This window comes from Nostoc sp. FACHB-190 (assembly GCF_014696905.1).
Taxonomy (GTDB): domain Bacteria; phylum Cyanobacteriota; class Cyanobacteriia; order Cyanobacteriales; family Nostocaceae; genus Nostoc_B.
Window position 1 is genome coordinate 1 of sequence record NZ_JACJQW010000036.1, and the last position, 57,671, is coordinate 57,671.

Sequence of the window (57,671 nt, forward strand, 5' to 3'; positions counted from 1 at the left end):
AATAGTAATATTCCTGACCAACCTACAAACACGAAGCGATCGCGCTTTAACCAGTCGTCTAGTACGTCAAACCACCCTCTTCTACTTGGGGCGCGTCCAACTGCGATGGTCATGAGAGTGAAACTCCAAATATTTTCTTATAAGTACAGTTCTGCTTGTAGGCTCTTTTGTAGCAGCCTCTTCAATGCAGATTTTTAACTGGTTTGTCAATCCAGTTTACAATTTTTTACTGACTCTAATAATTCTAGGTGAAAATCGTTAATTTTTCCAGGGGATTCTGAGTCAAATTTAATCTTTTGGGGAAGAGTCAGTGGTGATTAGGAAGTTGTGATTAGGGTTTGGGGAGATTTTTGACTTTCTAAACAACTCTCATTTAATACCGACGATAGGCAGTGCGCCGCCGAGTATGAATGAAAAAAACATTTTTCCCCACTCCCCACTCCCTATTCCCCACTCCCTCATTCTTGGACGCTAAAATGAGTCCACAGATATGTTTGATTAATCCTAAATGTTTACCATTGACATAAGTGTAAGAAACACCGCCTTCCCCATATCAGTTCAACGGAAGTCAACAGAAGACGCTGAGGCTGTCTACCAACTCATTTTGGCAGCGATGCGTTCTGGCAATCCTGATATTGTGGAACTCAAGTGTGAAGGTAAGACAGAGAAAAAAATCGCTGTTCGTGCTAGTGAAATTTCTGGGGTACAGATTATTCAGAAAGATGGTGTTAGCACTAGCAGTGGCAGACCACCTGGCTTTTTTGCCTTAGCAGGCGAGTAAGGTGTAGCAATGACGGAAGTGGGCATTCAAGTCAAAGACTTAAATTTCAATTGGCCTAGTGGTGAGGCGGCTATCAAGTCTTGTTCTCTAGCGGTTCCCAAAGGTGAATTTTGGATGCTTTTGGGTACTAATGGCAGTGGCAAATCAACTCTACTCCGACTCTTGGCGGGGCTGTTACAGCCCCAGTCTGGTGAAATTGGTGTTTTACCTCCTGTCGGTTTTGTGTTCCAAAATCCTGATCATCAATTAGTTATGCCAACGGTGGGTGCAGATGTGGCTTTTGGACTGGTGGAAGAAAAATTGCCGCCTGCTATGGTGAGAGCAAGAGTTGAAGAAGCTTTAGGGGCGGTAAATTTGCTGCAACTGCAATTACGCCCGATATATGCTTTGAGTGGGGGACAAAAACAACGTGTGGCGATTGCTGGTGCGATCGCTCGTCACTGTGAAATCTTATTATTAGATGAACCCACAGCTTTACTTGACCCTGATAGCCAATTAGATTTAGTGGCTGGTGTCCACCGCCTAGTCAAAAGTCGCGGTATTACAGCCTTGTGGGTAACTCACCGCCTGGATGAGTTGAATTACTGTGATGGGGCTTTTTTACTCGATAAAGGTTCTTTAGTTGATTGGGGTGAACCCCAACGCCTCAAACAACGATTGATGAAAGTGAATGATGAATCACCTTAAATGCTCAACTTAATTCATCAATAATTTTTAACATCTCTAACGCGCCTCATTAAAGGCGCGTTTACATTTGTAGGCAATTAGTATAGCAACCAATCAGCAGACAAAATGCTTGCAAATACAGGGTTTTTTACCTCTAAATTGATTTAAGTAATTCTCTTTTTTGGTAACTGACTTCTGAAATTGAGAACTTTTTTGAGATAAATTTTGCAATCTCTTCGCATTATTTAGTGCTTTGTAACATAGTGTTACAGCGAATGCTTCAATTACTATAAAAGTTATGAATGGATTGTGTTAACTCTAGAAAATTGTGATTAAAAACCATGCCCCGTTCCTCAGTCCCAGCCGTTCTGTTGGTGGACGGTTACAACATAATTGGCGCTTGGCCTTGTCTGAAAAAAACCCGTGATAGTGCTGGTTTAGAAGCAGCACGTTGGGAACTGGTCGAAGCCATGATCGGTTACAGTGCTTTTCAAGGTTACGAAACTCAAATAGTTTTCGATGCTCAATATCATAACGCTTCTAGCAATAAAGAAGTGATTACAGAGTTAGTTTCTGTTTACTACACTGATTTTGGGCAAACGGCAGATACTTACATCGAAAAAATTTGTGCTTCCTTGCGATCGCAGATAACTGCATCTCGAATTTCGCGGATGATTGTGGCTACCTCAGACAGAGCGCAACAATTAGTAGTACAAGGATACGGGGCGGAATGGTTATCAGCACAACAGCTTTGTAGTGCTGTAGAAACCACAGTTTGCCGAGTTCGTCAAAAATATCAAACTCGCAAAAAATCTAACAGTAGGTTTTTGGCTAGTGCCATTGATGATAAAGCGCGACAGAAGTTGGCTGCATTGCGTATGGGATTACAGTAACGCAACATCCATAAGTCTCTAATCTTCCTTCAGGCAGGGTTTTTAGTGACAATATTGGACAAAATGAGACTTGAGAAAAAAATTAGCAAAAGTACTTGCCATTTCTTAGTGATTACGCTACTATTAGAAATTGTGAGCGACAGCGTTCCTCAGTAGCTCAGCGGTAGAGCGATCGACTGTTAATCGATTGGTCACTGGTTCGAATCCAGTCTGGGGAGTTTTAAAAGTATGAAGGGTAAAGTATGAAGTGTGAAGAGTTAGGTTTCAAACTTCAATCTTCATCTTACCAAGGACTTTGGACACTAGACCCTAGTGTAGTTTTTCTTAATCATGGTTCTTATGGTGCTTGTCCAAAAGCGGTGTTAGCAGCGCAACAGAGTTTGCGATCGCAGTTGGAACAAGACCCAGTAAATTTTTTTGGCAGAAAGTGGGAACCTTTATTAGACAATGCTCGCAGCAAGTTGGCAGCTTTTATTCATGCTGATATCCAAGATTTAGTATTTGTCCCAAATGCGACAACTGGCGTAAATTCAGTGTTGCGTTCTTTACATTTTGCCCCCGATGACGAAATTCTGACGACTAACCATGAATACAACGCTTGTCGCAATGCTTTAAACTTTATTACGAGTCGCACGGGAGCGCGGGTAGTTGTAGCGCAGATTCCTTTCCCTGTGGAGTCGCCACAACAAATAATTGCCGCCGTATTAGAGCAAGTTTCACCTAAAACTCGTTTAGCATTACTAGACCATATAACTAGCCAGACAGGGTTAATTTTCCCCATAGCGCAGCTAGTCAAGGAATTACAGTTGCGGGGTGTTGAGACATTAATTGATGGCGCTCATGCACCAGGAATGATTGCCTTAAATATGGCAGAAATTGGGGCAACTTACTATACGGGGAACTGTCATAAATGGCTTTCTGCACCCAAGGGAGCCGCATTTTTGTATGTGCGGCGGGATAAACAAGCAGAAATTCATCCCCTGACAATTAGCCACGGTGCTAACTCACCACGCACTGATAAAAGCCGCTTTCAGTTGGAATTTGACTGGACAGGTACAGATGATCCCACAGCTTATATGTGCGTACCAGAAGCGATCGCTTTGATGGGTTCACTGTTACCCGGTGGTTGGGTAGAATTAATGCAGCGCAATCATCAGCTAGTTATCCAAGCTAGACAGTTACTTTGTACAACCCTACAAGTACAACCACTTTGTCCAGCAGAAATGATTGGTTCAATGGCTGTTGTACCAATGCCTGTGAGTTTGGCAAATCAAAATCATATTTGGCTACATGATCAATTGTTGGATCAATTTGGTATTCAAGTACAAGTGGTTCCTTGGACTGAATCACCAGGAATGCTGATCAGGATTTCCGCACAGGTTTACAATACTTTAGAGCAGTATGAGTATTTGGCAACAGCTCTAAAGTATTGTCTGAAACAAAATTAGTTTTGGATATTGACAAGCAAAACTAAATTAGTAAATTAAATTTGCAAATTAACTTGATTATCTACCGAGGTACTGACTAGCCAAGCGAATCGCGTCAGTAATATCAACATCGCCATCTCTATCTGCGTCTAAAAAAGCATTTAACACAGAATTACTACCACTCGATTGGAGAAAATTCAGCACTACTGGCACTATTGAAGGTAGTAATTGTTGAATAGTCCCAGCATCTAAACCAGTGCGTTGAGCAACCGCCTCAGCCACTTGTTGCTGCATTTCTCCAGAAAACAGCGAATCGACAGCTTGGGGATTAGGAGAAGTACCGGCATATTGGTTTACCAAAGCTTGGACTTCACCTTCGCCATTGGTAGCTTGCTTTTCTTGTAAAGAAGAGCGGACATAATTACCCACCATTCCCAAAACTGATTGGATTGTCGAGGCATCGGCACCAGTGCGATCGCTCAGTTGTTGTACAGTATTGATAATCCCCCCCAGTTGATTGGTATTACCTACCGCACTGAGGATTTGGTCAAACAGTCCCATAAGTTTTTTCTCTCTGATTAATGACACCATCACATTAACAGAAAGTCGCTAAAGTCAAGTGTTGGAATCTCTGTGAAAAACCGTACTTTAACCGAAGTTTCTTTTCTCTAATCATCCCCTAGACTAGAATAAAAATATAAGCATCACTATAAGCTGCTGAGTGTCAGTACTCAGTTAAAGATAAGCAACATGGGATTCTTTGATTCTGAGATAGTGCAGCAAGAAGCAAAAGAGCTTTTTGAAGATTACCAAGCCCTCATTAAACTTGGTAATAGTTATGGCAAGTTTGACCGCGAAGGTAAAAAACTGTTTATTGAACAAATGGAAGCCATGATGGATCGCTATCGCATCTTTATGAAGCGATTTGAGCTATCAGAGGATTTCATGGCACAAATGACAGTAGAACAATTAAAAACTCAGCTTGGTCAGTTTGGCATCACTCCGCAACAGATGTTTGATCAAATGAACTTCACTTTAGAACGGATGAAAGCCGAACTGGAAAAACAACCCTAAAGATTTTGGATTTGAGATTTTAGATTTTGGATTGATTAAGTCATCCAAAATCCAAACTCTCAAGCTATTACAACAGGGCGGAAATCAAGATACCATTTCAAGTAAAAAGCTTTTAATATAAGCTTTTTGACTTTTGATTTTTGACTTCCGCGTAGCGATTTAGTTTCCTTTTGGACGAGGGAACTGGGAAGGCGGTTTGAAATTTTCTACTGGTACGCCTTTGAGAGCTTTAGTCATAAAATCTTTCCAGATGGGAGCTACCATGACACCCCCAGTAGCACCATGAGCTAATTGTCTGTTATCGTCTCTCCCTACCCAAACAGCAGTAGTTAGCTGGGGTACAGTACCAACAAACCAAATATCTTTTTCGGAAGATGTTGTCCCTGTTTTACCAGCCGCAGGGCGATCAATGGCGGCGTTTTTCCCCGTACCTTCGGTAATTACTGAACGCATAGTATCGATAATTGCTGCTGAAGCCCAAGGGTCAAGCACTAGCTGAGGCTTAGGCGTATTATCTAGCAATACATTGCCACTACTATCAGTAATCCGCGCAATAATTGTTGGCGGAGATTGCCAACCGTAGTTAGCAAAAGTCGCATAAGCACTAGTCATTTCCAAAGGTGTCACACCAATTGCACCTAAAGGTAAGGAAGTTACAGGTTCCATTGGACTCATAATTCCCAAAGTCCGGCAAACTTCTATAACTTTTGACATCCCCACAGTCTTACCCAGCTTAATCACCGGGATATTCCGAGATACTGATAAAGCCTTGCGAATCGACATCGCCCCGCCAAAGGTTCCATCATAGTTCCTGGGATAATACCAACCATTACCATCACGGTAACTCACTGGCGCATCAATGACAGTTGAGTCTGGCCCAAACTTACCAGTGGCAAAAGCAGCATAGTAAACAAACGGTTTAAAAGAAGAACCTGGTTGACGTAGTGCTTGAGTGGCGCGGTTAAACTCACTCACCTTGGGATCTACACCACCCACCAACGCTTTAATAAAATGGGTACGCGGATCAATGGCTACTAAAGCAATTTGGTTTTTATACAACCCTTGGCTTAAAAGAGTTTGATGCCATTTTTTCACAGTGTCTTCTGCCATCATTTGGAATTTAGCATCAACTGTAGTTTGGACGCGCATCCCGCCTTTGAGTAATGCGTCACGCCCAAACTTTTTCGCTAATTCCTGGGATACAGTATTAGAAACATAAGGTAAGGCGCTACCTTGGAAAGACCTGATTCTACCAAGTTTAATTTCTTGCTTTAACGCATCATCATATTCTTGCTGGGTGATCCATTTCAAATCCAGCATCCGCCCTAGCACTTCTTTTTGCTTTTGTTTTGCCAGCTTCATACTAGCAAAGGGGCTAAATTCTTCTGGGGCTTGAATTAAACCCGCCATCATAGCCGACTCTGCCAAGGTTAAGGTTTCGGCGGACTTATCAAAGTAACTGCGGGCGGCTGTTTGGACACCGTAATTATTGTGACCCCAATACACTTGATTGAGGTACATTTCTAAAATTTGGTCTTTGGTAAGAATTTGTTCTAAACGAATTGCTAAGACAGCCTCGGCTAATTTTCGAGTAATGGCGCGTTTTTGCGACAAAAACAAGTTTTTCACCAACTGCATGGTGATGGTAGAACCACCTTCTTTAACACCACCTGCAACGGCGTTAACTACAATGGCACGCCCAATACCTGTAGGATTAATCCCGTGGTGATAGTAAAAATGTCCATCTTCACTGGCGAGTACGGCTCGTTTTAAATTAGGTGAAATTCTATCTAATGGTACAACTTCGCGGTTAGCCTCCCCGTGGACGCTGGCCAGGAGTTTACCTTTAATGTCATAAATATAAGTTGTTTCTGAAGGCAAAAAGTTACGCAGTTGTCTGACATCGGGCAAATTGCGGAAACTAATCGCTAAACCTACCAGCCCTCCAGCTACAATAGAGCTTGTCAGCATGGTGATAGATAACAAAGTACCGCCAGTTATCTGACCAACGCCTTTCAAGAACTCAAAACCCGGTGAAGGCCGACGTTGTGGCTGCTTATTTTCAAGAGTCCTAGACGACACGGTGATATCACTTCCTCACTTGTAAATTTAACTGTAATTCATCGAAATGCAGCAAGGTGGTTAATTTTTTGCAATTATATTAGTTTGGCAGATGAAAAAACGGACAAGTTGCCAGTGAATGTAACCAACCTAACTTCTCAGATAAAAAGTTTAGTTAATAGCGAATCTCCTATTATGGCGCAAGATTTTTCTTGGCTGCATCGTGGAATAGTAGAAGTATTCCCCCAACCGACTGATATTAATAGCGAAATTGAAAGTTTAGAACAGCGTCTAGCAAATAGTAACAGACCTTTGAGGGTGAAATTGGGAATCGACCCTACGGGTGCTGATATTCACTTTGGTCATAGCATACCAGTGAGAAAACTGCGAGCGTTTCAAGATGCTGGTCATACGGCAGTCCTGATTATTGGTGATTTTACGGCTCGCATTGGTGATCCGACTGGGAAATCTGAGGTGCGTCGCCAGCTAACAGAGGCTGATGTGGCGCAAAATGCCCAGACTTACTTAGACCAAGTGCGTCCTATTTTGGATTTTGACACACCAGGACGGTTAGAGGTGCGTTATAACTCCGAATGGCTTTCCCAGCTTAATTTAGGAAAGATTTTGGAGTTACTGTCTACGATGACCGTGGGACAGATGTTAGCCAAGGAAGGGTTTGCTGAACGTTATAAAAAAGAGAATCCGATTTTCTTGCATGAGTTCCTTTATCCGTTGATGCAAGGCTATGATTCTGTTGCTGTTGAGGCTGATGTAGAACTTGGGGGAACTGACCAAAAGTTTAACATTGCTGTAGGACGAGATTTACAACGTTATTTTGGACAGAAGCCACAATTTGGGGTGCTGTTACCAATTTTAATTGGTACAGATGGCGTACAGAAAATGTCGAAGTCTCTGGGCAATTATGTTGGGTTGTCGGAACACCCAGGACAAAAATATCAGAAGTTACAAGGGGTTCCTGATAATTTGCTGGCACAGTATTTTGAACTGCTGACAGATTTACCTTTAGATAAATTGCCAGAAAACCCGCGCGATCGCCAGATGCTTTTAGCTTGGGAAGTAGTTAAACAATATCACGGCGAACAAGCTGCAAATGAAGCGAAAGAAGCAGCAAAAAGTGGCGGTAAGGAAGGTGCTGTTCCAGAATTTTCCCTTGCTGGTGTACCTCAGTTTCCGGCAAAGTTGGCTTTTATACTTGGTGCTTGTGGCTTGTGTAAAAGTACAGGCGAAGGACGGCGGAAAATTCAAGAAGGTGGTGTACGCTTGGATGGCGATCGCATTACCGATGTTGATACCACTTTTACAGAACCTAGTGAATTACACGGACGAGTGCTGCAAGTGGGTAAGAACAAGTTTGTGCGTTTAGTTCCGTAAATTGAGGGAGTAGGGAATGGGGAGTTGGGAGTAGGGGGAAGTGTGGGAAGTGTGGGAAGTGTGGGGAGTGGGGGGAAATAACAAAGGACAAATGACCAATGACTAATGACAAAATCATAGTGGCTTTGGATGTGCCAGATTTGGAGGGTGCGATCGCTCTAATTGACAAGCTAGAATCAGTTAGTTTCTGGAAGGTTGGTTTAGAGTTATTTACCAGCACTGGGCCGAGCATTTTAGAAATTTTAAAATCTCGGCAAAAGCGCATCTTTCTAGATTTAAAGTTTCATGATATTCCTAATACGGTGGCTGGAGCTTGTCGCAGTGCGGCGCGGTATGGGGTAGATTTGTTGACAATTCATGCAACCGCAGGTAAGGATGCACTCAAAGCCGCTACCGAAGCAGCCCAAACAGGCGCAACCCAAGCAGGTGTGCAACCGCCCAAATTAATTGCTATTACGTTGTTGACGAGTATTTCGGCGCGACAATTAGCGTTTGATTTAAAAATTCCCCTAGAGTTGCCCGAATTTGCCCTAGAAATGGCATTAATGGCGCAAGAGTCAGGGTTAGATGGGGCGGTATGTTCACCCCAGGAAGTGGCGCAATTGCGCCAAACCTGTGGGGATGAGTTTTTATTCGTTTGTCCGGGTGTGCGTCCAAGTTGGGCTGATAAAGGAGATCAAAAGCGATCGCTCACCCCTTCCCAAGCCCTGCAAGCTGGTGCAAACTATTTAGTAATTGGTCGTCCCATCACTGCTGCGCCTGATCCTGAGTTAGCCTGGAAGCGAATTTCTGAGGAATTGAATTAGAGGCTGGAGGCTAGGGACTAGTAAGTAGGGTGTGTTACGGCTATGCAAGAATTTTGGAACTTAAGACAGTGAGAATTAGCCGTAACGCACTATCTTTTTAGGTGTGTTTGGCGTTGATATAACGCGCATCTTGAAATTTAATACCAAATTGAAGAATGATTGCGACAAATGAATTGCCCAAAAGCTTACCAGTAAAGCCTGTCTCAATCCAAAATCTGTCTTGAAAAGTTTGCTCAAGTCGGGGAACCCGCCCACGCAACTTTTCGCAAAATCTAAAATCCAAAATGGTATAAGGTTTACTCACACAAAAGTATGAAAAAGTTTTTTCCCTACACCCCTACACCCCTACACCCCTATTTCCTACTCTCCCTCATCGCTTCTACGTTATGTATAATAATTGCCCATATTTTTGATAACTCTGCATTTTCTCAAGCCGCAGAGATAAATGTAAACTCTGTTTGCAAAGAAAAAAATCTCGAAATATTAACTACTCAACTGTTGCGCGATTTACCTAGTTATAGTAATCGTGCCAGTCAACGCGCTCGTCGGCGAACAAGAAGTAATGATTTGTTCAGCTATATGCTATTAGCGGGTAGACCAGAATTTCAACCTTTACCACTAAATCCTGCTAGTGATGATCTCAATGAGCAGAAAAGTGCTAACTCAAAAGTTGAGCAGGTATTTTTTACCACCTTAGAACGACAGTATATAGAAAATAAAGCTATTGAATTACAAGAATTTCATTGGTTGTTTTTGACTAAAAATCAAAATGGCTGGTATTTGGTAACGATGTTGACACAAACTGGTGCTTCTAGGAATCAACAACCACCAACACCACCGCGTGATAGTAGTAATGGTACAGTCGCCCAAGGGATAAAAGCTTGGTTACGAGATTGCCGGGCGGGAAGTCTGCGAGAGACAGGAAGAAACTAAGGGCTGATGAGAGGGATGTTTTTTGTTTCGCGCCTTTGCGCCTTTGCGCGAAACATCGATAGTTAATATCAATTTGAAAAAAGAACGCGACAGTCTACTACTTCCCTCAATATACAAGGTTGGGTGTAGCGATCGCGTAACCCAACAAAGTATGCGTGAATGTTGGGTTCCGTTTCTCCACCCAATCTCTGTGCGTAAGTCTTGTTACTTTTTCTATCTTAGGGTAGATGCAAAAAATTTTTGTTTAAAATTGTATTTTTATGTACAGACTTGAGTATAACAATTACTTAAAGACTGTTAACTCATTTTGAGCAGAAGCTTTGAATTTACAAGGTTAGTTGCCAAAATAATTATTAGGCACGCACTTAATATCAAGCTAGTTTTGCTACTTGAAGGTAAGTTGCGTGTTCTACCGATAATGAAAATCAGGGTACAGATACAAGTAGAGTGTGAGCAGTGAAGATAAATTATCTACCTCCCCTATCAATTGCTCAGGTAACGGATATACATCTGTTTGCCTCAGAAAATCATCAACTGCTGGGAATGCCTACCATTGAGTCTTTTAAGGTAGTTTTGGGGCGATTGCAGGAGTTAAAATCAGAAATTGATTTACTACTGTTGACGGGAGATTTATCTGGGGATGGAACTTCCGAGTCTTATGAACATCTGCAAAGTTTAGTCAATCAACTACAAATACCTACTTACTGGCTACCAGGAAACCATGACTGTGCGATCGCAATGAATGAAATTCTTAACCTGAAAATGATTTCGCGGCGCAAGTCTTTTCAGCGTGGTCATTGGAATTTTATCTTACTAAACTCGGCTGTACCGGGCTATGTACATGGTCATCTTTCTGCGGATACTCTGAGTTGGTTAGAGTCGGAATTAATCAAACTAGGCGATAAACCCACATTAATAGCGTTACATCATCCGCCTTTTTTGATGAATTCTTTATGGTTAGATAGCAGTAGCCTGCAAAATCCTGAAGAATTTTTTGCAGTGATTGACCGTTACCCACAAGTTAAATTAGTTTTATTCGGTCATATTCATCAACAATTCCAACACCAACGCCGCAACGTCGGGTATTTAGGAACTCCCTCAACTTGTATTCAATTTCGTTCTCATAGTCCCACTTTTGCCATTGACGAAAAATCACCAGGATTTCGGCTGCTAAAACTATACCCCAGTGGTGTCTGGGAAACATCAATAGAAAGAGTTCCCTATTTTCACCCACTGGAGTTAGCCGCAACGGGATACTAGATAAGTTAAAAGTCAAAAGTTAAAAGTCAATATCTTGTCCCCCCTATCTACCTTGTCCCTCTAACTTCCCACTCAGCACTCAGCACTTAACTTCATCAGCAAAACTCGCCCACCGCACGAAGTAAAATGGCCCAGCGACGGAACCCCAGATATGTTCATCAGTTTCTAAGTCGCGTCCTCTGTCTAGGCTGATGAATTTTTCGTCGTCAATTTCAAATTCACTGTCTAGGTAAGTTTTTTGACCTTTGCGGAATACAATACAGCCTTTTCCTGGTTCTACATAACCTTTAAAGCTGTTACCTGTCCATTCGACTATCATGTTACAGCCTGATAATTTCTCTAAGTCATTGGCTGTGATGGTTTTGAGGCGTTCTAAGTTACGGGATGCACCGTAGAATTTTTCTTCTTGTTTAACAGTGTAGTTTTCTATTTGAATGCGATCGCCTACGTTCAACAACTTTAACACCCGCAAGCGATAAGGGTCATTCAACAGATAGTCATAAGCTTGTTCTACAAAAAAACTGACCCCTGATAACAAGTCCAATGGTAAGGGACGCATACACACGCGGATATGTGCATAAAATGGCGGATTTTCAAAAGCCTGGGCTTGGTTGCTAAAATCAGCCGCCATCCATTTCGCTAAGGTTGCAATATCTGTAGAGCTTGTCATTTATAGATTATCTTTGGTTGCTTAAAAATCTCTTTGAGTATTTTAATGAAGTATGAAGTGTGAAGTCTGAAGTCTGAAATTTTGTAAAGAGAAATTCCTATTTTATAGGGACTCCTCTTTTTGCCTCAACTTCGCCGCCGTTCGCAAAATTTGCCCCGCTAATACTGCTGCGCCAAAACCATTATCAATATTCACTACACCAACACCAGCAGCACAAGAGTTTAGCATCGTCAGCAAAGGTGCTAAACCGCCAAAACTGGCACCATAGCCAATACTAGTAGGTACAGCAATCACAGGACAATTGGCTAAACCTGCTACCACACTAGGTAAAGCCCCTTCCATCCCCGCAACAACAATTAATACTGATGCCGACTCAATCAAATGACGGTTACTCAGCAAGCGGTGAATACCTGCAACTCCCACATCCCAAAGACGCTGGACGCGAAACCCAGACAGTTCTGCTGTGATGGCTGCTTCTTCCGCTACAGGTAAGTCCGCAGTTCCAGCCGAGAGAATACCAATTTCCCCCGGAAACTGAGGTTCAATAATTTCGGGAGTAATGGCGCAAATTCTGGCTAACTCGAAATATTGCAAACCCCGGACTTTTGATTGCAGCATTGCATAAACCGATGGTTCAATGCGAGTCGCCATCACCACTGGGTTACGTTGGCGCATCACTTCAATAATGCGAATAATTTGTTCAGGAGTTTTACCAGGCCCCCAAATCACTTCCGGGAAACCCGTTCTGAGGGCGCGATGGTTATCGATTTTAGCAAACTCACCTACAGGTTCATAGGCTAAGTTTTTCAGAGAATTGAAGGCTATATCTGGGGTAACTTTACCATTTGCGACTTCTTCTAGGAGCGATCGCAAATTCTGATCATTTGTCATTTGTCATTGGTCATTTGTCCATAGTCCATAGTACATAGTCACGACGCTCATTTTCTGCTTTAACTACTTTGTAATTTTGATTTCGTAAATGTTCCAGAATGCACCACTCAAGGCAGAATAATTAATCCCTTCAAAGCGATTGCGTACTGCTGTCATCGCTAAGGGGTTGACTAAATAAATAAAAGGCAAATTTTCCTGAGTAATTTGTTGAGTTTTGGCATAAATTTGTTTAACTTTTGCCTCATCAAATTCTTGGGCTGCTTGGATATAAAGTTTGCCAATTTCGATTTCCCAAGGGGAAGCCTCCCAACCTTCAATGGGTTTTTGTCCTGGCTGGGGTTTTTGGTTAAACATGTGCAACCCACCTTCAGGAGACCAAACATTAGACCCATCATTTGGCTCTAAACCACCTGTTAAACCGAGTAAAGAAGCTTCCCAGTCGAGGGTATTAGAGAGTTTATCTGTATAAGTATTCCAGGCGATCGGGGTAAAATCAACCTGCATCCCGATTTTAGCCAAATCTCGTTTAATCTGCGCCCCAATGGCTTCCCGGATTTTATTCCCAGAATTTGTCAGCAAAGTGAAGCGAACCCGATTACCCTCAGCATCTAATAATTGACCTTGTTCATTATATTTAAATCCAGCTTTGATCAATAATTGCTTTGATTGTTCGGGATTATAATTGTAAGTTTTTAAACCTTCTTCCGGCGAAAGATAATAAGGACTCTGGACTGTCACTGGTGAGTTTTGTGGTTTTCCCAATCCACGAAAAGTATTATTAATCATTGTTTGGCGGTCAATCGCATAAGCAACCGCCTGCCGAAATTCCACTGTATTAAACCAACGTGATTTGATTGGGTCTACCAGTGGCTTGCCATTTCTTTTACCTTTATTTAAATTAAACAGAACAAAGTTAGTACCAGTTCCAGGTTCATTACCATAAACCGTGAAATTTCCTTGTTTTTCTTGCACTTTTAACAAAGAAAAGTAATCAGGTGAAATACCTATGGTATCTAAGCCGCCAGAGCGAAACTGCAACAAAGCTGTGTCTGTATTTTCGACAATTTGCCAAACTAAACGTTCAATATAAGGCTGGGATTTTCCTTGAGCATCTTTACGCCAATAATAAGGATTGCGCCGAAATACAACACGCTGGCTAGTATCATATCGCTCTAACTTGAAAGGGCCATTAACAATAATTTCTTCTGGTGGAGTATCTACACCCCACTTAGACAAAAATATCGGTTTTCCTTCACTATCTTTTTCCTGGACATACTTTTGCAAAGCGTGGGCAGGTAATATGGGAGTGCCTGTATTTAATAAAAACGGTCTAAATGGTTCTGGTAAAGCAAATTCTATCCGCCGTTCATCTATTTTACTGACAGTAGGCAACTTGCGACTAACGCCAATCCTAAAAGAATCTCTCACATCTGTGGGAATTGCCTCATTAAAATAAATATTGTTATATGTGAATACAACATCATCCACTGTAAGTGGTTGACCATCAGACCATTTTAAATCTTGACGCAGAGTAAAAATAAACTTCAATTTATCTTCAGAAATTTGCCAAGATTCTGCTAACTTCGGCTCAACTTTTCCCGTAATAGGATTTTGATCAACCAAGCCTTCATAAGTCAAGCCAAAAATATTGGGAAATTCTTGACTCAAAGGAAAATTAAATGTTTTGGGATCACTCAGAATACTACTTACTACTTGTGGTATTTGTGCCGCCGAACTTTTAAAGTTACTAGGGTTACAAGCTGCAAGTGTTATTGCTGTAAATGCCGATAAAATTATCAGTATCCAAGAACGTTTAATGCTAGACAAGTTATGATTAAAAAATTGCATAGTTTTGAGATGCAAGAAGATTTACTGTTGCACTGAATAATATCTGGTTTACTTCTAGAATCGCCATAGTCAGATAGTAAATTAAGTTAATCAGTAGCGATGAGTAAGACTACAGCATAAGCACAAATACCTTCTTCTCGTCCTACTGGGCCGAGTTTTTCATTGGTGGTAGCTTTGATGCCAATTTGATTGGGTTGCAGTTCTAAAACAGTGGCAAGTTTACTCCGCATTGTCTCGATATGCGGTTTTAATTTTGGGCGTTCAGCAACCACTACTGAGTCAATGTTACCTATCTGCCAACCTTGGTCTTTAATGAGCTGATGTACTTGAGTTAAAAGTATCAAACTATCTGCCCCTGCCCATTGGGGATCAGTGGGGGGAAAGTAATGGCCAATATCACCCAAGGATAAAGCCCCTAACATAGCATCCATAATGGCGTGTGTTAACACATCCGCGTCACTATGTCCGAGTAAACCGAGTTCGTGGGGAATTTGAATGCCACCTAAAATTAAAGCGCGATCGCTCACCAATCTGTGAATATCGTAGCCGTTACCAATTCTGATATTAGTCATTAGTCATTTGTCCTTGGTCAATCGTCAACAATTATTCTCCCCTGCTCCCTGCTCCCGGTCGCCGAGCGGAGCCGAGGTGCTGCTCCCCTGCTGCTTCTCCTCTTGCCATTTTTCCAGTAAATCGGGACGACGATCGCCAGTGCGTTTAATTTGTTGTTCATAACGCCAACGAGCGATCGCAGCATGATTCCCAGAAAGTAAGACATCTGGCACTTTCCAGCCGCGAAAATTCGCCGGACGAGTATACTGGGGATAATCTAGCAATCCTTCTTCAAAACTTTCAGATTTCAGCGACTCTACCTTACCCACAGTTCCCGGTAATAAGCGCACCACCCCATTAATTAGCGCCATTGCCGGAATTTCGCCCCCTGTGAGAATAAAATCTCCTAAAGACACTTCCCGCGTCACTAAATTCTGTACTCGCTCATCTACCCCTTCATAATGACCACAGATGACAATCAACTGGTCATAATTCGTCGCCAACTCCCGCAACAGAGGTTGGTCGATGGTTTGACCTTGGGGACTCATCAAAATTATTTCTCGGCGAGGTAAACAGGGTAGGGACTCCACCGCACCAAAAATTGGTTCTGGTTTCATCAGCATTCCCACCCCACCCCCGTAGGGTTCATCATCTACCTTGCGGTGTTTGTCATTGGTAAAGTCTCTGGGATTGACTAAATTAACTTGGGCAATTTGTTTGGCTAAAGCTTTACCCAACAGCCCAGAACTGAGAACTGAGGTAAAACAATCAGGAAAAAGTGTAACTATATCAAAGCGCACAGTAATTCGTATTCAAGAACACTAATCTTAAAGTTGAATGTCTAGTAAACACAACAAGCAAATGTAGGTTACAACTACAGATAAGCTTAATCAATAGTATCTAAAAGTACTAGAACTATTGATTTTTAGTGGCAACCAAAGTTTTTCTAATTACTTAATTTATGTTTAAATATTGTCACAACTACATTTAAATTAATAATCTGACCAAAGTTAACAACTTCCAGGATTTATCGAGCCAGACCGCAAAACAGCGTGTTCAGACCTGCTCACACCCAATCCCAGAAAGGAAACTGAGTTCCCCAATTCTCCCCGGAACCCTAGCTCCTAAACAATATTCTGCCAGTCTGGAACTGTGGACAGGGAAACAACAAGGCGCTGGCTTTGAAGAAAGGCAAGAGACACATAAAAAATTACAACTTTATGTGCCTCAAGCAAGAAGCCAAGTTGGCAGAAATTGCCCCTTGCAACTTCCAAAAAGTGTCCTCTTAAGAAAGCAAAATGGATACTGAACCTTGTTAAATTCACACGCCATTCGCTACAAGCCGGGAAACCCGTCCCAATTAATGGTTCACGCCATTTGCTATCAGCCGGGAACCCCGTCCAACGCAATGGTTCCTGAAGTTGTTGACAGGAGAGACAAAATGCAGCAATTAAAAGCTAAATCGCTGGAAATGAGGACACCCCAAGCAACTAAAACCGCTGTTATGGTCATCGGAGGCGCTGAAGATAAAGTTCATGGGCGCGAAATCCTAAGAACTTTTTTCGGCCGTGCCGGTGCTAATAAGGCTTATATTACAATTGTTCCATCAGCCTCCCGCGAACCCGCTATTATCGGTGGTCGGTATATTCGCATTTTTGAGGAGATGGGTGCTGAAAAAGTTGAAATTTTAGATATTCGTGAGCGGGAACAATGTGAATCCTCCCAGGTAAAGGCATCTCTAGAGGCGTGTAGCGGGGTATTTCTGACAGGAGGAGACCAATTGCGCCTTTGTGGCGTGTTGGCAGATACACCAGCGATGGAAATTATCCGTCAGAGGGTGAGAGGGGGACAGTTAACCTTAGCAGGTACTAGTGCTGGTGCAGCCGTTATGGGGCATCACATGATTGCTGGTGGTGGTAGTGGTGAAACACCCAATCGCTCTTTAGTCGATATGGCGACGGGTTTGGGATTTATCCCCGAAGTGATTGTTGACCAACACTTCCACAACCGTAATCGTATAGGTCGTCTGCTAAGTGCGATCGCCTCTCATCCAGACCGACTGGGAATTGGTATCGATGAAGATACCTGTGCTGTATTTGAACGCGATGGTTGGTTACAAGTTATGGGCAAAGGCAGTGTGACCATTGTTGACCCCACTGAACTTACCCACACCAATGAACCTCACGTTGGTGCAAATGAACCATTGACGTTGCATAACTTACGTCTGCATATCCTCAGCTATGGCGATCGCTTTCACCTGTACCAAAGGACTGTATTGCCGGCGGTACACCGGATCTCCAGCTGACGGGATAGAGTATCCGAGGTTACAGTGAGTTGATCATCTGTTTATTTATGGCAGTAGAAAAAATCCACAGAATACCATGTAAACAGAAAAAACTGTTTACTATGAACAGTTTAGCGATCAAATCCAGTAAGAAACTAGAATTTTGGTTCCGAATCTCCATCTACCTATTCCCATGAGAATCCTCAAGATCCAGACCTTACGCGGCCCAAACTACTGGAGCATTCGACGCCACAAACTGATCGTCATGCGCCTCGATTTAGAGAACCTTGCCGAGACGCCCTCAAATGAAATCCCTGGATTTTATGAAGGATTAGTTGAGGCGCTGCCAAGTCTGGAGGGTCATTATTGTTCGCCTGGCTGTCATGGTGGTTTTCTAATGCGGGTACGAGAAGGTACTATGATGGGCCACATTGTGGAACACGTAGCTTTAGAACTCCAAGAACTAGCCGGAATGCACGTCGGCTTTGGTCGCACCCGTGAAACTTCTACTCCTGGCGTTTATCAGGTAGTCATCGAATACCTGAACGAAGAAGCGGGACGCTATGCAGGCAGAGCCGCAGTCAGGCTGTGTCAAAGCATTGTTGATCGCGGCCGCTATCCCAAGGCGGAATTAGAACAAGATATCCAAGACCTGAAAGACTTTTGGCGTGACGCTTCTTTAGGCCCCTCTACAGAAGCAATTGTTAAAGAAGCAGAAAAAAGAGGCATTCCCTGGATGCAGCTAAGCGCACGCTTTTTGATTCAGCTAGGTTATGGCGTGAACCAAAAGCGAATGCAAGCCACAATGACAGATAAAACCGGCATCCTGGGAGTAGAACTAGCTTGTGATAAGGAAGCGACAAAGCGCATCTTAGCAGCAGCTGGTGTCCCAGTACCCAGAGGTACTGTGATTAACTTTTTGGATGATTTGGAAGAAGCGATTGAATATGTTGGTGGCTATCCCATCGTGATTAAGCCACTAGACGGCAATCATGGACGCGGCATCACCATTGATATTAGAAACTGGGAAGAAGCAGAAGCAGCCTACGAAGCAGCTAGACAAGTTTCCCGATCAATCATTGTTGAGCGGTATTACGTTGGGCGCGACCATCGGGTACTTGTGGTAGATGGCAAAGTAGTGGCCGTAGCAGAACGTGTACCTGCTCATGTCGTTGGTGATGGTAGATATACGATCGCTGAATTAATTGAAGAAACCAACAAAGACCCCAATCGTGGCGATGGACATGACAAAGTTCTCACCAAGATTGAACTTGACCGCACTAGCTACCAACTGCTAGAACGCCAAGGTTATACCCTCAACAGCATATTACCCAAAGGTACAATTTGTTACCTGCGGGCAACTGCTAACCTCAGTACAGGTGGGATTGCTGTAGACCGGACTGACGAAATCCACCCAGAAAACATTTGGATTGCTCAAAGGGTTGTGAAGACCATCGGTTTAGATATCGCTGGCTTAGATATCGTCACCACAGATATTAGCCGCCCTTTGCGCGAAGTTGATGGAGTCATTGTGGAAGTCAACGCGGCTCCCGGTTTTCGGATGCACGTTGCCCCCAGTTCGGGGATTCCCCGCAATGTTGCTGGCGCAGTGATGGATATGCTGTTCCCCAACGAACAATCCAGCCGGATTCCCCTCCTCAGTATCACAGGTACAAATGGTAAAACTACCACTACCCGACTGCTGGCACATATTTATAAACAAACGGGTAAGGTAGTAGGTTACACAACTACAGATGGAACTTATATCGGGGATTATTTAGTTGAAGCCGGAGACAACACAGGCCCCCAAAGCGCCCACTTGATTCTGCAAGACCCAACTGTAGAAGTAGCTGTATTAGAAAGCGCCCGTGGTGGCATCTTACGTTCCGGGTTAGGGTTTGAAGCCGCAAATGTTGGTATCGTGCTGAATGTTGCTGCCGATCACTTAGGTATAGGTGATATTGATACCATCGATCAATTAGCCAACCTCAAGAGTGTAGTCGCCGAAGCCATATACCCTGATGGCTATGCCGTACTGAATGCTGACGATCGCCGTGTGGCGGCAATGTCCGAAAAAACCAAGGCGAACATTGCCTACTTCACCATGAACCCCGACTCAGAATTAGTCCGCAAGCACATTCAACAGGGAGGAGTCGCCGCAGTTTACGAAAACGGCTATCTCTCAATTGTCAAGGGCGATTGGACACACCGCATCGAAAGGGCCGAACAAATTCCGTTGACAATGGGTGGACGCGCACCATTTATGATTGCCAACGCCTTAGCCGCGAGTTTGGCAGCCTTTGTACAGAACGTCACCATTGAACAAATTCGCGCTGGCTTAAGGACATTCCGCGCTTCTGTGAGTCAAACCCCTGGCAGAATGAACCTATTTAATTTAGGAACATTCCACGCCTTAGTAGATTATGCTCACAACCCAGCCAGTTACGAAGCGGTTGGTGCATTTGTGCGTAATTGGAACACAGGACAGCGAATTGGCGTAGTTGGTGGCCCTGGCGATCGCCGCGACGAAGACTTTGTGACTTTAGGTAAACTAGCCGCCGATATTTTCGACTACATCATCGTTAAAGAAGATGATGACACACGCGGTAGACCACGGGGATCAGCTTCGCAACTGATTATGAAGGGAATTACACAAGTTAAACCCGATGCCCGTTGCGAAGTTGTTATGGACGAAACCCAAGCTATTAACAAAGGTTTGGATATGGCTCCAGAAAACGGCCTGGTGGTAATTTTGCCAGAGAGCGTCAGCCGCGCCATCAAGTTAATTAAAGTGCGTGGTCTAGTTAAAGAAGAAGTGCCTCTACAAAACACTCCCACAAACGCTACAGAAAGTCAAAATGGGGTGTCACCTTCCTCGGTGATCAACACACTTTTATAGCAGGGAACAGGTATCAGGTTAAAAGTTCTTTAATATACGCTTTTTTCTGAAAATTTGTCCCTCACTCACCTGTACCCTGCTGTAAATACAATTTAGGATTTTTCATTAGTAAAGGCGCGAAATTTTCGCGCCTTTATATTTTCACCTCAACAGCGTCAGGGCTGTTTAGCAATCAAAACCAGCCTGTAATACCAATTCACGAAATTACTGATACAAATCACTTCCTCTGCAACTCTGATTCCGGTCGCCGAGCGAAGTCGAGGCGCTGCTTTCATGTCTGTATCATTTTTAAAGTGAAATGGTATAGGACTCATATTTGATTTATGAAAAAAATCAGTACACCTAGATCAGCCGTCTTTCCTACTCCCTACTCCCCATTCCCTACTCCCTACCTACATAACTAGATTCAGAAATCAAATCGGATTCCTATATAACCTGTAACCTATACCTTATTCCTCTTCTTTTTCCGAATTCTTTTCATCATTGGGATTATTCAATTCTTCTTTAAAACCCCGTAGAGTCTTGCCCAGTGCATTTCCCAGTTCGGGAATTTTTTTCGGGCCAAAAATCAGCAGCGCGACTATGGCAATGATACCCACCTCTGGCCATCCCAGTCCAAACATACAAGTTTCCTCTCTCAAGCTTCTGTAGTCAACTATAAACCGATGTTGTACGAGCTACTTCTAAAACAATCTTGCCTAGTCTTGGGTGGGTGAACGAAATTTTGTGTGGGATTTCTAGCTAAGTATCCAAAAAATTACCCTCCACACTCCCCACACCTTTTTTCTCTCACCCGTCTTGGGTAATGGGGATACCTGACCAATAGCTTAATTCATAAACTAACCATTCTATTTCTGCTGCTGATAAAGTTATATCTGTGTAACCACCAAGGCAGTATTTTTCTCTACCGACCCAAATATCCAGTTGTGCTGGAACTAGTTTGCGAATACCTTCTTGATTTTTCGTAAAATGCTCAGGAATGTAAACTAAATGGTTGATTTTATCTCTGGGCGAGGCGTGTGGGCGATTAAATGTAAAGCCAAATAAATGCCGCTTTAAGCTAAATTGGTTGTTATTTATTCGTAATCTTAGACTGCCAAATAAATCAAATAGTATGCGCCAAATCATTGCCACGCCACCACTCCAAAAAGGTAGGGAGAAGAGCGCAAAGAGAATACCAACCGGAAAAGCTGAAACAATAACGGTAATAGTCCAAAATAAAAGAAAAGAATGCCACGCGATCGCAAATCCAGCTCCATATAAGGTCGATATATCAAAACCCTTTGACGGAATTGTAATTTCTAGCGCATCCCCATTTTTTGTGAGTTGAATTTTGCTGCCAGCAGGTTTGGAAATGCCAACGTCTAGATTATTAGAAACCCAATTATTTCCATCCCAATACCAATGACCTCTAATCCAGTCTGACAAGTTAGTTTCTGCTGGTTGGAGTTTTTGTAAAAGTTGTGGATGTTCCAAAGCTGCTAAGGCTGCATTTGCATTACTCAACCGCCTGTCTAAACTCGGTTCAGTCATCCACTGTAGCCACTGCTTCAAACCCGAACTCAGATGAACAGCATGATCAAATTGAATTTGTAAATCTTTTTGGGGTAAATCAGCCGGGTGAGTACCTGTAACTAAATAAATTAAAGTTGCGCCTAAACTGTATAAATCAGATGCAAGTACTGTGCGTCCACCAAATTGTTCTGGTGGCATATAACCATAAGTACCAACTACAGTCCGCGTTCCCCCTTCAGTAGCCAAGACTGTTTGCACCGAACCAAAATCAACTAAATAGACTTGACCGACACTATTACCAGAGCGATCGCCCAATAAAATATTGCTAGGCTTAAGATCACGGTGGATCACAGGTGGATTTAAACCATGTAGATAAATCAAAATTTCTAAAACTGCCGTGGCTATCTGTTTAACTTCAACTTCTGTAAAACTCCGCCCCGATTGTAAACACTGCTCTAAAGTTTGGGACGGGATATAAGTTTGTACGAGAGCAAAGCCTTTGATAGTTGGTGAATTTACCTCAAAATAGTCTAAATACCGAGGGATAGCAGGATGTGATAAAGATTTTAATGTTTCGGCTTCACGCTCAAATAACTTGAGATCATCCCATTCAAAGTCACTATTAAATGAGAGTAACTTAATGATGACTAATTCTTGAGTTGTTAAATCACGAGCAACAAAAGTCCTTCGCCCTGCCTTTTTGCCTAATTGTTGTTGAATTTCGTAGCGACCGCCTAATATTTGCTCAGTTATCATAATTGCTGATGATGCTACGTTGTCAAACTTTCGATGGTCTGTAACTTGTCTAAATTTAACAAGCGAGTATCTTTAGTATAAATATATCTTTAATATGCCTACCCAACATTGGCCTTACGTTACACCCGGCATTCCCGACGAATTATTTGAGCATTTGCCGGGAATTCCCTTTACTCAACGAGAAGTGCGACTGTTGTTGATTGCTCAACTACGCCTCAAACCTGATTCTGTATTTTGGGATATCGGTGCAGGTACAGGGACGATCCCCGTAGAAATTGGGCTACTGTGTCCCCAGGGCAAGATTATTGCTGTAGAACGAGATGAAGAAGTGGCGAATTTAATTAAGCGTAACTGCGATCGCTTTGAGGTCAAAAATGTGGAGGTCATAGAAGGTAGCGCCCCAGAATGTTTACATGAAATTCAGACAGCACCTCACAGGGTTTGCATCGAAGGCGGAAGACACATTCAGGATATTTTAAAAACTGTCTGGGATTATTTGCCATCATCAGGCCGCGTCGTGGCGACAGCTGGTAATCTAGAAAGTCTGTATGCTATCTCTCAAAGCTTTTCTCAGTTACGCGCAGTGAATATTGAAGTTGTTCAGTCTGCCGTCAATCGTTTAGAGACAAAAGGCTTTTCTCAAATTTTTACCGCCGTTGATCCCATTTTTATCCTCAGTGGTGAGAAACTAGACTAAATCTCAAGGATGAAGTGTGAAGGCTGAAGTCTGAAATTAACACTAGCCTGCGGCAAGCCGCGCAAAGCGCGTCTACACACTTCATACTACCCTACGGGAAGCCGCGCAAAGCGCGTCTACACACTTCATACTTTTCTTTTATGCCTTGGTCTCGAATTATTAGCGGAATTATTGCGATCGCCCTTGCTTTGGTAGCTACCCTATTAGGAGGTTGGTACTTCACTGTTGCGATTGCTGTCAGCATCTTTTTAGGGCAACTGGAATATTTTAATTTAGTGCAGGCTAGAGGCATTGTCCCGGCAGCAAAAACCACTATCTTTGTCAGCCAAGTCTTGCTAATTATCTGTACAGTCGATGGCAGTTTAGCAGATGCAGTATTACCTCTGGGTGGGACTGTGATTTGTTTTTACTTGCTATTTCAGCCCAAAATGGCGACGATCGCTGATGTTTCCGCTTCGATTATGGGACTATTTTATGTAGCTTATCTGTCAAGCTATTGGGTAAGACTACGGGGAATTGGCAGTGCAGCCGTGAGTAATATTCCTCTCAACGGTTACTGGCCTAATTCTTGGGCTGAGATTTTAGACCCAAACAATTTAGCTGCTATACCACCAGGGTTTACATTTACTATATTGGCGTTTTTATGTATTTGGGCGGCAGATATTGGCGCTTATGTGTTTGGTAAATTCTTTGGTAAAACTCGTTTGTCAGATATTAGCCCGAAAAAAACTGTAGAAGGCGCAGTATTTGGCATTGCTGGTAGTGTGGCTGTGGCGATCGCAGGCTGCTATTATCTTCAGTTACCCCAATTTTTGTTTACAGGTATAGCTTTGGGTTTACTAATTGGCATTGCTAGTCTGTTAGGCGATTTAACAGAATCTATGCTGAAGCGCGATGCTGGGGTAAAAGACTCTGGACAACTGATCCCCGGTCATGGCGGCATATTAGACCGCACCGACAGCTATATTTTCACAGCCCCGTTAGTTTACTACTTCGTCACATTGTTATTGCCGTTGATTAGGTAACAGGTGACAGGTAACAGGTAACAGGGAACAGTAGCTGATATGAACTGTATTTTGATACAAGTCAGAAGTCAGGAGTCAATAATCTTTTGTGCTTTTCTCCCTTGTCCCCTTGTCCCCCTTGTCTTCACACTTCCAACTTCTCACGGATTCACACTAATTTTCCCGCGACACACTAATTGTCCGGGGATCAGTTTTAGTTCTTGAATTTCGACATCAGAACCTAAATCTAAATTGTAATTTTCGTTACTTAAAGTTAGAGGCGAACCATTTTCTATCACTTTAATCTGTGATAACCGTAATTCTTGATCACCAAATAAATCTAAATTTAAAGATATTTCCAGAGGTATATTGTCGCTGGGACGTGTTAGGATAGCACCCAGAATTATTCGATGATTCTCCAAAATAATTTTTTCCCAAGCCATTTGCTTGGATTTTAGGCAGTGTTCTGGTACAAGTTGAACCAGTACTTCATTTAAAGCAGTAGATAATAGTTCTGATGAGACAGAACTGTTGAGGTCTTTCTCATCTACGATCAGTTCGCCAACCACTGGTACTGTTGCCAACAGTCGCAAGGGCTGGCCCTTCAGTACTGCGCCTATGTTGATTTGAATGTTCTCCGCAACGAGTTGAATTCGTGTAATATGGAGGCCTTGATAGACTGCATCGCTTGCAGCAATAGAAACCCAAGGAATACGACCTGAGAGAAGTTGGCGATCGCTCGCTTGAATATCCACCTCTAACTGAGACACATGACTCACTTGCGACCTTAACCAGAGTTTGATCGCTGTAGTGAGGACATTGGTGATAATTCGTATTTTATTTGCACCCTTTGCTTGGGAATTATTTTCAGGCATGGAACTATTGTGTTGATGAATTTTAGCTCATCAACTAACTAAACTGAAACAAGCCTTAAATTTAACATCTATGGCGATTCAGGACAAAATGCAAATATGATTATTATTTAAAGGTTGAATAAAGTATAAGTAATTTCAACATGGAGGTCAGATTACAAAAAGCACTATCACAGTTAGGTATTGCCTCACGGCGAGAAGCGGAAGAAATGATTCGGCAGTCGCGTGTGCAGGTAAATGGAGTAGTCGCAAATTTAGGTCAAAAAGTTAACACCCAAGAAGATGCGATCGCCATTGATGGCAAGTTAATTTCTGCCGCAGAACGTCCCCCCTTAATTTATCTGCTGCTCAACAAACCACCAGGAGTAGTTTCAACTTGCGCCGATCCCCAAGGCAGAAAGACTGTTTTGGATTTACTACCTAAAAAGTTACGTGCAGGTTTAGGGATTCATCCTGTTGGGCGTTTAGATGCAGAATCTACAGGCGCATTAATTCTCACCAATGATGGAGAATTAACCTTTGGACTCACTCATCCACGCCATAGTATTCCAAAAACTTATCGAGTTGTAGTCAAAGGTCATCCTTCGCCAGCAATAATCGAAAAGTGGTCTCAAGGTGTGATATTAGATGGAAGAAAAACGCTGCCTGCTCAAGTAAATTTTATAGAAAGTTCTGCGGAAAACAGTTGTTTAGAAATCGTTTTAAAGGAGGGTAGAAATCGCCAAATTCGGCGCGTAGCCGAGATTTTGGGACATCCAGTCATTAAATTACATCGAACTGCTATAGGCACAATTCAATTAAAACAGCCAAAACAAACCTTTTTATGTGAAGGTCAATATCGGTATTTGAGTGATGCAGAAATTCGTTTTCTGCACAACAGCATTAAGGGCAGAACTATTAAAGACTCAGCTGAGGGAAGGAGTAAAGTTAAATCATGAAGTGGTTTAAGGTTAAAAGCAAAAACAATGAGCAACCAACCCTAACTCTAGAACAACAACGTGCCGAAAAGCTGAAAGAAATGGGCGCTCAACTTTGGGCGGCGCGTCAAGAAAAAAGTTTATCTCTAGAAGAAATGGTGGTGATTACCAAAATTTCGCGGCGGTTGTTGCAGGCGATTGAAGAAGGTAATCTCGAAGACTTACCAGAACCAGTTTACATTCAAGGATTTATTCGTCAATATGCTGACGCACTAGGTTTTAACGGGACAGAATTTGCGAAGGCTTTTCCTGTAACTGTGATCCCAGCTACTCCCACGGCGGTTGCGCCTGTGAATCGGTCACTGAAACTATTACGGCCAGTTCATCTTTACTTGCTGTACATATTTGTAATTATTTGCTCTGTCAGCAGTTTGTCTAAAGTATTAAACGGTGCAGAATTGAGTGCTGATAATAACTCACAACCAGAAACTGTTTCCCAGCCCGCGCCTAATTCTAAACCAGAAAATACAGCCGCCGAGTCTGTCAGCAACAATCAAGAAAATCAAACTGTACAGATTGGTGTCACCTTAAAAGCCGCTTCTTGGATTCGGGTAGTGGCTGATGGTAAAACCGAGTTTGAAGGAGTTTTACCAGAGGGAAGCCATCGGGTTTGGAAAGCCCAAGAGCAACTCACCGTCAAAACCGATAATGCTGGAGGTGTGATGATGAGTGTGAATCAGCAAGAAGCTAGACAAATGGGAGAACCAGGGAAAGCAGAAGAAGTGAAAATTGCCGCCGCCAAGCCCCAATCTTAATTACACAGGACTTACGCAATGAGACGAAAAATCAATGTTTGGGTCAGGTGTAGGGCTGTAGGTTTTGAAAACCCTCCCATAACCTTTCACCCCTAAACCCAATCTCCACAGACAATCTTGGTGCGTAAGTCCTGTTTCCCTTGCTTCCTGCCCCCTGTCCAAGTTCCCTTATCTTGGTTGTGGGGCGCGGCCGTATAATTGGGTGAGAGTTTTTAAGCGATCGCTTAATTCTTGAGTCAGTGCTTCTGTATGATAGCGCCAGCCCCAATTACCTTCAGCCACACTGGGGAAATTCATCCGCGCGTCGGTTCCTAAGCCTAAAACATCCTGCAAGGGAATAATTGCTTGATTGGCGACAGAACTAAAAGCCAAGCGAATAATATCCCAATGCACACCTTCAGGACTGATACAACCTAAATAAAGTAGGAAGTTACGCTTTTCGTAATCATTTGCTTTATCGAACCAGCCAACGCTGGTATCGTTGTCATGGGTTCCGGTATAAACTACGAAATTCCGCGAGTAGTTGAATGGTAAAAAGGGATTACCGGGATCAGAACCAAAAGCAAACTGCAATACCTTCATTCCCGGAAATTCATATTTATCGCGTAGTGCTTCTACTTCTGGGGTAATTACGCCCAAATCTTCAGCTAATACAGGTAACTTACCCAAAGCTTCCTTAATAGCAGCAAACAATTCATCTCCCGGTGCTTTCACCCACTCGCCATTAATTGCAGTTTCTTCCCCTTGGGGAACAGCCCAATAAGCTTCAAATCCGCGAAAGTGGTCAATGCGAATCACATCGAGATAATCCAGCATCGCTTCAAAGCGACCTATCCACCACTTAAAGTTTTGGTTTTGTAATTCTTCCCAGTCGTAAACCGGGTTTCCCCACAATTGACCAGTAGCACTAAAGTAATCTGGTGGAACTCCTGCCATTAATTTTGGTTCTCTGGTTTCCTCATCTAAACAAAAAATTTCAGGATGCGACCAGACATCAGCACTATCTTGAGCGACATAAATCGGAATATCGCCAATAATTTGAATGCCACTCATATTGGCATAGGCTTTGAGTTCTGACCATTCACGGAAAAACTCAAATTGGATGAATTTATAATAAAAAATCTCTGCACTTAACTGCTGCTTTGCTTGCTCAAGTGCTGCTGGTTCGCGCTTGACTAGTTCTGGTTCCCAAGTATGCCAACTTGTACCCTCATGGGCATCTTTTAGCGCCATGAATAAAGCATAATCATCTAACCAATAAGCTTTACTGTCACAGAAACCCGCAAATTCAGTTTGTTGTAGAGGCGTTGCTTGGCTTTGAAAATTTTTGCAGGCTATTTTGAGCAGTTGGGTTTTAAAGGCAATTACTTTGTCGTAGTCTACCTGAGAATTGTTAAATTCTGGCAGATTCGCAAAGTCTGCTTCAGCGAGTAAACCTTGTTCTTGGAGTTTTTCGGGACTGATGAGGAAAGGATTACCCGCCATTGCAGAATAAGCCGCATAAGGAGAGTTACCGTAACCAGTCGGCCCCAAAGGTAAAACTTGCCAATATTGCTGGTAACTCTCGCGGAGAAAATCAATAAACTTGTAGGCTGCTAAACCTAAATCACCAATACCAAATCGGCTGGGTAAAGAAGTAGGATGCAGCAAAATGCCACTTGATCTAGGAAAAGGCATATTTATGTAATTTCAAGTATAAGTCTGGAGGATACGCTGGGCGATCGCATTGAATTTACCACAGAAAAGGAAGCTCTGGTCTTGTATCCTTAGTCATTTGTTATGTGTTATGACTTAGTGATCTATTGACCATTGACTATTGAATCTTGACTATGAGTTACCGCAACCCCGCGCCAACGGTTGATATCATCATTGAATTAATTGACCAACCACATCGGCCAATAGTGTTAATTGAAAGGCTTAATTCCCCTTTTGGTTGGGCAATTCCCGGTGGTTTTGTTGACTATGGTGAATCGGTGGAAGTCGCAGCCAAGCGAGAAGCTGAAGAAGAAACTAGTTTAAAGGTTGAGTTGATTGAACAATTTTTGGTGTATTCTGACCCCAGCCGCGACCCCCGTCAGCATACGATTAGCATAGTATTTTTGGCTACAGCTACGGGAGAACCAAAGGCGGGAGATGATGCCAAGGGTATAGGTGTTTTTGAGTCTTGGCTTGTACCGACTAATTTATGTTTTGATCATGACCGTATTCTGCGCGATTATTGGCGTTATCGGCATTATGGTATACGTCCCAGGCTAGGGATTTAACGTAGACGCAAATTCCCGAAGGGTAGGGTACCACAGAGGTGCAGAGGGCGCGGAGAGAGGAGAATTGCTTAGTATTCAATGCTGGGACACTATTAGGAAAATCAGCCGTAGGACAAAGACAAATTCATCATGAAAATCTTCGAGATTTATGCCTCGAAGGAGTGGATTTGAGTGGAATAGAATTAAATAATGCTGATTTATCGCAGTCCTAAATCACTTTTGAACAACAATATCCCCGACTTCTCAAAGAAGTCGGGGATTTGAGCCTTTCAATTTTTACAAATCACGTAGGATTGCTATAACAGGAGCAGATTTAGATGATGTCAATTTAAGTAACGCTATTTAGACTTTAATCTAATTCTTCCAATGACCCAAGTTTAACCATACCAGGCCAAATCTTAGCGACTGCCAGCACTACTAAAATTGTGCCAACACCACCGCCCACCACCGCCGCAATCGGGCCAAATATGGCAGCCGCTAAACCAGATTCAAAACCACCCAACTCGTTAGAAGCACTGATAAACACGCTATTAATTGCCGCTACTCGACCACGTAAATGATCGGGTGTTTTAATTTGAACTAAAGTATGGCGAATTACTACACTAATGCTATCTAACGCACCGCTCAACACCAACATAAGTATAGATAGCCAAAACCAACGGGATAGACCAAAAATAATTGTAACCACGCCAAAGCCAACAACTGACCAAAGTAAGGCCGGCCCGGCTTTGCGTAATGGGGGTAGATAGGCTAAACTCACAGCCATAATTAATGCGCCGATGGAAGGGGCGGCTTGCAGGTAGCCTAATTCTACTGGCCCGACGCGCAAAATATCTTTGGCAAAAATTGGCAGTAGGGCGATCGCACCACCAAATAACACCGCAAACATATCTAAGGTAATGGCGGCTAAAATCAACTGATTCTCCCAGAGAAATTTCACGCCGGCGGAGAGTGCTTGTAAAGAAAGTGGTTCTTTGGTGCGAATATTTTTTTGCTCTTTAATTGTGGCTGTGAGACAGAAACATAAAAAAGCAGCGATCGCCGCTAATATATATACCCCTGTCGCACTTCCTAACAAAGCAATGCCAAAGCCACCCAAGGCGGGGCCAATTACTGCGGCTAACTGAAAGCTACTACTATTCCAAGTGGCAGCATTGGTAAAAGCACTCACAGGTATTAACTGCCACATCAAAGCATCACCCGCCGGCTTGAGAAATGCCCTAGCAACTCCAGATAACACTAAGCAGGCATAAATTAAAAATACTGCTCCCTTGGTATAGGAAAGCACTGCTAAAGTCAGGGAACAGAGAGCGAGTAAGATAACTGAAGATAAAACAGTGATTTTGCGATCGCGGCGATCGGCTAAATCTCCCGCAACTAAGGTGAGGGCAATAATCGGTAAGACTTGAGCGAGTCCCACACCACCTAAAGCCAAGGCTGAATCAGTCCGTTCATACAGTTCCCAGCCGATGGCGACTGTTTGCATTTGAGCGCCGATAAATAACAGTAACCGCCCAATGGTAAATAATCTATAGTCTCGAAATCTTAACGCCGCAAAGGGATCGTGTTTTTCAGCCTGATTGCTGTTAGGAGTTAATTTCCGTTTGATCGAAGACATTTTTTAAGAAGGTTAACCCTTGTTCAATCTGAGAATATTCCTCGGCTGACAAATTATTGAGAATGTCAGCAATTTGAGCGCGAGTATGATTGAGGGATTGCTGAAGATGATACTTACCCTCGTCAGTTAAGTTGAGAACTATCCGCCGTCGCTCTTGGGGATGATGTTCGCGTTGTACTAAGTTGCGCTGTACTAGCCGTTCTATGGTTGCGGAAGCTGTGGCTGAGGTGACACCAAGATGTTCTGCTAAACCAGATAATGAACCACCAGGATTGCGGTTGATAAATGCCAGCGATCGCAACTGGGGAATTGACAAAAACCCGGCGTTATGCGCTCGCATCTCCTTCCTGATAAACCGCATCACTAATGGAATGGTTTCCATGACTTTGGCTGCACATTCTTCAGAAGTGGCCGTATGTGAGGGTTTATCGAGCTTCATTGGCTAGTAGTTCTCCTAGTTACATCGCCACCCGTGGATAAAGTTTGCCACAGATGAGGGTTAATATTATTAATGTTAGTAGGAGAATTGTACAATCCAGACTAAATCCATAAAGACTTGTACCGTTGAGTAGCATTTTGCCACGTAAAGCATCAACCTCATAAGTTAAAGGATTGATGTGAGAAATAAATTTTAGCCAGTCAGGCATTAAGGAAATCGGATAAATCGCATTGCTGGCAAAAAACAACGGCATGGTTAATAACTGTCCAATTCCCGTCATTCTTTCTCTGGTTTTCACCAAACAACCAATAATCAGGGAAAAAATACAAAAACATCCCGCACCCATGAAAACAATCAGTAAGACTTGGATAATTGCCAAGGGATGTAAATTCAGCTTGACTCCTAATAAAAATGCCAACCCATAAATAATAAATACCTGTGACAAGCACCTGACTCCACAAGCTACGGCTTTGCCTAATACCATTGCAACGCGGGGTGTCGGACTGGCGAGGAATTTATGCACAATTCCTAAATCCCGTTCCCAAATTAAAGTCATTCCCCCAGTGAAAATGGCAACAAATAAAACACTCTGCGCCAAAATTCCCGCCGTCATAAAATCTAAATAAGGCAGATTTCCCTGAGTTGGGATGGCTCTAGTTTTGGCGAAGACTTGCCCAAAGATGAGTAACCATAGTGCTGGCTGGACGGCTCTCACAGCTAAATCTGTGGGATCATGGCGGAGTTTGCGAACTTCTAGTTCTGCGATCGCCAATGTTTTAATGATTAACTCACTAATTGCAGAGATAAAATTATGCTTGCGCGTCGCTTTGTTTCTAACCCAACCGTTGAGCAGTACGCCTGGTTCTTGCTGTGTCACGGTAGTTAACTCCTGATACTAATTGGTCGCCTGTGTAGTGGATAAAGACATCATCTAAAGTTGCATTCGGCTTACCGAGTGAGGCTTTGAGGTCTTTGGGTACGCCTTGGGTAATTTCTGCGCCACGCTGCATAATTACCACTCGGTCACAAAGATTGTCAGCTTCTTCTAGAAAGTGGGTAGTTAAAAATATCGTGGTGCCAAAATCAGTACAAAGTTTCTGTACTAATTGCCAAACCTGAGTGCGTGCGAGGGGATCTAGTCCGACTGTGGGTTCATCTAAAAACAAAATTTGCGGCTGATGCAAAATCGATTGAGCTATTTCCAACTTGCGAATCATCCCACCAGAGTAATTTCTGACTAAGCGATGGGTAGCATCTGCTAAACCCATAAATCCCAGAATTTCCTTAATGTATCGTTCTCGATGCTTGCTAGGAATTTCATACAACTTGGCAAATATCAACAGGTTTTCATACCCGGTGAGGCTACCATCAGCAGAAAGAGCTTGTGGTACATAGCCAATCACCCTTCTCACAGCTGTAGATTGATGGGTGATGTCATAGCCAGCTAAGGTTGCTTTCCCTGCGCTGCTAGGTAACAGAGTCGTCAACATTTTAATTACGGTACTCTTACCTGCACCATTCGGCCCCAGTAAGCCAAAAACTTCCCCTTGTTTTACAGAGATGCTAAGGTCGTCAACTGCCGTAACCTTACCAAAGCGGCGTGTGAGTCCTTGGGTTTCTAGAATAATCGGTTTCGGTATGCTGGCAGGTATTTCCGACCGATTTACTTTTCCTGTCAGTCCTGTCACAAGTTTATCTACTCTCTTATAATTAGATAAACTAAATATTAGATTTACAATATATACCTGTCAATAGTTCATGGCATAAAAGTTAATGATTGACGCACTCCCCACTTTCAATACATTTCGGTTAACATCTAAATCTTGATTCAGATCCCCCTAACCCCCTTTAACCTGGGGTAAAGTCATGGCTTACGATTTGGGGAGGAATTTTCAAAGTGAAAACGCACCGTCACTAAAAAAACAATTTTGGCAAATGATCCACATTTAGCCGTGCAGATTCCTTCGATTTGGTATGAAATGGGATTGCATTGTATTAACAAGAATGCTGAATGTCCTTATAACGTGGCGGGTTTTTCCTTTGCGGGAATGTTAGGGGTGATTATCGGTCATAGCGATCGCTGGTATGCTGTAGTAATTAATTCCAAAATCTCATTCTAAGTAGAGCGACGTAAATATTTTTAATTGTAAAAAGGTCGAGGTAGAAGGCAGAAGGAAAGAGGGTTTTAGTTTAATTAACTTTTCTTAATATAGTTATGTTTTTTCCCACCGACTTACTTATGTCAAGGCAATAAAAGCGAAAATAACTATTAATCATTGATCCTTGACCAGTAACAAATGACCAACTCTGATCTGATTGGACTAGCTGCTTCTTACACCTACGCTATAAGTTTATTAGCCCTTGGTGAAGGACTGCGAAAATTTTTTGGTATTCAGCCAGACTTAACTCGCAAAGTTATCCACATCAGCGCCGGAATGTGGATTTTTGGTGTGTTGCTGCTGTTTAAACATTGGCAAATTGGGATTATTCCCTTCGCTACCTTTATCGGTGTTAACTATCTGCTTTACCGTTATCGACTTATCGGTGCAATGGATACTGAAGATAGTTCTCCAGGGACAGTTTATTTTGCAATTTCAGTCACGCTACTTTTTGGGTTATTCTGGCGACCAGATAATTCAGTTGATCATGTCCCCATTGCTGTGGCTGGAATTATGGCTATGACTTGGGGAGACGCTTTAGCTGCATTAATTGGTAAAAGTTTTGGACAACACAAATACCAAATCGGTTCATCTGTACGTTCTTGGGAAGGTTCACTGGCGATGTTTTTAGCCAGCACAACAGCAATATTTTTGGTACTGATGTTTTTACCTGGTTCTTTCCTGAGTCCTTTAGCTGTAACTTTTAGTGTGAGCAAGGCTTTGTTAACAGCGTTAATTAGTGCGAGTTTCGCAACTTTAGTTGAAGCCATCTCACCCCAAGGTACAGATAACCTCAGTGTGCCACTAGTTACCGCAGGTGTAATTTGGGCATTGATGCAGATTTCAGTATAGAACTCTTGTACCAATCCCCCAAGAATTCCATGAGACTGTTGACGAATTAAAAAGGTGTAAAACCAAACATCTGATAAAAATGGCAAAGATGAAGCAGAAGTAAAAATAGCTGTTTTTTCTTTCTTGTTTATACTAAGTTTTGTAACGAGCTTTTAAAAAATCGATATTTATGACACTTAGACCAAATCAACGCCAAAAATTAGATGATACGGATGATCGGTTATTTTATGCCTATCCTCGCTTCGTCACTCATGTTGATGATGGGTTTATTCAGCAGCTAACAGATTTGTACCGCGATCGCCTCAAACCCAACACTCGCATCATTGATATGATGAGCAGTTGGGTATCTCATTTACCAGAAGAAATAGAGTTTGCCCATATTGAAGGACATGGACTCAACGCTGAAGAACTCGCACGCAATCCGCGCCTAAATCATTATTTTGTCCAAAATCTCAACGACAATCCGCAGCTACCCCTACAAGATCAAGATTTTGATGCTGTGCTGATTTGCGTTTCTGTGCAGTATCTACAATATCCCGAAGCCGTCTTTTCCGAAATTCATCGCATTCTCAAACCTGGTGGTATTGCGATTATTAGCTTTTCTAACCGGATGTTTTTTCAAAAAGCCATTCAAGCTTGGCGTGATGCTTCCGAAGCCGCCAGAGTCGAATTAGTTAAGCACTATTTCACCTCAGTACCGGGATTTACCACTCCAGAAGTGATTGTTCGCCAGTCAACTATGCCCTATTTTTTACAGTTGATGGGTATTGGTGCGGGAGATCCTTTTTATGCTGTGATTGCTCATCGCAATTGAATTAGGACTTACACACAAGGATGATCTATGGAAGCTGGGTGTAAGGGTGTAAGGGTTTTGAACACCTACGCCTATGCTTCGTCTTCATTACTTAGTAACTAGACGATTTCATCGCATTTCCGAGTGAATATCTACAGTTATAAGCTTTTTATCAAAAGTGTAAAACATAGTAGCGAAGCAGTGAAGTGGGTACAAAATACCTGAGTTTAATTCTTTTACTCCTCCAATTGCTATTTGAGCCGCATAATAGTTACCAAAACCAATTTGATAATTATTTTGCCTATAACTCTTTGATACTACTTCAAGTAATACATCACGAGGAACTATAATTGTTCCTCGTTCTAATTCAAGTACACACTTTAATTTATCCTCCCATAAAGTATTAATTAAGTCTGATTTTACTTCTGAATCAGGTAGAAAATTATCAATGTTCATCTGGTTTAAATACAGTTTCTAAAAATGACAATTATGAGTTCTGAATTCTGGCTCCTGACTTCTGAATTGTATATATATAAACAGAGAGACGGGATATTTCCCGTCTCTCTTAAATTTAAAAAATAATTGCGTTTTAAGAATTTAGTGATTACAGACTGGATAAAAGCCCAAAAACGCCATGTCCAGTAAATACTTCTAATGCTATCAGTGAGATAAAACCAATCATTGCTAAACGACCATTGAGAAGTTCTGAATATGGTTTAAAGCCAGTGCGATCGCCTTGCTCATCTACATAAATTTTTGGCTCAACCGCAAAGTTATTCATCTTGCCCTGATCATCAACAATAGAACCGTTGGTACGCATCAAATTTTCCCCAATTGCTTTCGCTTGTAAAGAAGTGTAACAGGATTAGTAAACTTTTGTAAAGTATCTGAGTCTACCCAAAGCTATATGATGATGTTCTGAGTTTTGAGTCATGTGTAACAAACAGGCTCTACTCCTCATGTCAACTCTGAGAAAACCCATGCAGCGATTCCGAGTAGAGGTTATTACCAAAACACCAAATCCGCAGCAAGTGATTTATGCTGCGATGCACCAGGACTATACTGACGCATTTGTGGTTGATGAACGAGACTCATGGCCTTCGGAATCACAATGCGGTGAAGTTATTGTTAAACGACTGTTAGCCGGAGAACGGGGACATTACGGGCCGCTAGAACATCCGCAAATTGTCTTCAACTGTGGTTATTTTCCTCACAGCGTCATGCAACAAGCCCGGACTCATCGCGTCGGAGTGAGCTTTGATGTTCAGTGTCTGAGTGGAGATAGTGAGGTTACTTTTGTTAAAACTTCGGGTGGTTTAACAAAAATCAAAATTTCCGAACTTTACGATTTATGGACTAACGGTGAAAAAGCCCTTCGTGAAAGAAAAATTCGAGGACGTAAGGGAGAAGCACCAGGAATATATCGCAGAGATTGTAAAACACAACTGCGAAAAATGAAATTGCGTGTTCTCAATGAAGAAACAGGTATTTTTGAAATTGGTCACATTAAAGAAGTTTTTGACCAAGGACTACAACCTGTTTATCGCTTAACTCTAGAGGATGGCAGAACGTTAGACTGTACAGAAAATCATCGCTTGCTAACTGAACGAGGTTGGCAGACTATGGGAGAAGCTTTAGAGTTAGTAACGAATAATAATAGAGAAGTTATTACATATAACCAAAATTGTTACTTAATGACCAACGGAGTTATTGTTGGTGAGCGGTTGTGTCGAGATAAAGCTTGCTTGCAAGAACAGTTATCGGCTGGTTTAACTGTGAGACAAATTCATAACCAGGGATTAGAACTAAAATTTGCCCAAAATTTTGTTCCTATTGTGGCTCTTGCTCAAAAACCAAAACCCACGGGACGAAAATTAAAAGCGCACCCAATGAAAGTTGTGCAAGTGCGCTATTTAGGCTTGCAAAAAACTTATGATTTAGAAGTAGATGGCAAATGGCATAATTTTGTTGCTAATGGTGTAGTTGTTCACAATTCGTTCAGATATACAGGCAATCAGTTTATTGAAGTCATAGAAGGCAAGAAAGACATAGAAGATGTTTTCTACCTACGTCCTGTAGGTCATTACACAGATAGACAAGGCAAAAAATATTACTACTCACCAGAGCAACGAGCCGCAGATTTAGAATGGTGTATGGAAGCAGCTAAAAGATATGCGGCAAGTTTCCAAGCTGGGATGTCGGAAGAACATGCTAGAGGAATAGTGCCGTTTGACTATCGCCAGCATTTTGTTGTGAGCTTTAATGTCAGGTCATTTTTGCATTTTTGTGACCTGAGAAATAAAAAAGATGCCCAGTTAGAAATTCAGAAGTTGTGCGAATTAATGTGGCCGCATTTTGCCGAGTGGACACCAGCGATCGCACAATGGTATGAAAAGCAGCGTCTAGGTAAAGCTCGACTGGCACCTTGATTCTTGGGGGAAGGGGGACAAAGGGGATAAGGGAGACAAGGGAGACAAGGTAGAAACTATTTTTCTTCACCCTTGTCTACCCCCTCTACCTTGTCTACCCCCTCTCCCGACTACTCAACTACCTCATTGACTGGGAACCGATCAATTAACTGCATCGCCCGGTAAGCGTTACGCTGCAAAACGTCTGGGAGATGGGGAACATGGGGAATTTGAGATAATAAATCGAGAGTCCGGCGTAAAATTCGCACGACATCGCCTTCATCCAAGCTGGTGTGGTTACAGAGTTCTGTCCATTCCATACCCAATGCCCATTGTTCAACGATCGCAATTAACTCAAATTCTAACCAGATCGGTAACGCCACATTATATCGCCGTTGCAGTTGGAACATTTGACGGCGGATACCCCGAAGTTTGGCTAAAGCCTCGGCAACTTCTTCACTTAAGTCAAAGTTGACTCGACTATCGGGGCGGGGAGTTTCTGTCACCAACGCGGCGACAGCTGCGGCTAAGTGCTGCGGGTCTAATTGGTTAAATTCACCACTCGCAAACACTAAACCTAGCCATAATTCATTTTCGCCCCGAATGGCGGCGGCCATTTGTCCTAATTCTGTGGGGACTAAGTTATCCAAACAACCGAAGTGTTGCAAAATCTCAATTAAATTGAGAAATTCTTCCCAATGGCGTTGTGATTGTTGGGCGACTTGTCCTTGCAGTTGTTCGAGTTCGGCTTCAAGTTCTACATAACGCGCTCGGCGTTTAAAAATTGTCGAAGCATTACCAGACTGGCGCAGTGGATGATTTTCGATTTGTTCTTCCACGGCGGTAACGCGACTGAGTTGTTCTGCGACTTCTGGTGGTAAATTGAGAGTTTCATCGGGGTTAGGAATGAGTTTGGCGATCGCAGCTGTTTGTTCATTCCCACGGTAAGATTGTCCTGGCTTAAAGATTAATTCTGATGGTGGCAGAATATCTCCTGGCACATCCAGGCGGGGGAGTTCAGCATGTAAATTCATCACATCTTCCGTTGTCGCCACATACCAACGGTTATCCTGTCCCAAACAAACAAAATATGGTGCTTGTACTCCAGGGCTTTTACCAACTAAAACTGCCATCACAGGTGCAGAAACCGTGATATTTTTGCCTTTGAGACTTAACAGTGTGCCAGAAACAGCAAAGCCCAACATCATGACTAACTCTTCTTGACGGTCATCTTGGGCTTGTTTTTGCAGAGTTTTTAATAATTGGCGTTCGGTTTTTAGACGTTGGCGTAATTTCTCATAAATAGCAATTTCGTTTTCATCTACAGCCGCGATTTGTTCTTGGAGTTGGGCTAATTGGGCTTGCAGTTCAGCTATCTCATCGTATTCTGGTTTGAGGTGCAAGTTAGCTATGTACTGACCAAAACTACGTTCTACTAATTCTCTAGCTTGTTCTATGGTGTGAGTTTGCAGTAAATTCAACACCATACCATAGCTCGGTGTAAATTGGCTGACTAAAGGATCTGGTTTTGATGTCGCCAGATAGGCTGCTTCCTTCGCGCCTTCAAAGGGAGTTTGGACTGTCACCACATGACCTTGTTTATCCATCCCCCGCCGACCAGCCCGACCTGCCATTTGCAGAAATTCGGAAGCATTTAACAAACGGTGTCCGGTGTCGGTACGTTTTGACAAGGTGGAAATCACTGTGGTACGGGCAGGCATATTAATCCCGGCGGCTAAGGTTTCCGTCGCAAATACCACTTTAATCAATCCCTGTTGGAATAATTCTTCCACCAGTACTTTCCACGCAGGTAAAATCCCGGCATGGTGGGCAGCAATGCCGCGATAAAGGGGGGCAATTTGTCCCGAACGTCCGGCTTCCGGGTTACGGTTTAAAAAGTCGTCGATTTGCTCCCGTAATATTTGTGACTCTTGACCATTGACTAACCATAAATCACCCACCTCAGCCACAGCTTTATCGCATCCCCGACGGCTAAAGATAAAGTAAATGGCGGGGAGCATATCTCGCTGTTGGAGTTGGCTTAAGGTATAGATGATGCCTGGGGCTTCTGGTCTGCCGTTTTTACCTTTGTCAGCTTGTCCTTTGCGATGTTTCTTAATGAGGCGGGGATTAATTTTGTTTTGCGTATCATTCAGCAAGGGAAACAGACCTTTGGGATTACAGAAATGAAATTCCAAAGGCACTGGGCGAAAATCAGAATAAATCAGGTCTGTGGGGCCGTGGACTTGGTTTAACCAATCTGTTAGTTGTTCGCTATTGGCAACTGTGGCGGAGAGGGCTGCTAGTTGCACTTCACGGGGACAGTAAATAATCGATTCTTCCCAAACTGTACCGCGTTGGCGATCGTTCATGTAGTGGCACTCATCCAATACCACTGCTTCCACATCCACCAAGGAAATGCCAACTTGCCCGATGGGTGTGCCATAGAGCATATTGCGGAAGATTTCTGTGGTCATGACCAAAATTGGTGCATCTCGGTTAATAGACGCATCACCAGTTAACAGTCCTACTAAATCGGCACCAAACTTCTCACGAAAATCGCGGAGTTTTTGGTTCGACAAGGCTTTGAGGGGTGTGGTGTAGAATACGCGCTTTTTTCGAGCTAGGGCGCGATAAATAGCGTATTCTCCGACTAAGGTTTTGCCAGAACCCGTGGGCGCACATACAACTACGGAGCGTCCAGCATTAAGGGACGCGATCGCATCTTTCTGAAACTGATCCAGATCAAAGGGAAATATCGACCCTAAGTTGATTTCTGGAGACGGTGCGGGATAGTTCACTCAATCACATTTGCAACCAGACTGTTTACTATATTAACGGGTCTTTTGTCAACTTCGTCATAGGAAGTAGGGAATAGGGAGTAGGGAATGGGGAATAGGCATATTTTCTAATTTCCCCACTCCCTACTCACCACTCACCACTCCCCTCATTTTCCCAATTCTTGCGATCGCGCTGTGGCGGCTTTGACTGCTTCAATTAAAGCCGAGCGAAATCCAGCTTTTTCTAATTGGCTAATACCAGCAATAGTTGTCCCTCCAGGACTAGTTACTCTGTCTTTCAATTCTGCTGGGTGCATTTTGCTGGTGTGCAGTAATTGTGCGGTTCCCAATACTGTTTGCAAGGCGAGTTGATTGGCAATTCCTCTGGGTAAGCCTGCGGCGACTCCACCATCTGCTAAAGCTTCTACCAATATAGAGACGTAAGCCGGGCCGCTACCAGATAAGCCTGTGACAGCATCCATCAAGCTTTCGGAGACTTCCACCACTTCTCCCACGGCGGAAAATATCTCTGATGCTTTTTGCTGGTGTTTAGCATTTGTATACGCACCTAAACAGATAGCTGTCATCCCCGCCCCGACTGTGGCTGGGGTGTTGGGCATTGCTCTAATGACTGGTAATCCTGGGAATGATGCTTCTAGGTGATGTAAAGGCACTCCTGCCAAAATCGATATCACCAAGGGGGAATGTTCTGCTAAAACAATATCTGCTAATTCTTGAGCGATCGCACTAAATACTTGCGGTTTTACAGCTAAAAATATGACTTCCTGCGCTTGTTGAAATACCAAGCTATTATCTGCTGTCACAGCCACATTGTATTGCTGCTGCAAAAAAGCCTGACGCGCTGGCTGGGGTTCGCTAATGATTACTTCTGAGGGTTGGTAGATGCCCCGCTCAAGCAGGCGGGATAACAGCGCCTCTCCCATTACCCCACCACCAATTAAGCCAAATTTTCTAGTCATTTATGATTGGTCATTAGTCACTTGTCATTAGTCATTTGTATCTTAGAACGAGGGACAAAGGACGAAGGACAAAGGACTAATGACTAATTTCAATTTATTGTGCCATGCGGTTAGGTTCATTTCCCCAGTTTGGTGTGGCAGTTGGGGCGGTACGTACAGGACGCGCTGGCGGTTGTGGTACTTCATGAATAACTCCACCTTGGGTGCTGACTTGTACGCAGCTTGGCGTAAACAAAAAGATGCTTTCTCCAATCCGCTCTTGATGTCCATCTAATGCGTAAGTTCCACCAGCAACAAAATCAACTGCTCTTTGAGCTTGATCCGGGTCCATGATTGTCAAGTTGAGTACAACTGATTTGCGCTCACGTAACGCTTGAATTGCCTGGGGCATTTCTTCAAATGTACGAGGTTCAAGCACTAATACTTCAGAAATCCCGTTTACTGCTCCTGGCATACCAATTACGTTCCCCATCGTAGACTTTGATCCTGTTGCTACATCATTACCCATTGTAGACATGGGTTCCCGCCAACGTCGATTCTGTGTAGTAGCTTCTGCTGGTGCAGGTTGAGGATTTTCCTCTTGATACAGATTTTGGTAGTGATCTGTATCTGGTTCTTCCTCATAATATTCGTATTCTACCTGCTCGTTCAGCCCTACGAAATCTCGCAGTTTGGAAAATATATTGTTCATTTGGTACGCTCCTGATGCAAATTACCTTTATCGATTTGGCTGATAGTTGATGTAGCCACTAAAGATCACTACAAAGGACGGACAATTTAGTAATCTTATCGTTGTTTGTAGCTTCTGTTACAACTATAGATAATGAACGGACGCTTTTGTAAACGCCTGTACCTTAACCTAGATACAATAATGAGTCAAGATTATATCCCAAAGATTTTAGGATATAAAGCTTAATTACAGGTTTTTTTGATGTTTCGTTACTTTTGTTAATGATTTTTTTAGTGTTTTATTGTACCAGCACTCTAGGACAATTATATGTATTTCTTACCTAGAAGCTCTGGTACAAATAGTCAAGAATTGCTGTCAGCGAAACTATTGGCGATCGCCAAATAAAATAGTTCCCAATCTTACCATCGTTGCTCCCGCTTGGACTGCCAGTTGATAATCCCCAGACATCCCCATCGACAGTTCCTGTATTTGAACATTTGGCAAGTTTTGTAACTGAATTTGTTTTGCTAAATCATGAGTGCTATTAAATACATGCAAAATTTCCGCCTCAGTCAACCCCAGAGGCGGAATTGTCATCAATCCTTGAATTTGTAAAAACTGGCACTGGTTGAGTTCCCCTAAGTCTGCCAGTAATTCTGGAACAGTCCAACCTGATTTTTGCGGGTCTGGAAGGATTTTGACTTGCAGACAGACTTTTGGGGTAACTCCTAGCTGCTGTGCTAATTGATTTAATCGCTGCGCCAGCTTCAAATTATCTACAGAGTGAATCCACTCAAATAGTTCTAGGGCTTTTTTGGCTTTATTACTTTGCAAATGTCCAATCAAATGCCAAGTAATATCAGATAAGTCCTGTAACTGAGCTTGTTTAGTGGCAGCTTCTTGGATACGGCTTTCGCCAAAATCACGAATTCCGGCGTTGTAAGCTAAACGAATCATCTCCGCCGAAACTTGCTTGCTGACAGCAATTAACCTGACCGAAGATGGCAGTGAGGCGCGAATATTGGCAATATGTTCGTCAATCGAACTACTCATTGGAACGTGCGTTGGAAAACACTCTGAAGCTGATCGTACTCCTGAGATGAACCATTACGGCGTAGAGTCCGCAAACGATTTTCTAACATCATTCTGGCTTCAGTACGTCCAATGGGTTGAAATTTAATACCTTTAACGTCGTTTGTTACCAGAAAAAATAAGCGTTGGGCATAAAGTGTAGTGAACATATCTTGGTTGTCGTCAACCACACAAATCCGATAAAGTAAGCCCCAAGTTGGATGATTGATGTAGATTTCAGGATTTTCTGGAGTCATTTAAGAGTCAAGGTGGGAGTATGTATATTGATTTGTAGTTTTAGACAAACATCCAGACGATGATCATACCTGTTCGTCAGAATATTTAGTTAAAACTACTCCAATTGAGTGATTTCTGCCATCACTTGGCAGTGATGAAATCTTTGATGATGCCTAGTAGGACTTCGCAGTAAGACGAAAAACCAAGGGTGAAGGGGCAGAATCAAGTCAAAAGTCAAAAGTTAAAAGTTAAAGATTCTCTGGCTTTTGAATTGTGACTTCCCTGTGAGGGTGTAGTGTTCAAAACTCTGACACCGTTCGGCTGACGCAGAAATTGAGCAGTTTTGCAAGCTCACTGTATCACTGGGCGCAACTGACAGCGAAGCCCATAACCTGTCACTTATCCCCTGCTACAAAAATAGCCAAAGCTGACCTAAAATCGATGTTGGCGCTGGCTTCTCTCCATGTTGCCATAATTATTATTTTGTGGCACAAAATTGCCAACATTTGATGAGTCATCATTCAGAAATTAGGAGTTGCACCAATTTAATTCAGCGTGATTCATGGGTGATTTATGAGGTTCAAGGCTGCTAGTTGTGCTTGCGCTTTGTGCAGAGATTCATACCATTCTCTTTCAGGATCACTGTCTGCCACAATCCCCGCACCCACTTGTCCCCAGACGGTTTTGATTTGTCTGGGGAGTGGGAAGTGGGGAGTAGGGAGTGGGGCATTTTGTGGATATTCTGGCTCTGATTTGCTGCTTCCTTGCTTTCTAGCTGGAGATGCGGGTGCTAGAAGTAGAGTACGAATCAGGATATTCAAGTCCAAGTTACCGCGCCAGTCGAGATAGCCGCAAGAACCATAAAACAGGCTACGTCGCACAGGTTCTAGTTCTTCGATAATTTCCATGCACCGCACTTTGGGACACCCTGTGATTGTGCCGCCTGGGAACATGGCACGAATCAAATTAACGGCGCTTTGGTCGGATTTTAAAGTACCTATAACGTTGCTGACAAGGTGCATAACATGGCTATATCGCTCAATTGTGAGCAGTTCGTCAACTTTTACTGTTCCCCATTCACACACTCGCCCTAAATCATTGCGTTCTAAGTCTACTAGCATGATATGTTCTGCACGTTCTTTGGTGTTGCTGAGTAGTTCTTGTGCTAGTTGATGATCTTGTTCTGGGGTTGTACCGCGCGATCGCGTCCCGGCTATTGGTCGAGTTTGAGCTTCCTGATTTTGCAACAGCACCAACCGTTCTGGTGAACAGCTAACTACTTCACCCCAAGGAGTCTGCCAGTAGCTGGCAAAGGGTGAAGGATTGATTTTCTGTAATGCTTGGTAAATTGACCAGCCAGAAGCCGTTGTAGATGCGGCAAACCGCAAAGAAAGATTCGCCTGAAAGATATCTCCAGCCTGAATATATTTTTTGGCGCGGTTGACTGATGTTTCATAATCTGACTGCGATGTGAAGAACTCAGGGGCAGAAGTGATGGGTGTATGCGGTGAGGAGGTAACTTGGTAGAGTGAATTCCCTGAATTTTTATCTTCTAAAAGAATTTTTAACCTATCTACATCATTAATGTCACTACCTGCTAACCAAAGAATTTGCTCAACATGATCTAAAACGGCAAACGATTCTGGTTCATACCAAAAAGCCACGGGGAAGGGTAGAGTATCAGATTTAGCAAAAGGTAACTGTTCAATTTCCCAAGCGACATCATAGCCAAGCCAGCCTAGCCAACCACCGGTGAAGGGGAGATGAGGAGGCAGGGGGGTAGCGGTGCAGGGGGGCAGGGGGGCAGGGGGCGATGGGAGAAACATTTCTTCCCCTACACCCTGCTTACTGAGCGCAGTCGAAGTACACCCTTGTACCCCTACACCCCCACTTTGTAGCAACTCCTCCAAAAATGGGAAAACCTGACCTAATTGCGGTGTCCACATCTGCGGTACACCATCGATGATGCGGGGTGCGCCTGCACAGATGGAATAGCGGCTGAGTTGGGGTTGGCTTGTGGGTGTGGGGTAGGGGCTTTCTAGTAGGGTAGCAATGCCTGATGATGTGGTAGGTAGAAATAGGGCGGCGAAAATTTCCGCGCCAGTACGATTTTCTAGGGGGAGCGATCGCCAATGCCAAGGCTTGGTCATAATGAGTGAACAGCTTAAAATTTATTACCGGAAATTACCCGCACTCCCCAGAATAAAGTTAAAGTGGCGATCGCAAACCAATCCCATCTTTTGAGTCGTAATTCATGCCACTGCACTTTGTGTTCGTTAGGGCTGGTAAAACCGCGCACCATCATCGCATTTGCCATTTGGTCTGCCCTTAAGAGCAAATTTTCTAACAGTCTTTCGGCGACAATCATCCAAACTTTCACCGCACCTTTTAACCCTAATTTTTTCCAATTAATCGCCCTTGTCATGACTGAGCGAATCAAATTCTGCACTTCTTCTAAAACTAAGGGAATAAATCGCAAGGATAAAGTTAAAGTCAAGGTAATTTCGGTTACAGGTAACTTGAGTCTGCGTAAGGGCTGCATGATACTTTCAATGGCTGCCGTGATTTCTTCTGGCGCAGTTGTCAACAGATACAAGTTAGTACTGTAAATTACCGTAAATAAAATGGTACTGAGACGCACTGCCAAATCTAAAGAACGGCGGGTGATTCTGACTGGCCCTTGATGGAAGAGGACGTAAGAGTATTTTTTAGTGCTAAGTGCTGGTTGGGACTTTGGGCTGGATGAGTTAGGCTTGGGAGCTAATATTTGCTCATTGGCTGGGAGACGGGGTTGATAATTCACACCCAAGCCATCGGGGCTAACGGCGGCAATAAATAATACTAAAACTGTAAGGGTTAATAACCAACCTAATTGTTGCTGCCAAACTCGGCGGGGAATTTTGGCAACTAATGTAAAAAGAATTAACAGTATGACTAACAAGATGCGCCATTCGTTAGTCGCAAAGCTGTAACTGGTTAAAAAACTCATCAACCAAGCAATCTTGACGCGGGGATCAAGTTTATGCAGCCAAGTTTGCGGTTGTTCTAAATATAGTCCGAGGGGGAGCGATCGCAGTAAATCCATTTTTCAAGTGCTGAGTGCTGAGTTATGAGTGCTGAGTATTAAAGTTTCTCAAGTACGATAAGTCAAGGTTTCTATTTCTTGTCTATTTTGCTCTGACATTTAACGTTTAGCACACTCTACCTTGTCTACCCCCTCGCCCTTGTCTACTCCTTTTACTTCTCTATACTCAGCACTCAGCACTCTTAAACGCGAGTTGCGCGGTTAACATTACCACTTTCCATATCCCGGACTTTCTTACTCCGCCAGAGGAGACGAATGGGTGTACCTTTAAAGCCTAGTTGTTGGCGGAATTGTCTTTCGATATAGCGGCGGTAGTTGTCGTTGAAGCGTTTTGCATCGTTCACAAACAGAGCAATTGTCGGTGGTCGGCTGCTCACTTGAGTACCATAATAAATTCTGCCCTGACGACCACCGCGAGAAGTTGGGGGTGAGTGCCATCTTACCGCTTCTTCTAAGACTTCGTTAATTACCGATGTAGTCACACGGCGCTTGTGTTCTGCTGCTGCTTGCACAACTAATTCTAAAATCTTTTCTACCCGTTGTCCTGTTAAGGCGCTGACAAAGATAGTCGAAGCCCAGTCGGTAAAGTGTAGTCGCTCTTGCAGACTTTTTTCGTAATCGTAGATAGTATGAGAGTCCTTTTCAACAGCATCCCATTTATTGACAACAACGATGCAAGCTCGACCTTCTTCAATGATCCGCCCTGCTAATTTTTGGTCTTGTTCCGTAACTCCGTCTAAGGCATCTAGTACTAATAAAACAACATCGGCGCGGCGAATGGCTTTAAAAGCACGGTTAATGCTAAAAAATTCTGTCCCGTAGTCTATGTTTTTCTTTTTGCGAATCCCGGCGGTATCAATCAGCCGATATTGTTGTCCATCACGTTCAATGAAGGTGTCTATCGCATCTCGCGTTGTACCAGAAATGGGGCTGACAATGGCTCTTTGTTCCCCCACAAACGCATTTAATAAACTTGATTTACCCACATTTGGCCGACCAATGATCGCCACTTTAATTTCGTTGGTTTCTGGTACTTCTGTTACCGATGGAATGTGTTTAATTAACTCGTCGAGTAAGTCGCCTGTACCGTTGCCATGAATTGCAGAGATGGGGTATGGTTCTCCTAAACCCAATTCCCAAAACTCGGCTGCTTGAGTTAAGCCTTGTTCTGGAGATTCGCATTTGTTCACAGCCAGGAGTACTGGTACTGGTTGTTGACGTAACCACTGAGCGATTTCTTCATCAGCTGATGTGGGTCCTGTCTGACCATTCACTACAAAAATGGCTGCACTGGCTTCGTTGAGGGCTGCTAGTGCTTGCTGGCGAATCAATGGCAGAAATTCAGTGTCATCGTTAAAGACTAAACCACCTGTATCTACCACTAAATACTCGCGATCATTCCAAAAAGCAGGCAGATAAGTGCGATCGCGGGTCACACCTGGTTCGTCGTGGACAATCGCCGTTTGTTCCCCAGCGAGACGATTAACCAGGGTGGATTTGCCGACATTCGGTCGGCCGATAATTGCAACAATTGGCAGTCCCATAAAACCAGGAGTAGAGAAACAGTAATTATATCACATCTGTTTATTTTAATTCTTAAGAAACGTGGGGAGTTGGGAATAGGGAGTAGGGGAAGAATGTGTTTTTAAACATCTTGACCTTGGACTAAGTGACTTAAGTCGTGGTTCATCTTGCACAAGAACAAAACCCGCACTTCCGCAAGATCAGTCACCGCCGCGCGGGTTCCTAAACCCTTGATTTTGCTTTAGTCCGAGAAGGCGGACTTTGTTTGTATAGCCGCGATTTTAATCGTCGGGGCTAGTTACTCCCGACTCTCCACTCCCTTATGACTTGAGTCTTTATTTATTTTTCTCTGATAAAAGAAAACTGCACTCGAAATTTTAAATAACAAGCTTGGCAAAAAAACTGGCAATCACAGCGAAGGAGATTGTGTGTTGATAACTCGTAAGTGGTTGATAAAAGCCAGCAGATCAGCTTTTCGATGTATAAGATGGTGCTTATTGCTTGGCTGCTGCACTTTACTATATGCCCATTTAATTGAACCGAATTGGATTGAAATTAATTCTTTACAACTGACATTACCCAATCTCGCCCCAGAATTTAACGGTTATCGCATTGTCCAAATTAGTGATATTCACCGCGATCGCTGGATGACTCCGCGACGACTCAAGCGGATAGTCCGACTAGTTAACCAACAAAAACCCGATTTAATTGCAATTACAGGTGATTTAGTCACTCGCAATTTACCACAATTCATCCCTTCATTAACAGTTTGTTTAAATCACTTCACACCCAAAGATAAAACTGTAGCCATATTAGGAAATCACGACCACGAGAATGATACTCCAGCAATTATCCAAGCCATAAAACAAAGCAATATTGTCTATTTGGAGAATGATATTTATACACTCCAACGCGGAAGTGCAATGTTACATATTGCGGGTATAGATGATGTGCAGATGGGTAAAAGCCGCCTAGATTTAGTGATGCAGAAATTACCCAAAACAGGCGCAGCAATATTGTTAGCCCATGAACCAGATTTTGCTATTACCAGTACGGCAACAGGACGGTTTGATTTGCAACTGTCAGGACATTCTCACGGCGGACAAATTCGCCTACCGTTCATCACACCGCCTATACTTCCGCCTTTTGCAAGACAGTATTATTTAGGAAAATATCAGCTAGGTAAGATGTTTTTGTATACTAACCGAGGCTTAGGAATGACAGGTTTACATCTGCGTTTTTTTGCTCGTCCTGAAATTACTGTATTTACCTTGCAAATGAAATTAAAGATTTAATAGAAATTTACTTTATTAATCTTGAATCCCATACTATGTAAGGATTTAAGCTAGTATCAAGTATTAATTTGTTATAGCTAGTCTAGGAGAGACATTATTTTTAATAAACCACATATTTAATACTAAGTAAATATTTTTCAGCGTTGTATATATGCGGGATGAATTAAGCCTTTTTAACAAGAGTTAAATATCGGTTTTTTGCGCTTCTGCGCGGTAGTCGCTACTCTGCGAGAAGCCGCGCAGAGCGCGTCTACAAGTCGGATAAACCGCCCAACGCGCTACCTTGCCTTTGCGCGACACAAAAAATATCCCGCTAATCAGCAACGCCCATTATTCTAAATTCAAAATTGGTAAATCGCCACTATTATCTTCTAGAGCCTTTTCTGCCATTTGCGATGTTACCCAATGACGATAATCTATGAGTAGCTGATGCAACAATCTTTGCTTAACAGTAACTAAGACACTCTTGAGTAAACCATTGCCAGTAGCTTCTAAAATTGGCTTTGGAGTGAGAGAAAATGGTGGCGGTAGTTCTACTTGTACTTCTAAATCAGCTTTTCCTTCCAGACGAGTACCATTGCTAGATTGATGTGGTGATAAATAACCTTTTAAATTGAGGCTAAAACGTTGGTTAATATACTCAAACCCTCGGATTTCACAACCTACTGAACGCAAATAAATTACACTATTTGATTCTGCCCAAACCCTCATATCTACAGTTGGTTGAATACTCAATGTCATAAAAGATAGAGGACGCATTTTTAGCCGAAATACTTCCTCAGAAAGCTGTTGGACACGACTGTTATCAACTAAAGCATTCACCAATCGTTGAGGCTGCCGCAAGTAATGTTGAATAGGAATAGGCTGTTGCGGTACAGCAATTTTTACCGATTGAGAAGCAGTAAATCTTGTAGGCATGATTTTGCAGACAGCAGTGATTTGATACTTTTATATGGTAATAAATTTATGGCAATGATTATTTTAATCTACTCAAATAATAAACATAGATATTACTTATGTATGACCTCAGACTTTAATAATAGATTTATTAAATCACAAGATTTTTAAAATAAATTAGTAATATTTTTATAATTATAAATCAAATTGCAGTCATTTTCCAAAAATGTTTTTTTCAGTATAAGAAACAAAAATATAAAAAATAATACCAGTGTTCAATGAGAGAACAAATTTCATCTCTGTGATGTGTGTCTACTCACTGCTATAGGACTGATATTTGATTTCTGAAAAAAATCAGTACATTCAGATTAGGCTTCTTTCCTACTCCCGACTCCCCATTCCCTATTCCCGACCTACACAAATAAATTCAGAAATCAAACCGGATTCCTATATCTCAATATGAAATTTAGCTGTTAGGAATTACTTCTGAAAAGAAAAAATCAAAGTTTTATACCAATGTATTGGGGTGGATGTAATGTTGTCCCGATACGCAATATGGTAAGTCTGCTAGTGAATGCAATTACAAACTGTATCGTTGTTTAAGATAGAAAAGCAGTGTGGAGTTCAACAAAGCTAAATCAATGTTTTATTGCTTCAAGTATGGATTTGCTGCGGTATAGTCTATTAATCTCACAATAGTTCCTGTTCCAACATTATGTCTTTATCTATTGCTCATTTAGGCCCACCAGGTACTTATGCAGAACAAGCGGCAGTTTTATATGTCAACTGGCTAACCAAAACAACGGGAACTGAAGCTACTTTATGTCCATATCCCAGCATAGCGCAGTCACTCCAAGCTGTGGCAGCAGGCAAAACACAGTTAGCAGTTGTACCAGTCGAAAATTCCATTGAAGGTAGTGTGACTATGACAATGGATGCACTATGGCAATTGGATAGTTTGCAAATTCAGTTGGCTTTAGTGATGCCTATAGTTCATAGCTTGATTTCTGTCGCTTCTGGTTTAGATAAAATTGAAAAGGTTTATTCCCATCCCCAAGCTTTAGCCCAATGTCAAAATTGGTTGGGACAATCTCTGCCAAATGTACAAATGATACCGAGTAATTCCACAACAGAAGCTCTACAATTATTAAAGCAAGATTTAACAGCAGCTGCGATCGCTTCTTCTAGAGCAGCCCAACTTTATAACTTGCCAATTCTCGCCCAAGGCATTAATGACTATCCCGAAAACTGTACTCGCTTTTGGGTAGTGAGTCAAAATAACGCCAAGTTTGAATATCATATCAATAATTTAAATCCCACTCATAGCTCTTTAGCTTTTAGCTTACCTGCAAATATACCTGGTGCGTTAATTAAACCTCTGCAAGTATTTGCTGAACTAGGAATTAATCTTAGTCGAATTGAATCTCGTCCTACCAAGCGTTCTTTAGGAGAATATGTATTTTTTCTTGACCTAGAAACAGATATTCAACAACCAAAAATGCAATCTGCTCTAGCTGATTTAATAGGATATCTAGAAATATTAAAAATTTTTGGTAGCTATGGTGTATTGTCAGTTAACACTTCTGAATCTTAATTAAATCAATTGCTGACTTACTTACATACTGGATAGTATTTATAGCGTTTTTCGGTTTATTTAGTGCAGTACAAGTTGATAGGAGATAGAGGCTGGAGGCTAGGATGCTCAAGACTAGAGAAATGTACCTCATTGAGATGAAAAACGCTGTATTTTCAAAAGTTATTTTCTATTGGCAGAATTTAGGAGTCAGATACTGTGTATAGATGGTATTAGCGACTACTCTTGCATGAACATAAAATCAGGAAACTGCAAGGTAGAACGCTAATAAGACTCATCTTCTAGTTAATTTAGTTTATGACTTCTGATTGAAAGTATCTTTCAATACTGAGCGAGCTGCTAAATGATTCCGGGTAGAAGTTAAAATTTCTGCTTCTCGTTCTAAACGAGCAGCCGTATCCTGCATTTCTAACAATGATTGTTGTTCGGCTGCAACACCATAAAGGTTACTAGCCACCCAGTAAGATAGCTCTATTGGCAAGTCTGGTAATTCTTCTGGTAGTTCAATATTTTGTTCTGTTAACTTAGCCGAGAGGCGCACTACATCTTTGAGCAGTTGTTCAACTTCGGCTCCCAAAGGACGCAAATCTTTGCTAGGTGGCTCATCTTCTATCCACTGCACCAAACCGACACGATAAGGCTTTTCTCGCACATACTCTAAGACACGAAACCGTTGCTGTCCTAAAGTCAGCATCTTCATCCGGTCGTCTGGTAGGCGCTGGTAATGGATAATTTCTGCACAACAGCCCACATTGGCAATTGTACCTTTGACTGGATCGACCATGACCACACCGAATCTGCGATCGCTCTCCAAAATCGTGTTCATCATGATTCGGTAGCGAAATTCAAAGATATGTAATGGTAATGGTCTTGTAGGAAAAAGAACTACTTCGGGTAACGGGAACAGAGGTAGTTCACGAACAGCAATTCTAGATGAAGATGTCATTGTTACCTTAGAATAAATTTAATTTTAAAAATTTATTGTTCTCTGCTTTCCCGTACTTTATTTACATTCTATCACTAAATAAAAAGCCCTGAGATCAATTTTCTCAGGGCTAGTTCCGTATTCACACTATAGTCTTTGGTAAAGAATTCAGGAACTAAGAGCTATAACTCAGTATCTAGACGCATACTACTAAGGTTGAATTGTTGGGCAAAGCCTGACGCAAAGGCTAGTAGCCTACCACAGAGTATTCTGTATGGGTGGTGAATAAATTAACTGTGTTTAATAATGCGTTAATTAGTTTTGATTCCTGAATTCTTCTAAACTACAGTTTGACTTCAATATCAACACCAGATGGCAAATCCAGCTTCATTAAAGCATCAATAGTTTTAGAGGAAGGCTGGTAGATGTCAATAATTCTGCGGTGAGTACGGGTTTCAAAATGTTCCCGTGAATCTTTATCTACGTGAGGAGAACGCAGTACGCAATAGATTTTCCGTTTTGTAGGTAGGGGAATTGGGCCTATGGCTGTCGCGTTAGTCCGGTTAGCTGTATCTACAATCTTCTCGCAAGATGTATCCAACAATCGACGGTCAAAAGCTTTTAAACGAATTCTAATTTTCTGCTGTTGTAGAGTTGCCATCTTTAATTTTCCAGGTTCTGATTTATTAGGGGAGTGGGGAGTGGGGAGTGGGGAGTGGGGAGTGGGGAGTAGTTTGTTTATCCTACTCCCCATTCCCGCAATTAAGTTCAGATAAAAGAGCAGAGAGGCATCTTAGCATCTCTGCTCTTCATTATTTAGGGTAAAAAGGTACTACTTGAGGATTTTGGAGACGACACCAGCACCGATGGTGCGGCCACCTTCACGAATCGCAAAGCGCATACCTTGTTCAATAGCGATCGGGCTGATCAATTCTATTGTCGCTTTGATGCGATCGCCTGGCATTACCATTTCTACTGCTGAACCTTCATCAGATGTAAACTCTTTGATGGTGCCGGTTACATCAGTTGTCCGCACATAGAACTGAGGACGGTAGCCAGCGAAGAATGGGGTTTTGCGACCACCTTCTTTTTCGGTCAGCACGTATACTTCCCCTTCAAATTGGGTGTGAGGAGTAATGGAACCAGGTTTTGCTAGTACCATACCGCGCTCAACGTCTTCTTTCTTCAGACCACGCAGTAGTACACCAGCGTTGTCCCCAGCCAAGCCTTCCTCAAGGCTCTTCTTGAACATTTCAATCCCGGTGACGGTGGTGTTACGAGTTTCTCTCAGACCCACTAGCTCTACGTTATCGTTCACCTTAACTTTGCCGCGTTCGATACGTCCAGTAGCCACGGTACCACGACCTGTGATGGTGAATACGTCTTCTACAGCCATCAAGAAGGGCTTGTCAATATCGCGCTCTGGGTCAGGAATGTAGGAATCGACAGCTTCCATGAGTTCGTAGATTTTATCTACCCACGGATCTTCACCTTTTTGGGTTTTATTGCTGGCGGTCATTTTCTCCAGAGCTTTCAGACCGGAACCTCGGATGATGGGGATATTATCACCATCAAACTCATAGTCGCTCAACAATTCTCTCAGTTCGAGTTCTACCAACTCTAACAGTTCTTCGTCGTCGATCATATCTACTTTGTTCAAGAAGACGACGAGGTTGGGAACACCTACTTGTTTTGCCAGCAGGATGTGTTCGCGGGTTTGAGGCATAGCACCATCGGTAGCTGCAACTACGAGGATAGCGCCATCCATTTGGGCTGCACCAGTGATCATGTTCTTCACATAGTCAGCGTGTCCTGGACAGTCTACGTGAGCATAGTGCCGATTTTCGGTTTCATACTCCACGTGAGCTGTGTTAATTGTGATACCCCGTGCCTTTTCTTCTGGTGCGTTATCGATTTGGTCGTAGGCTCTAGCTACAGCTTTACCGAGAGCAGCCAAGGTCATGGTGATAGCTGCTGTTAAAGTTGTTTTACCGTGGTCAACGTGTCCAATAGTACCGATGTTAACGTGGGGTTTAGTTCTTTCAAACTTTGCGCGTGCCATGAATGCTCGTTTCCTTTTTTAATTAAGCGTTCCCTTTGCTTTTTGCAATGATAGTTTCAGCCACGCTGCGAGGCACCTCTTCGTAGTGGCTGAACTCCATCGTAAAAATACCTCGACCTTGGGTTTTCGACCGGATATCGGTAGCGTAGCCAAACATGGTCGCCAGTGGAACTTTGGATGCCACTTTAGCGAGTCCCTGTTCAGTGCTTTGGCTTTCAATCTGCCCTCGGCGGGAGATGAGGTCTCCAATAACGTTCCCGATAAAGTCTTCAGGAACTTCCACTTCAACTTTCATCATAGGCTCTAATAGTACTGGTGAAGCTTTCAGCACAGCTTCTTTCATCGCCATTGAACCAGCAATTTTGAAAGCCATTTCCGAAGAGTCTACATCGTGGTAAGAACCATGAACTAGCGTCGCTTTTACGTCAATCAGGGGATATCCAGCTAAAATACCAGATTCACAGCTTTCTTTCATACCTTGCTCGGCGGGGCCAATGTACTCTTTAGGTACTACGCCACCGACAATTTTAGAGACGAATTCAAAGCCGCTACCGGGTTCTCCTGGCTCCAAATTGATCACAACGTGACCATATTGACCCTTACCACCACTTTGGCGGATGAACTTACCTTCCACGTTGGTAACTGCTTTCCGAATCGTTTCGCGGTAAGCTACTTGTGGCGCACCAACATTCGCTTCCACCTTGAATTCGCGTAACATCCGATCCACCAGAATTTCTAGGTGGAGTTCTCCCATCCCTGCAATTACAGTTTGGTTTGTTTCTGGATCAACATTGACGCGGAAGGTTGGGTCTTCTTCGGAGAGAGATTGCAGAGCCTTGGATAGCTTATCCATGTCGTTCTTGGTTTTGGGTTCAACCGCTACCGAGATCACAGGCTCTGGAATAAATAGGGATTCCAGTATTACTGGTGCGCCTTCATCAGTGATAGTATCACCTGTTAAGGTATCTTTTAATCCTAACGCAGCACCCAAATCCCCAGCCCGTAGTTCCTCTACGTCTTGGCGATCATCTGCCTTCATTAGAACTAAGCGGGAAATGCGTTCTTTTTTATTTTTGGTAGCGTTTAATACATAACTACCTTTTTTCAGAACACCAGAATAAACACGAACAAAGGTTAGGCGACCGTAAGGGTCAGCCATAATCTTAAATGCCAAAGCAGCTAGAGGTTCGTTGTCATCCGCCCGGCGCTCGACTGTATCACCATTTGCAAGTGTGCCTTGAATGGGAGGTACTTCTGTTGGCGCGGGTAGGTAATCTACAACTGCATCCAACATTAACTGCACGCCTTTGTTTTTAAAGGCTGAACCACAAAGCACAGGCACGATTGTGCCGGCAATTGTCCCTTTGCGAAGGGCTGCCCGGATTTCTTCTTCTGTCAGTGCTTCGCCATCGAAGTACTTAGTCATCAAAGCGTCATCGGTTTCAGCTACTGCTTCTACCAGCTTGGTGTAGTACTCTTCAGCTTGCTCTTGCACCTCTGAAGGGATATCCGTTTCTTGGATATCTGTACCTTGGTCGTTGTTGTAAATGTATGCACGCTTCCGCACCAAGTCTACAATGCCTTTGAAGTCGTTTTCGCTACCAATGGGCAGTTGAATTGCAATGGCATTTGCTCTTAGGCGATCGCGCATTTGTTCGTGAACTCTATAGAAGTTCGCGCCTGTGCGATCCATTTTATTAATAAAGGCGATCCGAGGTACTGCGTAACGGTCTGCTTGCCGCCACACTGTCTCCGATTGTGGTTGTACTCCACCTACAGAACAAAATACAGCAATTACACCATCTAATACGCGCATGGAGCGTTCTACTTCAATTGTGAAGTCTACGTGACCAGGAGTATCGATAATGTTAATTTGATAATCTTTCCAACTGGTACTGATTGCCGCAGCAGTGATGGTGATTCCCCGCTCCCGCTCCTGTTCCATCCAGTCGGTTACAGCTGTTCCTTCGTGAACTTCACCAATTTTATGAATTATCCCAGAGTAAAATAATATTCTCTCTGTTGTTGTTGTTTTGCCCGCATCTATGTGCGCCGCAATACCGATATTGCGTACTTTCTCTAGCGGGTTTATACGTGCCACAGTAGCCTCCTATAGTTTTTGCCTCATGATATCTTGTATATTACTCTTTGTTAAGATTCTATACTTTTACGGATTCCCGTCTGGATTTTTATTCAGTCGGCGATATACCGCTTGAGGCAAGATATATCGCTGTGCTGCTTAATAACGATAGTGTGCAAAGGCTTTGTTGGCTTCAGCCATCCGGTGCGTTTCTTCACGCTTACGGATTGCGTTACCTGTTTCGTTGGCTGCATCCATTAACTCATTAGCTAATTTGCCAGCCATTGTCCGCCCTGGTCTGGAGCGAGAAAATTGTACTAACCAACGCAGTGCTAAGGTAGTACCACGTTCTGAACGTACTTCCATTGGTACTTGGTAGGTTGCACCACCCACCCGACGCGCTTTAACTTCTACCAATGGTGTGGCATTACGCACTGCTCTTTCAAAGGTTTCTAGTGCTGCATTACCTGTGCGCTCTTCAATTGTTTTGAGTGCATCATAGACAATGCGTGCAGCTAGTGATTTTTTGCCGTGACGCATGATCCGGCGAATTATCATGCTCACCAGCCGACTATTGTAAACGGAGTCAGGCGGAACTGGCCGCCTCTGAACTACACCACGACGAGACATACTTTACCCTTACATTCGGAATTTGGCAACGAAATTATATGCTATCAGACCGCGCAGTACTGGAGTGGTGGAAGCTGCCACTTAATACTGCTGCAATTTTTTTACACATTTGCAGCGACCCTGAATTGCTGATTTGCTATCTTGGACGGGATAGACAAAGCGACAACATCACAGGTATGAGTTGACAAATGAAAATGCTGCTGTCGCTTACAGCAATCTCAACTAAACCTACACTTGCTCGCTGAGTGCAGGCTGGCAGTGGTAGCTTAACTAATTTAAATTTTGAAAATAGACG

General features: G+C 42.9%; 52 protein-coding genes, 1 tRNA gene and 4 pseudogenes. 24 read left to right on the forward strand and 33 right to left on the reverse strand.

The window, feature by feature from the left end; translation table 11 throughout:
- Positions 1-113: pseudogene (locus H6G28_RS28130) on the reverse strand (photosystem II D2 protein (photosystem q(a) protein)); the annotation flags it as partial.
- 395 nt (positions 114-508) lie between these two features.
- On the opposite strand from H6G28_RS28130, the gene H6G28_RS28135 reads away from it, so the two are divergent.
- The 5 genes from H6G28_RS28135 (at position 509) to H6G28_RS28155 (ending at position 3,788) form a co-directional block, all read left to right on the forward strand.
- Positions 509-781 (forward strand): UPF0367 protein family, encoded by a 273-nt coding sequence (locus tag H6G28_RS28135; RefSeq protein WP_190591678.1) that lies wholly within the window; start codon positions 509-511, stop codon positions 779-781.
- A gap of 9 nt (positions 782-790) precedes the next feature.
- Complete coding sequence (locus tag H6G28_RS28140) at positions 791-1,468, forward strand: ABC transporter ATP-binding protein (protein WP_190675912.1); 678 nt, start codon at positions 791-793, stop codon at positions 1,466-1,468.
- Positions 1,469-1,788: 320 nt separating this feature from the next.
- A complete protein-coding gene (locus H6G28_RS28145) occupies positions 1,789-2,340 on the forward strand; it encodes an NYN domain-containing protein (protein ID WP_190591676.1) in 552 nt (183 codons plus the stop codon).
- A gap of 146 nt (positions 2,341-2,486) precedes the next feature.
- A tRNA-Asn gene (locus H6G28_RS28150) sits at positions 2,487-2,558 on the forward strand.
- A 24-nt stretch (positions 2,559-2,582) separates the two neighbouring features.
- Entirely contained in the window at positions 2,583-3,788 is a 1,206-nt protein-coding gene (locus tag H6G28_RS28155; RefSeq protein WP_190675914.1) for an aminotransferase class V-fold PLP-dependent enzyme, read from the forward strand.
- Positions 3,789-3,845: 57 nt separating this feature from the next.
- On the opposite strand, the gene H6G28_RS28160 is transcribed toward H6G28_RS28155, so the two are convergent.
- Positions 3,846-4,328 carry a DUF937 domain-containing protein gene (locus H6G28_RS28160; RefSeq protein ID WP_190675916.1) on the reverse strand — a complete coding sequence of 161 codons (483 nt, stop codon included), beginning with the start codon at positions 4,326-4,328 and terminating at the stop codon, positions 3,846-3,848.
- Between the two features lie 189 nt (positions 4,329-4,517).
- Between H6G28_RS28160 and H6G28_RS28165 the strand changes: the two genes are divergently transcribed.
- On the forward strand, positions 4,518-4,841 hold the full coding sequence (locus H6G28_RS28165; RefSeq protein ID WP_062292641.1) for a DUF1825 family protein: 324 nt from the start codon (positions 4,518-4,520) through the stop codon (positions 4,839-4,841).
- A 159-nt stretch (positions 4,842-5,000) separates the two neighbouring features.
- Here H6G28_RS28165 and H6G28_RS28170 read toward each other — a convergent pair whose 3' ends face one another.
- Complete coding sequence (locus H6G28_RS28170) at positions 5,001-6,923, reverse strand: transglycosylase domain-containing protein (RefSeq protein ID WP_190591673.1); 1,923 nt, start codon at positions 6,921-6,923, stop codon at positions 5,001-5,003.
- Positions 6,924-7,097: 174 nt separating this feature from the next.
- Between H6G28_RS28170 and tyrS the strand changes: the two genes are divergently transcribed.
- Positions 7,098-8,294 (forward strand): tyrosine--tRNA ligase, encoded by a 1,197-nt coding sequence (gene tyrS / locus H6G28_RS28175; RefSeq protein ID WP_190591685.1) that lies wholly within the window; start codon positions 7,098-7,100, stop codon positions 8,292-8,294.
- 98 nt (positions 8,295-8,392) lie between these two features.
- Positions 8,393-9,100, forward strand: a complete 708-nt coding sequence (gene pyrF / locus H6G28_RS28180) for an orotidine-5'-phosphate decarboxylase (protein ID WP_190675918.1) — start codon at positions 8,393-8,395, stop codon at positions 9,098-9,100.
- A gap of 97 nt (positions 9,101-9,197) precedes the next feature.
- On the opposite strand, the gene H6G28_RS28185 is transcribed toward pyrF, so the two are convergent.
- On the reverse strand, positions 9,198-9,404 hold the full coding sequence (locus H6G28_RS28185) for a hypothetical protein (RefSeq protein ID WP_190675920.1): 207 nt from the start codon (positions 9,402-9,404) through the stop codon (positions 9,198-9,200).
- An 8-nt stretch (positions 9,405-9,412) separates the two neighbouring features.
- On the opposite strand from H6G28_RS28185, the gene H6G28_RS28190 reads away from it, so the two are divergent.
- Together H6G28_RS28190 and cpdA are read left to right on the forward strand one after the other, a co-directional pair.
- Positions 9,413-10,033, forward strand: a complete 621-nt coding sequence (locus H6G28_RS28190; protein ID WP_190675922.1) for a hypothetical protein — start codon at positions 9,413-9,415, stop codon at positions 10,031-10,033.
- Positions 10,034-10,495: 462 nt separating this feature from the next.
- Positions 10,496-11,293: a 3',5'-cyclic-AMP phosphodiesterase gene (gene cpdA / locus H6G28_RS28195; protein ID WP_190675968.1), complete on the forward strand. Its 798-nt coding sequence runs from the start codon at positions 10,496-10,498 to the stop codon at positions 11,291-11,293.
- A 79-nt stretch (positions 11,294-11,372) separates the two neighbouring features.
- Here the strand turns inward: cpdA and H6G28_RS28200 are convergent, their stop codons facing one another.
- The 5 genes from H6G28_RS28200 to trmD form a co-directional block, all read right to left on the reverse strand.
- Positions 11,373-11,963, reverse strand: a complete 591-nt coding sequence (locus tag H6G28_RS28200) for a chromophore lyase CpcT/CpeT (RefSeq protein WP_190675924.1) — start codon at positions 11,961-11,963, stop codon at positions 11,373-11,375.
- 102 nt (positions 11,964-12,065) lie between these two features.
- On the reverse strand, positions 12,066-12,854 hold the full coding sequence (larB, locus tag H6G28_RS28205) for a nickel pincer cofactor biosynthesis protein LarB (RefSeq protein ID WP_190675926.1): 789 nt from the start codon (positions 12,852-12,854) through the stop codon (positions 12,066-12,068).
- Positions 12,855-12,917: 63 nt separating this feature from the next.
- Positions 12,918-14,702: an ABC transporter substrate-binding protein gene (locus tag H6G28_RS28210; protein WP_190675928.1), complete on the reverse strand. Its 1,785-nt coding sequence runs from the start codon at positions 14,700-14,702 to the stop codon at positions 12,918-12,920.
- 86 nt (positions 14,703-14,788) lie between these two features.
- Complete coding sequence (ispF, locus tag H6G28_RS28215) at positions 14,789-15,274, reverse strand: 2-C-methyl-D-erythritol 2,4-cyclodiphosphate synthase (protein ID WP_190675930.1); 486 nt, start codon at positions 15,272-15,274, stop codon at positions 14,789-14,791.
- Positions 15,275-15,298: 24 nt separating this feature from the next.
- Complete coding sequence (gene trmD / locus H6G28_RS28220; RefSeq protein WP_190591666.1) at positions 15,299-16,054, reverse strand: tRNA (guanosine(37)-N1)-methyltransferase TrmD; 756 nt, start codon at positions 16,052-16,054, stop codon at positions 15,299-15,301.
- Between the two features lie 641 nt (positions 16,055-16,695).
- Between trmD and H6G28_RS28225 the strand changes: the two genes are divergently transcribed.
- Positions 16,696-17,559: a cyanophycinase gene (locus tag H6G28_RS28225; protein WP_190591683.1), complete on the forward strand. Its 864-nt coding sequence runs from the start codon at positions 16,696-16,698 to the stop codon at positions 17,557-17,559.
- A gap of 172 nt (positions 17,560-17,731) precedes the next feature.
- Positions 17,732-20,437: a cyanophycin synthetase gene (cphA, locus tag H6G28_RS28230; protein ID WP_190591665.1), complete on the forward strand. Its 2,706-nt coding sequence runs from the start codon at positions 17,732-17,734 to the stop codon at positions 20,435-20,437.
- 449 nt (positions 20,438-20,886) lie between these two features.
- Here the strand turns inward: cphA and H6G28_RS28235 are convergent, their stop codons facing one another.
- Complete coding sequence (locus H6G28_RS28235) at positions 20,887-21,060, reverse strand: twin-arginine translocase TatA/TatE family subunit (RefSeq protein ID WP_190591664.1); 174 nt, start codon at positions 21,058-21,060, stop codon at positions 20,887-20,889.
- Positions 21,061-21,226: 166 nt separating this feature from the next.
- Positions 21,227-22,708 (reverse strand): serine/threonine protein kinase, encoded by a 1,482-nt coding sequence (locus H6G28_RS28240; protein WP_190675932.1) that lies wholly within the window; start codon positions 22,706-22,708, stop codon positions 21,227-21,229.
- Positions 22,709-22,802: 94 nt separating this feature from the next.
- Here H6G28_RS28240 and cbiT point away from each other — a divergent pair, with 94 nt between their 5' ends.
- Positions 22,803-23,405: a precorrin-6Y C5,15-methyltransferase subunit CbiT gene (gene cbiT / locus H6G28_RS28245; RefSeq protein WP_190591662.1), complete on the forward strand. Its 603-nt coding sequence runs from the start codon at positions 22,803-22,805 to the stop codon at positions 23,403-23,405.
- 140 nt (positions 23,406-23,545) lie between these two features.
- Positions 23,546-24,430 carry a phosphatidate cytidylyltransferase gene (locus tag H6G28_RS28250; protein ID WP_190675934.1) on the forward strand — a complete coding sequence of 295 codons (885 nt, stop codon included), beginning with the start codon at positions 23,546-23,548 and terminating at the stop codon, positions 24,428-24,430.
- A gap of 140 nt (positions 24,431-24,570) precedes the next feature.
- Here the strand turns inward: H6G28_RS28250 and H6G28_RS28255 are convergent, their stop codons facing one another.
- Complete coding sequence (locus tag H6G28_RS28255; RefSeq protein WP_190675936.1) at positions 24,571-25,284, reverse strand: LmeA family phospholipid-binding protein; 714 nt, start codon at positions 25,282-25,284, stop codon at positions 24,571-24,573.
- A 140-nt stretch (positions 25,285-25,424) separates the two neighbouring features.
- Here H6G28_RS28255 and H6G28_RS28260 point away from each other — a divergent pair, with 140 nt between their 5' ends.
- Positions 25,425-26,219, forward strand: coding sequence for a pseudouridine synthase (locus tag H6G28_RS28260; RefSeq protein WP_190675938.1), 795 nt, complete (start codon positions 25,425-25,427; stop codon positions 26,217-26,219).
- The gene (locus tag H6G28_RS28265) at positions 26,216-27,013 is read left to right on the forward strand and encodes a helix-turn-helix domain-containing protein (RefSeq protein ID WP_190591658.1); all 798 of its coding nucleotides are present in this window, start codon (positions 26,216-26,218) and stop codon (positions 27,011-27,013) included. Before H6G28_RS28260 ends, H6G28_RS28265 begins: the two co-directional genes overlap by 4 nt.
- A gap of 168 nt (positions 27,014-27,181) precedes the next feature.
- Here H6G28_RS28265 and malQ read toward each other — a convergent pair whose 3' ends face one another.
- Positions 27,182-28,690, reverse strand: a complete 1,509-nt coding sequence (malQ, locus tag H6G28_RS28270; RefSeq protein ID WP_190591657.1) for a 4-alpha-glucanotransferase — start codon at positions 28,688-28,690, stop codon at positions 27,182-27,184.
- 152 nt (positions 28,691-28,842) lie between these two features.
- On the opposite strand from malQ, the gene H6G28_RS28275 reads away from it, so the two are divergent.
- A complete protein-coding gene (locus H6G28_RS28275; protein WP_190591656.1) occupies positions 28,843-29,277 on the forward strand; it encodes an NUDIX domain-containing protein in 435 nt (144 codons plus the stop codon).
- Positions 29,278-29,626: 349 nt separating this feature from the next.
- Here the strand turns inward: H6G28_RS28275 and H6G28_RS28280 are convergent, their stop codons facing one another.
- From H6G28_RS28280 to H6G28_RS28295, 4 genes are read right to left on the reverse strand one after another with little or no spacing between them, the layout of a single operon-like run.
- Positions 29,627-30,895: an MFS transporter gene (locus H6G28_RS28280; protein WP_190675941.1), complete on the reverse strand. Its 1,269-nt coding sequence runs from the start codon at positions 30,893-30,895 to the stop codon at positions 29,627-29,629.
- On the reverse strand, positions 30,864-31,334 hold the full coding sequence (locus H6G28_RS28285; protein WP_190591654.1) for a MarR family winged helix-turn-helix transcriptional regulator: 471 nt from the start codon (positions 31,332-31,334) through the stop codon (positions 30,864-30,866). Before H6G28_RS28285 ends, H6G28_RS28280 begins: the two co-directional genes overlap by 32 nt.
- A 19-nt stretch (positions 31,335-31,353) precedes the next feature.
- The gene (locus H6G28_RS28290; RefSeq protein ID WP_190591653.1) at positions 31,354-32,211 is read right to left on the reverse strand and encodes an ABC transporter permease; all 858 of its coding nucleotides are present in this window, start codon (positions 32,209-32,211) and stop codon (positions 31,354-31,356) included.
- On the reverse strand, positions 32,168-33,022 hold the full coding sequence (locus tag H6G28_RS28295; protein ID WP_190675943.1) for an ABC transporter ATP-binding protein: 855 nt from the start codon (positions 33,020-33,022) through the stop codon (positions 32,168-32,170). Before H6G28_RS28295 ends, H6G28_RS28290 begins: the two co-directional genes overlap by 44 nt.
- Before the next feature lie 213 nt (positions 33,023-33,235).
- On the opposite strand from H6G28_RS28295, the pseudogene H6G28_RS28300 reads away from it, so the two are divergent.
- From H6G28_RS28300 to H6G28_RS28310, 3 genes and pseudogenes are all read left to right on the forward strand, one after another.
- A pseudogene (locus H6G28_RS28300) lies at positions 33,236-33,415 on the forward strand (penicillin acylase family protein); the annotation flags it as partial.
- Positions 33,416-33,631: 216 nt separating this feature from the next.
- Positions 33,632-34,345, forward strand: coding sequence for a diacylglycerol/polyprenol kinase family protein (locus tag H6G28_RS28305; RefSeq protein ID WP_190675944.1), 714 nt, complete (start codon positions 33,632-33,634; stop codon positions 34,343-34,345).
- Between the two features lie 169 nt (positions 34,346-34,514).
- Entirely contained in the window at positions 34,515-35,159 is a 645-nt protein-coding gene (locus tag H6G28_RS28310) for a class I SAM-dependent methyltransferase (protein ID WP_190591650.1), read from the forward strand.
- A 108-nt stretch (positions 35,160-35,267) separates the two neighbouring features.
- Here H6G28_RS28310 and H6G28_RS28315 read toward each other — a convergent pair whose 3' ends face one another.
- The gene (locus H6G28_RS28315) at positions 35,268-35,594 is read right to left on the reverse strand and encodes a hypothetical protein (protein ID WP_190591649.1); all 327 of its coding nucleotides are present in this window, start codon (positions 35,592-35,594) and stop codon (positions 35,268-35,270) included.
- 148 nt (positions 35,595-35,742) lie between these two features.
- Positions 35,743-35,958, reverse strand: coding sequence for a CAB/ELIP/HLIP family chlorophyll-binding protein (locus tag H6G28_RS28320; RefSeq protein WP_190591648.1), 216 nt, complete (start codon positions 35,956-35,958; stop codon positions 35,743-35,745).
- A gap of 160 nt (positions 35,959-36,118) precedes the next feature.
- On the opposite strand from H6G28_RS28320, the pseudogene H6G28_RS37695 reads away from it, so the two are divergent.
- Both H6G28_RS37695 and thyX read left to right on the forward strand, forming a co-directional pair.
- Positions 36,119-37,120, forward strand: a pseudogene (locus H6G28_RS37695) (FAD-dependent thymidylate synthase); the annotation flags it as partial.
- 12 nt (positions 37,121-37,132) lie between these two features.
- Positions 37,133-37,567 (forward strand): annotated as a pseudogene (gene thyX / locus H6G28_RS37700) (FAD-dependent thymidylate synthase); the annotation flags it as partial.
- Positions 37,568-37,677: 110 nt separating this feature from the next.
- Here thyX and H6G28_RS28330 read toward each other — a convergent pair.
- The 8 genes from H6G28_RS28330 to der form a co-directional block, all read right to left on the reverse strand.
- Complete coding sequence (locus tag H6G28_RS28330; protein WP_190675946.1) at positions 37,678-40,347, reverse strand: DEAD/DEAH box helicase; 2,670 nt, start codon at positions 40,345-40,347, stop codon at positions 37,678-37,680.
- Between the two features lie 146 nt (positions 40,348-40,493).
- Positions 40,494-41,306, reverse strand: a complete 813-nt coding sequence (gene proC, locus H6G28_RS28335; RefSeq protein WP_190675948.1) for a pyrroline-5-carboxylate reductase — start codon at positions 41,304-41,306, stop codon at positions 40,494-40,496.
- Between the two features lie 94 nt (positions 41,307-41,400).
- The gene (locus H6G28_RS28340; RefSeq protein WP_190591644.1) at positions 41,401-41,997 is read right to left on the reverse strand and encodes a cell division protein SepF; all 597 of its coding nucleotides are present in this window, start codon (positions 41,995-41,997) and stop codon (positions 41,401-41,403) included.
- 363 nt (positions 41,998-42,360) lie between these two features.
- Positions 42,361-43,029: a YggS family pyridoxal phosphate-dependent enzyme gene (locus H6G28_RS28345; RefSeq protein WP_190675950.1), complete on the reverse strand. Its 669-nt coding sequence runs from the start codon at positions 43,027-43,029 to the stop codon at positions 42,361-42,363.
- A complete protein-coding gene (gene pipX / locus H6G28_RS28350; protein WP_190591642.1) occupies positions 43,026-43,304 on the reverse strand; it encodes a transcriptional coactivator PipX in 279 nt (92 codons plus the stop codon). The genes H6G28_RS28345 and pipX overlap by 4 nt, the downstream gene beginning before the upstream one ends.
- 540 nt (positions 43,305-43,844) lie before the next feature.
- Positions 43,845-45,434, reverse strand: a complete 1,590-nt coding sequence (locus H6G28_RS28355; RefSeq protein ID WP_190675952.1) for an anthranilate synthase component I — start codon at positions 45,432-45,434, stop codon at positions 43,845-43,847.
- A 14-nt stretch (positions 45,435-45,448) separates the two neighbouring features.
- Positions 45,449-46,369 (reverse strand): energy-coupling factor transporter transmembrane component T family protein, encoded by a 921-nt coding sequence (locus H6G28_RS28360; RefSeq protein WP_190675954.1) that lies wholly within the window; start codon positions 46,367-46,369, stop codon positions 45,449-45,451.
- Positions 46,370-46,551: 182 nt separating this feature from the next.
- Positions 46,552-47,913, reverse strand: coding sequence for a ribosome biogenesis GTPase Der (gene der, locus H6G28_RS28365; protein WP_190591639.1), 1,362 nt, complete (start codon positions 47,911-47,913; stop codon positions 46,552-46,554).
- A gap of 408 nt (positions 47,914-48,321) precedes the next feature.
- On the opposite strand from der, the gene H6G28_RS28370 reads away from it, so the two are divergent.
- Complete coding sequence (locus tag H6G28_RS28370) at positions 48,322-49,188, forward strand: metallophosphoesterase (RefSeq protein WP_313950011.1); 867 nt, start codon at positions 48,322-48,324, stop codon at positions 49,186-49,188.
- Positions 49,189-49,518: 330 nt separating this feature from the next.
- Here the strand turns inward: H6G28_RS28370 and H6G28_RS28375 are convergent, their stop codons facing one another.
- Entirely contained in the window at positions 49,519-50,106 is a 588-nt protein-coding gene (locus tag H6G28_RS28375) for a DUF1997 domain-containing protein (RefSeq protein ID WP_190591638.1), read from the reverse strand.
- 694 nt (positions 50,107-50,800) lie between these two features.
- On the opposite strand from H6G28_RS28375, the gene pheA reads away from it, so the two are divergent.
- A complete protein-coding gene (pheA, locus tag H6G28_RS28380; RefSeq protein WP_190675956.1) occupies positions 50,801-51,679 on the forward strand; it encodes a prephenate dehydratase in 879 nt (292 codons plus the stop codon).
- Positions 51,680-51,974: 295 nt separating this feature from the next.
- On the opposite strand, the gene H6G28_RS28385 is transcribed toward pheA, so the two are convergent.
- From H6G28_RS28385 to rpsG, 5 genes are all read right to left on the reverse strand, one after another.
- Positions 51,975-52,625 (reverse strand): LON peptidase substrate-binding domain-containing protein, encoded by a 651-nt coding sequence (locus tag H6G28_RS28385; protein ID WP_062297079.1) that lies wholly within the window; start codon positions 52,623-52,625, stop codon positions 51,975-51,977.
- A gap of 322 nt (positions 52,626-52,947) precedes the next feature.
- A complete protein-coding gene (gene rpsJ, locus H6G28_RS28390) occupies positions 52,948-53,265 on the reverse strand; it encodes a 30S ribosomal protein S10 (RefSeq protein WP_015113498.1) in 318 nt (105 codons plus the stop codon).
- Positions 53,266-53,436: 171 nt separating this feature from the next.
- Positions 53,437-54,666, reverse strand: a complete 1,230-nt coding sequence (gene tuf, locus H6G28_RS28395; RefSeq protein WP_190591636.1) for an elongation factor Tu — start codon at positions 54,664-54,666, stop codon at positions 53,437-53,439.
- 22 nt (positions 54,667-54,688) lie between these two features.
- Positions 54,689-56,767: an elongation factor G gene (fusA, locus tag H6G28_RS28400; RefSeq protein WP_190591635.1), complete on the reverse strand. Its 2,079-nt coding sequence runs from the start codon at positions 56,765-56,767 to the stop codon at positions 54,689-54,691.
- Positions 56,768-56,905: 138 nt separating this feature from the next.
- Positions 56,906-57,376 (reverse strand): 30S ribosomal protein S7, encoded by a 471-nt coding sequence (gene rpsG, locus H6G28_RS28405; protein WP_190591634.1) that lies wholly within the window; start codon positions 57,374-57,376, stop codon positions 56,906-56,908.
- Positions 57,377-57,671 lie beyond the last annotated feature (295 nt).

Excerpts from the sequence above, each read along its gene's own strand:
- proC (WP_190675948.1), bottom strand. The coding sequence starts at position 41,306 with ATGACTAGAAAATTTGGCTTAATTGGTGGTGGGGTAATGGGAGAGGCG.
- H6G28_RS28240 (WP_190675932.1), bottom strand. The coding sequence starts at position 22,708 with ATGATAACTGAGCAAATATTAGGCGGTCGCTACGAAATTCAACAACAA.
- H6G28_RS28285 (WP_190591654.1), bottom strand. The coding sequence starts at position 31,334 with ATGAAGCTCGATAAACCCTCACATACGGCCACTTCTGAAGAATGTGCA.
- H6G28_RS28340 (WP_190591644.1), bottom strand. The coding sequence starts at position 41,997 with ATGAACAATATATTTTCCAAACTGCGAGATTTCGTAGGGCTGAACGAG.
- tuf (WP_190591636.1), bottom strand. The coding sequence starts at position 54,666 with ATGGCACGCGCAAAGTTTGAAAGAACTAAACCCCACGTTAACATCGGT.
- H6G28_RS28135 (WP_190591678.1), top strand. The coding sequence starts at position 509 with ATGTTTACCATTGACATAAGTGTAAGAAACACCGCCTTCCCCATATCA.
- H6G28_RS28225 (WP_190591683.1), top strand. The coding sequence starts at position 16,696 with ATGCAGCAATTAAAAGCTAAATCGCTGGAAATGAGGACACCCCAAGCA.
- cphA (WP_190591665.1), top strand. The coding sequence starts at position 17,732 with ATGAGAATCCTCAAGATCCAGACCTTACGCGGCCCAAACTACTGGAGC.
- malQ (WP_190591657.1), bottom strand. The coding sequence starts at position 28,690 with ATGCCTTTTCCTAGATCAAGTGGCATTTTGCTGCATCCTACTTCTTTA.
- H6G28_RS28145 (WP_190591676.1), top strand. The coding sequence starts at position 1,789 with ATGCCCCGTTCCTCAGTCCCAGCCGTTCTGTTGGTGGACGGTTACAAC.
- pheA (WP_190675956.1), top strand. The coding sequence starts at position 50,801 with ATGTCTTTATCTATTGCTCATTTAGGCCCACCAGGTACTTATGCAGAA.
- H6G28_RS28355 (WP_190675952.1), bottom strand. The coding sequence starts at position 45,434 with ATGACCAAGCCTTGGCATTGGCGATCGCTCCCCCTAGAAAATCGTACT.
- H6G28_RS28235 (WP_190591664.1), bottom strand. The coding sequence starts at position 21,060 with ATGTTTGGACTGGGATGGCCAGAGGTGGGTATCATTGCCATAGTCGCG.
- H6G28_RS28305 (WP_190675944.1), top strand. The coding sequence starts at position 33,632 with ATGACCAACTCTGATCTGATTGGACTAGCTGCTTCTTACACCTACGCT.
- H6G28_RS28275 (WP_190591656.1), top strand. The coding sequence starts at position 28,843 with ATGAGTTACCGCAACCCCGCGCCAACGGTTGATATCATCATTGAATTA.
- H6G28_RS28140 (WP_190675912.1), top strand. The coding sequence starts at position 791 with ATGACGGAAGTGGGCATTCAAGTCAAAGACTTAAATTTCAATTGGCCT.
- der (WP_190591639.1), bottom strand. The coding sequence starts at position 47,913 with ATGGGACTGCCAATTGTTGCAATTATCGGCCGACCGAATGTCGGCAAA.
- H6G28_RS28320 (WP_190591648.1), bottom strand. The coding sequence starts at position 35,958 with ATGCGTACCAACGGTTCTATTGTTGATGATCAGGGCAAGATGAATAAC.
- larB (WP_190675926.1), bottom strand. The coding sequence starts at position 12,854 with ATGACAAATGATCAGAATTTGCGATCGCTCCTAGAAGAAGTCGCAAAT.
- H6G28_RS28375 (WP_190591638.1), bottom strand. The coding sequence starts at position 50,106 with ATGCCTACAAGATTTACTGCTTCTCAATCGGTAAAAATTGCTGTACCG.
- H6G28_RS28160 (WP_190675916.1), bottom strand. The coding sequence starts at position 4,328 with ATGGGACTGTTTGACCAAATCCTCAGTGCGGTAGGTAATACCAATCAA.
- pipX (WP_190591642.1), bottom strand. The coding sequence starts at position 43,304 with ATGACTCCAGAAAATCCTGAAATCTACATCAATCATCCAACTTGGGGC.
- H6G28_RS28210 (WP_190675928.1), bottom strand. The coding sequence starts at position 14,702 with ATGCAATTTTTTAATCATAACTTGTCTAGCATTAAACGTTCTTGGATA.
- H6G28_RS28315 (WP_190591649.1), bottom strand. The coding sequence starts at position 35,594 with ATGAACATTGATAATTTTCTACCTGATTCAGAAGTAAAATCAGACTTA.
- cbiT (WP_190591662.1), top strand. The coding sequence starts at position 22,803 with ATGCCTACCCAACATTGGCCTTACGTTACACCCGGCATTCCCGACGAA.
- H6G28_RS28385 (WP_062297079.1), bottom strand. The coding sequence starts at position 52,625 with ATGACATCTTCATCTAGAATTGCTGTTCGTGAACTACCTCTGTTCCCG.
- H6G28_RS28265 (WP_190591658.1), top strand. The coding sequence starts at position 26,216 with ATGAAGTGGTTTAAGGTTAAAAGCAAAAACAATGAGCAACCAACCCTA.
- H6G28_RS28165 (WP_062292641.1), top strand. The coding sequence starts at position 4,518 with ATGGGATTCTTTGATTCTGAGATAGTGCAGCAAGAAGCAAAAGAGCTT.
- tyrS (WP_190591685.1), top strand. The coding sequence starts at position 7,098 with ATGGCGCAAGATTTTTCTTGGCTGCATCGTGGAATAGTAGAAGTATTC.
- H6G28_RS28360 (WP_190675954.1), bottom strand. The coding sequence starts at position 46,369 with ATGGATTTACTGCGATCGCTCCCCCTCGGACTATATTTAGAACAACCG.
- H6G28_RS28155 (WP_190675914.1), top strand. The coding sequence starts at position 2,583 with ATGAAGTGTGAAGAGTTAGGTTTCAAACTTCAATCTTCATCTTACCAA.
- pyrF (WP_190675918.1), top strand. The coding sequence starts at position 8,393 with ATGACTAATGACAAAATCATAGTGGCTTTGGATGTGCCAGATTTGGAG.
- H6G28_RS28280 (WP_190675941.1), bottom strand. The coding sequence starts at position 30,895 with ATGTCTTCGATCAAACGGAAATTAACTCCTAACAGCAATCAGGCTGAA.
- rpsG (WP_190591634.1), bottom strand. The coding sequence starts at position 57,376 with ATGTCTCGTCGTGGTGTAGTTCAGAGGCGGCCAGTTCCGCCTGACTCC.
- H6G28_RS28190 (WP_190675922.1), top strand. The coding sequence starts at position 9,413 with ATGAAAAAGTTTTTTCCCTACACCCCTACACCCCTACACCCCTATTTC.
- H6G28_RS28310 (WP_190591650.1), top strand. The coding sequence starts at position 34,515 with ATGACACTTAGACCAAATCAACGCCAAAAATTAGATGATACGGATGAT.
- H6G28_RS28260 (WP_190675938.1), top strand. The coding sequence starts at position 25,425 with ATGGAGGTCAGATTACAAAAAGCACTATCACAGTTAGGTATTGCCTCA.
- H6G28_RS28255 (WP_190675936.1), bottom strand. The coding sequence starts at position 25,284 with ATGCCTGAAAATAATTCCCAAGCAAAGGGTGCAAATAAAATACGAATT.
- rpsJ (WP_015113498.1), bottom strand. The coding sequence starts at position 53,265 with ATGGCAACTCTACAACAGCAGAAAATTAGAATTCGTTTAAAAGCTTTT.
- H6G28_RS28250 (WP_190675934.1), top strand. The coding sequence starts at position 23,546 with ATGCCTTGGTCTCGAATTATTAGCGGAATTATTGCGATCGCCCTTGCT.
- H6G28_RS28200 (WP_190675924.1), bottom strand. The coding sequence starts at position 11,963 with ATGACAAGCTCTACAGATATTGCAACCTTAGCGAAATGGATGGCGGCT.
- H6G28_RS28345 (WP_190675950.1), bottom strand. The coding sequence starts at position 43,029 with ATGAGTAGTTCGATTGACGAACATATTGCCAATATTCGCGCCTCACTG.
- ispF (WP_190675930.1), bottom strand. The coding sequence starts at position 15,274 with ATGACTAATATCAGAATTGGTAACGGCTACGATATTCACAGATTGGTG.